Annotated in this window: 53 protein-coding genes and 1 tRNA gene; 24 read left to right on the forward strand and 30 right to left on the reverse strand. The window is 63.1% G+C overall.

Going from position 1 to position 56517, the window contains the following annotated elements; translation table 11 throughout:
* Nucleotides 1–227: 227 nt before the first annotated feature.
* The 5 genes from mtgA to mpl all read right to left on the reverse strand — a co-directional run bounded on the left by mtgA (nucleotide 228) and on the right by mpl (nucleotide 6133).
* Nucleotides 228–950: a monofunctional biosynthetic peptidoglycan transglycosylase gene (mtgA, locus tag AC3WLT_RS25305; RefSeq protein WP_492594485.1), complete on the reverse strand. Its 723-nt coding sequence runs from the start codon at nucleotides 948–950 to the stop codon at nucleotides 228–230.
* 49 nt (nucleotides 951–999) lie between these two features.
* On the reverse strand, nucleotides 1000–1866 hold the full coding sequence (aroE, locus tag AC3WLT_RS25310) for a shikimate dehydrogenase (RefSeq protein WP_492594425.1): 867 nt from the start codon (nucleotides 1864–1866) through the stop codon (nucleotides 1000–1002).
* On the reverse strand, nucleotides 1863–3974 hold the full coding sequence (locus AC3WLT_RS25315) for a ribonuclease catalytic domain-containing protein (RefSeq protein ID WP_492594426.1): 2112 nt from the start codon (nucleotides 3972–3974) through the stop codon (nucleotides 1863–1865). Before AC3WLT_RS25315 ends, aroE begins: the two co-directional genes overlap by 4 nt.
* 165 nt (nucleotides 3975–4139) lie before the next feature.
* Nucleotides 4140–4742 carry a YqiA/YcfP family alpha/beta fold hydrolase gene (locus tag AC3WLT_RS25320; RefSeq protein ID WP_492594427.1) on the reverse strand — a complete coding sequence of 201 codons (603 nt, stop codon included), beginning with the start codon at nucleotides 4740–4742 and terminating at the stop codon, nucleotides 4140–4142.
* Entirely contained in the window at nucleotides 4739–6133 is a 1395-nt protein-coding gene (gene mpl, locus AC3WLT_RS25325; RefSeq protein ID WP_492594428.1) for a UDP-N-acetylmuramate:L-alanyl-gamma-D-glutamyl-meso-diaminopimelate ligase, read from the reverse strand. The genes AC3WLT_RS25320 and mpl overlap by 4 nt, the downstream gene beginning before the upstream one ends.
* 200 nt (nucleotides 6134–6333) lie before the next feature.
* Here mpl and AC3WLT_RS25330 point away from each other — a divergent pair, with 200 nt between their 5' ends.
* From AC3WLT_RS25330 to AC3WLT_RS25375, 10 genes are all read left to right on the forward strand, one after another.
* On the forward strand, nucleotides 6334–6987 hold the full coding sequence (locus AC3WLT_RS25330) for a UDP-N-acetylmuramate--alanine ligase (RefSeq protein ID WP_492594429.1): 654 nt from the start codon (nucleotides 6334–6336) through the stop codon (nucleotides 6985–6987).
* 11 nt (nucleotides 6988–6998) lie between these two features.
* Nucleotides 6999–7550 carry a TlpA family protein disulfide reductase gene (locus AC3WLT_RS25335; RefSeq protein WP_492594430.1) on the forward strand — a complete coding sequence of 184 codons (552 nt, stop codon included), beginning with the start codon at nucleotides 6999–7001 and terminating at the stop codon, nucleotides 7548–7550.
* Nucleotides 7551–7744: 194 nt separating this feature from the next.
* Nucleotides 7745–8200 carry a type II 3-dehydroquinate dehydratase gene (aroQ, locus tag AC3WLT_RS25340; protein WP_492594431.1) on the forward strand — a complete coding sequence of 152 codons (456 nt, stop codon included), beginning with the start codon at nucleotides 7745–7747 and terminating at the stop codon, nucleotides 8198–8200.
* A 69-nt stretch (nucleotides 8201–8269) separates the two neighbouring features.
* Nucleotides 8270–8743 (forward strand): acetyl-CoA carboxylase biotin carboxyl carrier protein, encoded by a 474-nt coding sequence (gene accB / locus AC3WLT_RS25345; protein WP_492594432.1) that lies wholly within the window; start codon nucleotides 8270–8272, stop codon nucleotides 8741–8743.
* 118 nt (nucleotides 8744–8861) lie between these two features.
* The gene (gene accC, locus AC3WLT_RS25350) at nucleotides 8862–10229 is read left to right on the forward strand and encodes an acetyl-CoA carboxylase biotin carboxylase subunit (protein WP_492594433.1); all 1368 of its coding nucleotides are present in this window, start codon (nucleotides 8862–8864) and stop codon (nucleotides 10227–10229) included.
* Between the two features lie 3 nt (nucleotides 10230–10232).
* Nucleotides 10233–11135, forward strand: coding sequence for a 50S ribosomal protein L11 methyltransferase (gene prmA / locus AC3WLT_RS25355; RefSeq protein WP_492594434.1), 903 nt, complete (start codon nucleotides 10233–10235; stop codon nucleotides 11133–11135).
* Between the two features lie 48 nt (nucleotides 11136–11183).
* Nucleotides 11184–12512, forward strand: coding sequence for a zinc-ribbon and DUF3426 domain-containing protein (locus AC3WLT_RS25360; protein ID WP_492594435.1), 1329 nt, complete (start codon nucleotides 11184–11186; stop codon nucleotides 12510–12512).
* 73 nt (nucleotides 12513–12585) lie between these two features.
* Complete coding sequence (gene tpx, locus AC3WLT_RS25365; protein ID WP_492594436.1) at nucleotides 12586–13086, forward strand: thiol peroxidase; 501 nt, start codon at nucleotides 12586–12588, stop codon at nucleotides 13084–13086.
* 97 nt (nucleotides 13087–13183) lie between these two features.
* Entirely contained in the window at nucleotides 13184–14122 is a 939-nt protein-coding gene (locus AC3WLT_RS25370) for a carbohydrate kinase family protein (RefSeq protein WP_492594437.1), read from the forward strand.
* A gap of 25 nt (nucleotides 14123–14147) precedes the next feature.
* On the forward strand, nucleotides 14148–14624 hold the full coding sequence (locus tag AC3WLT_RS25375; RefSeq protein ID WP_492594438.1) for an outer membrane lipoprotein: 477 nt from the start codon (nucleotides 14148–14150) through the stop codon (nucleotides 14622–14624).
* A gap of 253 nt (nucleotides 14625–14877) precedes the next feature.
* On the opposite strand, the gene AC3WLT_RS25380 is transcribed toward AC3WLT_RS25375, so the two are convergent.
* From AC3WLT_RS25380 to AC3WLT_RS25410, 7 genes are all read right to left on the reverse strand, one after another.
* Nucleotides 14878–15528 carry a histone H1-like DNA-binding protein gene (locus AC3WLT_RS25380; protein ID WP_492594439.1) on the reverse strand — a complete coding sequence of 217 codons (651 nt, stop codon included), beginning with the start codon at nucleotides 15526–15528 and terminating at the stop codon, nucleotides 14878–14880.
* 30 nt (nucleotides 15529–15558) lie between these two features.
* A complete protein-coding gene (locus AC3WLT_RS25385; RefSeq protein WP_492594440.1) occupies nucleotides 15559–15885 on the reverse strand; it encodes a hypothetical protein in 327 nt (108 codons plus the stop codon).
* A gap of 86 nt (nucleotides 15886–15971) precedes the next feature.
* Nucleotides 15972–17195 (reverse strand): ribonucleotide-diphosphate reductase subunit beta, encoded by a 1224-nt coding sequence (locus AC3WLT_RS25390; protein ID WP_492594441.1) that lies wholly within the window; start codon nucleotides 17193–17195, stop codon nucleotides 15972–15974.
* 662 nt (nucleotides 17196–17857) lie between these two features.
* On the reverse strand, nucleotides 17858–20863 hold the full coding sequence (locus AC3WLT_RS25395) for a ribonucleoside-diphosphate reductase subunit alpha (protein WP_492594442.1): 3006 nt from the start codon (nucleotides 20861–20863) through the stop codon (nucleotides 17858–17860).
* 494 nt (nucleotides 20864–21357) lie between these two features.
* Complete coding sequence (ampD, locus tag AC3WLT_RS25400; protein WP_492594443.1) at nucleotides 21358–21954, reverse strand: 1,6-anhydro-N-acetylmuramyl-L-alanine amidase AmpD; 597 nt, start codon at nucleotides 21952–21954, stop codon at nucleotides 21358–21360.
* Nucleotides 21951–22268, reverse strand: a complete 318-nt coding sequence (locus AC3WLT_RS25405; protein WP_492594444.1) for a PP0621 family protein — start codon at nucleotides 22266–22268, stop codon at nucleotides 21951–21953. Before AC3WLT_RS25405 ends, ampD begins: the two co-directional genes overlap by 4 nt.
* Before the next feature lie 7 nt (nucleotides 22269–22275).
* On the reverse strand, nucleotides 22276–23211 hold the full coding sequence (locus AC3WLT_RS25410) for a cytochrome C assembly family protein (RefSeq protein WP_492594445.1): 936 nt from the start codon (nucleotides 23209–23211) through the stop codon (nucleotides 22276–22278).
* 81 nt (nucleotides 23212–23292) lie between these two features.
* On the opposite strand from AC3WLT_RS25410, the gene ffh reads away from it, so the two are divergent.
* Both ffh and AC3WLT_RS25420 read left to right on the forward strand, forming a co-directional pair.
* Nucleotides 23293–24660 carry a signal recognition particle protein gene (ffh, locus tag AC3WLT_RS25415; protein WP_492594446.1) on the forward strand — a complete coding sequence of 456 codons (1368 nt, stop codon included), beginning with the start codon at nucleotides 23293–23295 and terminating at the stop codon, nucleotides 24658–24660.
* A gap of 140 nt (nucleotides 24661–24800) precedes the next feature.
* A complete protein-coding gene (locus tag AC3WLT_RS25420; protein WP_492594447.1) occupies nucleotides 24801–25352 on the forward strand; it encodes a hypoxanthine-guanine phosphoribosyltransferase in 552 nt (183 codons plus the stop codon).
* A 96-nt stretch (nucleotides 25353–25448) separates the two neighbouring features.
* On the opposite strand, the gene AC3WLT_RS25425 is transcribed toward AC3WLT_RS25420, so the two are convergent.
* Together AC3WLT_RS25425 and AC3WLT_RS25430 are read right to left on the reverse strand one after the other, a co-directional pair.
* The gene (locus AC3WLT_RS25425) at nucleotides 25449–26048 is read right to left on the reverse strand and encodes a MarC family protein (RefSeq protein ID WP_492594448.1); all 600 of its coding nucleotides are present in this window, start codon (nucleotides 26046–26048) and stop codon (nucleotides 25449–25451) included.
* A gap of 12 nt (nucleotides 26049–26060) precedes the next feature.
* A complete protein-coding gene (locus tag AC3WLT_RS25430; protein WP_492594449.1) occupies nucleotides 26061–27797 on the reverse strand; it encodes a proline--tRNA ligase in 1737 nt (578 codons plus the stop codon).
* A gap of 272 nt (nucleotides 27798–28069) precedes the next feature.
* On the opposite strand from AC3WLT_RS25430, the gene AC3WLT_RS25435 reads away from it, so the two are divergent.
* Nucleotides 28070–28804, forward strand: a complete 735-nt coding sequence (locus tag AC3WLT_RS25435) for an RNA pyrophosphohydrolase (RefSeq protein ID WP_492594450.1) — start codon at nucleotides 28070–28072, stop codon at nucleotides 28802–28804.
* 74 nt (nucleotides 28805–28878) lie between these two features.
* Entirely contained in the window at nucleotides 28879–29436 is a 558-nt protein-coding gene (locus AC3WLT_RS25440) for a CNP1-like family protein (RefSeq protein ID WP_492594451.1), read from the forward strand.
* A gap of 118 nt (nucleotides 29437–29554) precedes the next feature.
* On the opposite strand, the gene proB is transcribed toward AC3WLT_RS25440, so the two are convergent.
* The 4 genes from proB to rplU all read right to left on the reverse strand — a co-directional run bounded on the left by proB (nucleotide 29555) and on the right by rplU (nucleotide 32713).
* A complete protein-coding gene (gene proB / locus AC3WLT_RS25445; protein ID WP_492594452.1) occupies nucleotides 29555–30673 on the reverse strand; it encodes a glutamate 5-kinase in 1119 nt (372 codons plus the stop codon).
* A 72-nt stretch (nucleotides 30674–30745) separates the two neighbouring features.
* Nucleotides 30746–31867, reverse strand: a complete 1122-nt coding sequence (gene cgtA, locus AC3WLT_RS25450; RefSeq protein WP_492594453.1) for an Obg family GTPase CgtA — start codon at nucleotides 31865–31867, stop codon at nucleotides 30746–30748.
* A 245-nt stretch (nucleotides 31868–32112) separates the two neighbouring features.
* Nucleotides 32113–32376, reverse strand: coding sequence for a 50S ribosomal protein L27 (gene rpmA, locus AC3WLT_RS25455; protein ID WP_020071242.1), 264 nt, complete (start codon nucleotides 32374–32376; stop codon nucleotides 32113–32115).
* A gap of 25 nt (nucleotides 32377–32401) precedes the next feature.
* Nucleotides 32402–32713: a 50S ribosomal protein L21 gene (gene rplU / locus AC3WLT_RS25460; protein WP_007180329.1), complete on the reverse strand. Its 312-nt coding sequence runs from the start codon at nucleotides 32711–32713 to the stop codon at nucleotides 32402–32404.
* A 238-nt stretch (nucleotides 32714–32951) separates the two neighbouring features.
* Between rplU and AC3WLT_RS25465 the strand changes: the two genes are divergently transcribed.
* From AC3WLT_RS25465 to yacG, 9 genes are all read left to right on the forward strand, one after another.
* The gene (locus AC3WLT_RS25465) at nucleotides 32952–33944 is read left to right on the forward strand and encodes a polyprenyl synthetase family protein (protein WP_492594454.1); all 993 of its coding nucleotides are present in this window, start codon (nucleotides 32952–32954) and stop codon (nucleotides 33942–33944) included.
* Between the two features lie 48 nt (nucleotides 33945–33992).
* A tRNA-Pro gene (locus AC3WLT_RS25470) sits at nucleotides 33993–34069 on the forward strand.
* A 206-nt stretch (nucleotides 34070–34275) separates the two neighbouring features.
* Entirely contained in the window at nucleotides 34276–35580 is a 1305-nt protein-coding gene (locus AC3WLT_RS25475) for an HlyC/CorC family transporter (RefSeq protein WP_492594455.1), read from the forward strand.
* 130 nt (nucleotides 35581–35710) lie between these two features.
* Complete coding sequence (locus AC3WLT_RS25480; RefSeq protein WP_492594456.1) at nucleotides 35711–37003, forward strand: GspE/PulE family protein; 1293 nt, start codon at nucleotides 35711–35713, stop codon at nucleotides 37001–37003.
* Complete coding sequence (locus tag AC3WLT_RS25485; protein WP_492594457.1) at nucleotides 37000–38229, forward strand: type II secretion system F family protein; 1230 nt, start codon at nucleotides 37000–37002, stop codon at nucleotides 38227–38229. Before AC3WLT_RS25480 ends, AC3WLT_RS25485 begins: the two co-directional genes overlap by 4 nt.
* 28 nt (nucleotides 38230–38257) lie before the next feature.
* On the forward strand, nucleotides 38258–39199 hold the full coding sequence (locus AC3WLT_RS25490) for a prepilin peptidase (protein WP_492594458.1): 942 nt from the start codon (nucleotides 38258–38260) through the stop codon (nucleotides 39197–39199).
* Nucleotides 39200–39202: 3 nt separating this feature from the next.
* Nucleotides 39203–39805 carry a dephospho-CoA kinase gene (gene coaE / locus AC3WLT_RS25495; RefSeq protein WP_492594459.1) on the forward strand — a complete coding sequence of 201 codons (603 nt, stop codon included), beginning with the start codon at nucleotides 39203–39205 and terminating at the stop codon, nucleotides 39803–39805.
* A gap of 227 nt (nucleotides 39806–40032) precedes the next feature.
* Nucleotides 40033–40788: a cell division protein ZapD gene (gene zapD / locus AC3WLT_RS25500; protein ID WP_115099173.1), complete on the forward strand. Its 756-nt coding sequence runs from the start codon at nucleotides 40033–40035 to the stop codon at nucleotides 40786–40788.
* Nucleotides 40789–40888: 100 nt separating this feature from the next.
* Nucleotides 40889–41086, forward strand: a complete 198-nt coding sequence (gene yacG, locus AC3WLT_RS25505) for a DNA gyrase inhibitor YacG (RefSeq protein WP_492594460.1) — start codon at nucleotides 40889–40891, stop codon at nucleotides 41084–41086.
* A 73-nt stretch (nucleotides 41087–41159) separates the two neighbouring features.
* On the opposite strand, the gene AC3WLT_RS25510 is transcribed toward yacG, so the two are convergent.
* From AC3WLT_RS25510 to secA, 4 genes are all read right to left on the reverse strand, one after another.
* Nucleotides 41160–41582: an NUDIX domain-containing protein gene (locus AC3WLT_RS25510; protein ID WP_492594461.1), complete on the reverse strand. Its 423-nt coding sequence runs from the start codon at nucleotides 41580–41582 to the stop codon at nucleotides 41160–41162.
* The gene (locus tag AC3WLT_RS25515; protein WP_492594462.1) at nucleotides 41579–42448 is read right to left on the reverse strand and encodes an ATP-binding protein; all 870 of its coding nucleotides are present in this window, start codon (nucleotides 42446–42448) and stop codon (nucleotides 41579–41581) included. The genes AC3WLT_RS25510 and AC3WLT_RS25515 overlap by 4 nt, the downstream gene beginning before the upstream one ends.
* 41 nt (nucleotides 42449–42489) lie before the next feature.
* Nucleotides 42490–43731: a bifunctional glutamate N-acetyltransferase/amino-acid acetyltransferase ArgJ gene (gene argJ / locus AC3WLT_RS25520; RefSeq protein ID WP_492594463.1), complete on the reverse strand. Its 1242-nt coding sequence runs from the start codon at nucleotides 43729–43731 to the stop codon at nucleotides 42490–42492.
* 150 nt (nucleotides 43732–43881) lie between these two features.
* Complete coding sequence (gene secA, locus AC3WLT_RS25525) at nucleotides 43882–46692, reverse strand: preprotein translocase subunit SecA (RefSeq protein WP_492594464.1); 2811 nt, start codon at nucleotides 46690–46692, stop codon at nucleotides 43882–43884.
* A gap of 290 nt (nucleotides 46693–46982) precedes the next feature.
* Between secA and AC3WLT_RS25530 the strand changes: the two genes are divergently transcribed.
* Nucleotides 46983–47468, forward strand: a complete 486-nt coding sequence (locus tag AC3WLT_RS25530) for a DciA family protein (protein ID WP_492594465.1) — start codon at nucleotides 46983–46985, stop codon at nucleotides 47466–47468.
* Between the two features lie 79 nt (nucleotides 47469–47547).
* On the opposite strand, the gene lpxC is transcribed toward AC3WLT_RS25530, so the two are convergent.
* The 8 genes from lpxC to murG all read right to left on the reverse strand — a co-directional run bounded on the left by lpxC (nucleotide 47548) and on the right by murG (nucleotide 56319).
* Nucleotides 47548–48465 (reverse strand): UDP-3-O-acyl-N-acetylglucosamine deacetylase, encoded by a 918-nt coding sequence (gene lpxC, locus AC3WLT_RS25535; RefSeq protein WP_492594466.1) that lies wholly within the window; start codon nucleotides 48463–48465, stop codon nucleotides 47548–47550.
* Nucleotides 48466–48753: 288 nt separating this feature from the next.
* The gene (locus AC3WLT_RS25540; RefSeq protein WP_492594467.1) at nucleotides 48754–49257 is read right to left on the reverse strand and encodes a peroxiredoxin; all 504 of its coding nucleotides are present in this window, start codon (nucleotides 49255–49257) and stop codon (nucleotides 48754–48756) included.
* Nucleotides 49258–49506: 249 nt separating this feature from the next.
* Entirely contained in the window at nucleotides 49507–50703 is a 1197-nt protein-coding gene (gene ftsZ, locus AC3WLT_RS25545) for a cell division protein FtsZ (RefSeq protein ID WP_408524967.1), read from the reverse strand.
* Nucleotides 50704–50826: 123 nt separating this feature from the next.
* Nucleotides 50827–52059: a cell division protein FtsA gene (gene ftsA / locus AC3WLT_RS25550; RefSeq protein ID WP_492594468.1), complete on the reverse strand. Its 1233-nt coding sequence runs from the start codon at nucleotides 52057–52059 to the stop codon at nucleotides 50827–50829.
* A 27-nt stretch (nucleotides 52060–52086) separates the two neighbouring features.
* The gene (locus AC3WLT_RS25555; protein ID WP_492594469.1) at nucleotides 52087–52839 is read right to left on the reverse strand and encodes a cell division protein FtsQ/DivIB; all 753 of its coding nucleotides are present in this window, start codon (nucleotides 52837–52839) and stop codon (nucleotides 52087–52089) included.
* A gap of 24 nt (nucleotides 52840–52863) precedes the next feature.
* Nucleotides 52864–53805 carry a D-alanine--D-alanine ligase gene (locus AC3WLT_RS25560; protein ID WP_492594470.1) on the reverse strand — a complete coding sequence of 314 codons (942 nt, stop codon included), beginning with the start codon at nucleotides 53803–53805 and terminating at the stop codon, nucleotides 52864–52866.
* A gap of 1 nt (nucleotide 53806) precedes the next feature.
* Nucleotides 53807–55210, reverse strand: coding sequence for a UDP-N-acetylmuramate--L-alanine ligase (gene murC, locus AC3WLT_RS25565; RefSeq protein WP_492594471.1), 1404 nt, complete (start codon nucleotides 55208–55210; stop codon nucleotides 53807–53809).
* Nucleotides 55207–56319, reverse strand: a complete 1113-nt coding sequence (gene murG, locus AC3WLT_RS25570) for an undecaprenyldiphospho-muramoylpentapeptide beta-N-acetylglucosaminyltransferase (protein WP_492594472.1) — start codon at nucleotides 56317–56319, stop codon at nucleotides 55207–55209. Before murG ends, murC begins: the two co-directional genes overlap by 4 nt.
* Nucleotides 56320–56517 lie beyond the last annotated feature (198 nt).

The raw sequence follows: 56517 nt of genomic DNA on the forward strand, positions 1-56517 counted from the left end.
CTTTGCGGCCGGCAAAGAAAAGTAGGTGCTCCCCCGCACAGGGGGAAAGCTAATAGACCAATACCAAATCAAGGAAAGGCCAAAGAAGTCAGAACAGGGAAAGACACCGCCGCAGGCAGCACGAACATAAGCGCCGCGAAGGCAAATAATCAAGTAAAGACCACCACCGCATGCAAACCACAAATCACCGCAGCAAAAAGCAAAAAGCAAAAAGCAAAAAGCAAACTTTATTCCGGCAACTCAGCGGCCCCCATACGCCGCGCAATCACACGTGATCGCTGGGCCAGATACCCCGAGCCCCTGTGCTCGTCAAAATACTTAGGCCGCGGCAACATCACGGCCAGCCGGGCCGACTGCGCAGCAGTCAACTTATCAGCCGAAGTCTTATAGTAATAACGCGCCGCCGCCTCGGCGCCATACACTCCATTCCCCCACTCAACGGAGTTGAGATAAATCTCAAAAATCCGTTCCTTGTCCATCAAGGACTCGATCATCCAGGTAATGATCAGTTCCTGCCCCTTGCGGATATAACTCTTCTCCCGCGACAAAAACAGATTCCGCGCCAGTTGCTGAGTGATCGTCGAGCCGCCTCGCACAATCCGACCCTTGGCCTTATTCCGCTCCCACGCCTGCAAAATGGCGTCAGTCTCGTACCCGTTGTTATTAACGAAATTGGCGTCTTCGGAAGCGATAATCGCCCGCTTCAGATTGCGCGAAATCTGCTCATACGGCACCCACGTATGCTGCACCGACAAATCAGGCCGATCCTCGGACAACTTCCACGCATCCGAACGCATGAACGCAGTCGATTGAGGATTGACGTAATTCCACGCCGCGATCTGCGCGAAGTAAAAGAGCTGCGTCGCGAACCACGCAATCGCCACCACCGCGCCCAGATAAAAAAACCATCGCGCCGGACCTGGCCGGCTCGCGCGCCGCGTTACTGTCATCGTGGTCACAGTCCTCGAATCGGTGAGTTCCGAAGTGTCGAGCGCTCGCCTAGGCGCGCGGCGGCGCCGTCAGCAATGCACGCAACTCGGCCAGCACAGGCGCGCCGTCAGGCCGCACGCCGCGCCACACAAAAAACGATTCGGCGGCCTGTTCGACCAGCATGCCGAGACCATCAGCGCCGCGTGCTCCCAGTTTGCGCGCGTGCTCCATGAACACCGTCGGCTGAGCGCCGTACATCATGTCGTAAGCCAGCGTGCCCGCGCCGAACGCACGGTCGTCGCACTCCGGCAGCGACGCATCGAGACTGCCGGCGGTCGCGTTGACGATGACGTCGTACTCGCCCGCTTCGATCGCTCGCGTGCTGCCGCCCGTCAGGCGGCACGCTGCGTCGCGCGCGGCTTGCGCGAACTGGTCGACCAGCGCTTCGGCCTTCGCGGCCGTGCGGTTGACGATCGTCAGCGTATGCGGCGCGCGCTCGAGCATCGGCAGCACCACGCCGCGCGCCGCGCCGCCCGCGCCCAGCAGCAGGATGCGCGCGCCCTTCAGCGGCACGCCGAGATTCACCTCGATGTCGCGCACGAGACCGAAGCCATCCGTGTTATCGCCGTAAATGCCGGCCGAATCGATGCGCAGCGTGTTCACCGCGCCCGCGGCTGCCGCGCGCGGCGACAAGGTGTCAGCAAACGCGTGCGCGTCGAGTTTGAACGGCACGGTCACGTTCAGGCCGCGTCCGCCGGCTTCTATAAAAGCGCGCACGTACGGCACGAAAGCATCCACCGGTGCGAGCAGATGGCCGTATTCGATGGGCTCGCCGGTCTGCGCGGCGAAACGCCCGTGAATGAACGGCGACTTGCTATGGCCGACCGGATTGCCGATCACCGCATAGCGGTCACGCACGACGTCGTTAGCGCTCATCGTCCCGGCTCCGCGACATGTTGATCGGCCGCCGCAGCGCTCGCGCCCGCGTCGTTTTCGGCGTCGCCCTGCGCCGCCGCAGCGCCGTCGAGGTCCGCTTCCGCCTGCGCCTCGGCTTCGCCCTCGGCGCTTTCGTCGGCGGCGTCGATGATTTCCTCTTCGCCCTCGTCGGCTTCCTCAGCCTCCGCGCCGCTCGTCACGGTCGGCGCGTCGAGAACGTGCAGCAAGCGCACAGAGGCTTCGACGGTCAATTCATCGATCGACATCACTTCCATCTGCAAGCGCGTACCGCGTGCATGCACGCCGAGACCCGGCACGTGCAGCAGCAACGGAATCTCTTCGAGGCGCACGAGATCGCCCTTCACCACCGACGCCACCACCTGCTTCCTGTTCTCCTGCTTCAGCCAGCGCAGGCACCAGAAGTACTCCATGCGGCGCTGGTGATCGGCATACGCGCTGTAGGTATCGTCGAAACCTTGCACGACGGCGAACAGATCGGCGTCTTTCGGCTTGAACGGGGCGGCCAGTTTCGCGGTCACGCCATGCTGCACACACGCGATCAGCTGCCACTGGTTCACCAGGTCGACGTAGCGGCGCAGCGGCGACGTGCTCCACGCATATTGCGTGACGCCCAGGCCTTCGTGCGGCGCGGCCGTGGTCTGCATGCGGGTGCGCTTCGGGCCGCTCGGCGCGCCGAACGCGCGCTGCGTACGGTAGATGCCCGGCACGCCGTGGTCGTGCAGGAACGCGCCCCACGACGAGTTGGCCAGAATCGCCAGCTCCGCCACGATCGTATCGAGCGGCGAACCGCGCCGGCGCGGCGTGATCGTGATGTGCTCGCCGTCCACATAGAAATTGAAATCGCTGTTGCGCTGCACTTCGCGGCGCAGACCGTAACCGGCGCGCGCGGTCTGACGCTTTTCGAACAGCGCCTGCGCGAACGGCCACAGCACCGCGATGTCGTCCTTGTGCGGATAGTCGCCGCTGCCGGCGACTAGCGCCTCTTCGGTGACCACTTCGTCGAGCGTGTTGTGGCGCAGATTGTTCTTCACGAACACGCGCTCGGCGCGCGTTTCGCTCGCCACGATCTCCTGCGTCTCGCGATTGACGATCACGTACAGCGAGAGCGCCGGCCGCAAGCCGCCTTCGGCCAGCGTGAACGCTTCGACAACGCTATCCGGCAGCATCGTGATCTTGTCGCCCGGCATATAAACGGTCGACAAACGCGTGCGCGCGATCGCATCGATATCGTCGCCGCGCCCGATGCCGAGCGCCGGCGCGGCGATGTGCACGCCGATCCGCACGCGGCCGTCGGCCAGATGCTCGACGGAGAACGCATCGTCGATTTCAGTGGTGGTGACGTCGTCGATCGAGAACGCTTCGACTTCGGCTTCCGGCAGATCTTCCGGCAAGCTGCCGACAGTGACCAGCGGAAAACCGGTGCCGTGCGGGAAAAACTCTGACAGGAATTTCGCTTCGTGCAGCGCGCGCGCTGACGGAATGCCGCCGCATTCGAGCATCAGGCGCGCCTGCGAAATGCCTCGCGCCGCCGCCGCGCCTTCGAGCGCCTTGTATTCGATCGTGTTCTTGTCGGGTTTGGTGAGCAAAGCCAGCGCCTTGCTGCCCGTGAACGCCTCCGGCAGACGGCCCACCTTCAGCTCATCTTCATAGCCGGCCTGCACCAGCGCCTGCTGACGCTTGCGCTCGAGTCCGGCAAGCGCCATTTTCAGTTGCTCCTGCGGCGCGCGTTGATACATGCCGCGGCCCTTGCGGCGGAAGTACACCGGCGCGCCGTGCATGCGCAGCACCAGCGCCGCGCGCTCGATCGGGCCGAACTGCTCGCCGAAGTACTCGGCGCCCAGGGTGGCAAACGGAAATTCGTCGTCAGGCGCGCATTCCCACAGGAAGTCCAGATCGATGTCCTGGGCGGCGGTATCGGCCTGCTGCATCAACTCGGCCGCGGTCGGCTTCTCGAATTCGATCAGCACGTCTTTCGCGCGCACCTTGGCGCGCCGGCCACCCGGCAACTCGACCTGAAACGCATCGCCTTGGCGCGACAGCACGCTGCCCGCCTTGAAACTGCCCGATTCCTCAAAGAAAACGTTCACTCAATACTCTCGTTCTGACTTGCATCTGCCGGCGCGTCCGACTCTGTTCGGCTGTCGGTCACTGCGTGCGCGGCACGGCAACGTGTTCGTGGTAGTGGGTCCGCGACGCGATACTCGCGCGCCGGCGGCATGAATCTCGTGAAAGACAAGTCTTGGCTTTGGCCGTCAGGCCGCCTCGCACGGCGCCGGCGGCTCGACGTCTTGCGCATCGCAAAAGGCCAGCACCTCGTCGGCGTATTGCGCGAACTCGCTGATCGCGTGGTCGCTGCCTTCGATCAGCGTCGTGCGGGCGCCGGGATAGTGCGCGAGCATTTCGCGGTAATCGAGCACTTCGTCGCCGGTGGCCGCCATCAAATAATAGCGTTCGGGCCGTGTAATCGACGCGACACCGAGCGCGCGCAACTCGTCCAGATGGCGCGGCTCGACGACGATGCTGCCGCCGCCGTGCCACAACGGCTGCTCGCCGAGATACGCGCTCAGGTCGCGCTGCGGCACGACCGCCGGGTTCAGCAGCACCGCCGGCCAGCCATGCTTCTCGGCCAGCCACGTGGCGAAATAGCCGCCGAGTGAACTGCCGATCAGCGTCACGCGCTCGGCGCCCGCCGCGGCCGCCAGCGATTCGGCGAGCGCCACCGTCTCGAACGGCGAAACCGGCAGCATCGGACAGCACCATTCGTCGCCGCGGCCGAGTTCGGCGAGACGCGCCGCCAGCACGCGCGCCTTGAACGAATTCGGCGACGAGCGGAAACCGTGCAGATAAAGGATCACGAAGCGCCTCGCGTGGAGAGTGCGTCGAGCAGCTTCTGATGCACGCCGCCAAAGCCGCCGTTGCTCATCACCAGAATCTGGTCGCCGGGGCGCGCGGCGTGGACCACCGCTTTGACCAGTGCATCGAGATTGTCGAACGCCTGGGCCTTGCCGCCGAGCGGCGCGAGCGCTTCGCCGAGATTCCAGCCGAGCGCGTCGCGCCCGCTCGGCGCGCCGTAGCCGAACACGAGATCGGCTTCGGCGAGACTCGCCGGCAGTTGCGCTTTCATCACGCCGAGCTTCATCGTGTTCGAGCGCGGCTCGAGCACGGCGAGAATGCGCGTGTTGTCGCGGCCGACACGTGCGCGCAATCCGGCCACCGTGGTGTCGATCGCGGTCGGATGATGGGCGAAGTCGTCGTAGACGGTCACGCCGTCGACGCTGCCGCGCACTTCCATGCGGCGCTTGACGTTGCGAAAACTTGCCAGCGACTTCGCGGCCTGCGCCGGCGGCACGCCCACGTGACGCGCGGCGGCGATCGCGGCGATCGCGTTCATCCGGTTGTGCTCCCCCTGCACCTGCCACTCGACCACGCCGACGCGCTCACTGTTGTGATACACCGCGAAACGTTCGTCGACCGGCACGCCGTCTTCCGCCGGCAAGGTTTCCCAGCCGCCTTGCACGCCGAACCGCTCCACTTCGCTCCAGCAACCGCGCGTCAGCACGCGTTCCAGTGCGTCTTCACGGCCGTTCGTCACGATGCGGCCAATGCGCGGCACTGTGCGGATCAGGTGGTGGAATTGCGTTTCGATCGCGGCGAGATCCGGGAAAATGTCGGCGTGATCGTATTCGAGATTGTTCAGGACCGCAGTCTTGGGACGGTAGTGAACGAACTTCGAGCGCTTGTCGAAGAAGGCCGTGTCGTACTCATCGGCCTCGATCACGAAGAAGCTGGAATCGGTCAGCCGCGCCGACACGCCGAAATTCAGCGGCACGCCGCCGATCAGGAAACCCGGATTCAGGCCCGCGTCTTCGAGCAGCCAGGCCAGCATCGAACTGGTGGTGGTCTTGCCGTGCGTGCCCGCCACCGCCAGCACCCATTTGCCGTTCAGCACATGCTCGCCGAGCCATTGCGGGCCGGACACATACGGCAGGCCGCGGTCGAGAATCGCTTCCATCAGCGGATTGCCGCGCGAAACCACATTGCCGATCACGAACAGATCCGCGTTCAAGCCGTTCAGCTGCTCGGCGTCGTACCCTTCGATCAGACGAATGCCTTGCGCCTCGAGCTGCGTGCTCATGGGCGGATAGACGCCGGCGTCGCAGCCCGTCACGGTGTGGCCCGCACCGCGCGCGAGTACCGCGAGACCGCCCATGAACGTGCCGCAGATGCCGAGGATGTGGATGTGCATAAGCCTGTCGTGCCGCGCGGGCGTTTTTTTGCGTGGGATGGGAGAGCGCAGGAGCGGCCGGAAAGACCGTCTGCAAAGGACGCTATTGTAACCGACGCCTTCACATCGCCCTAAGCCGGGCCGCCCGCCTTGGCCTGCGCGGAACGGACGCTGGGAGCCACCCGGAAAGGCGTGTCATCAATCTCTAGTATGATTGAGAGATGGTTCGCAAATCACATTTCGATCCGCAGCGCGTGCGCGAGGAAATCGCCATTGCGGCTGCGCGGCTGATCGCCGAAGACGGTCTGGACTACGCAACGGCCAAGCGTAAAGCGGCGCGGCAAGTGGTCGGCGAGAGCCGTGTTGCCGGCGAATGGCTGCCGGATAACGACCAGATCGAAGAAGAAATCCGCGAATATCAATCGCTGTTCCAGGGCGACAGCCAGCCGGCCCTGTTGCGCCGGCTCAGGCGCGTCGCGATCGACTGGATGCAGCGCCTCACGCCGTTCAATCCGTATCTGACGGGCGCGGTGCTCGGCGGCACGGCCGGCGAACATTCGGATATTCATCTTCAGGCGTTCTGCGACAACCCGAAAGAAGTCGCGATCTACTTTCTGAACGCCAACATCCAGTACGACGTCTCGGAAACGCGGCATTTCTCCGGACGCGGTTATGTCGAGACGCTGAGTTTCCTGTGGCGCCCGGCGAACGAAGGGCGCGATGCGGAACCGGTCGGCATCCACGTCGCGCTGTACGAGACGGACGACTTGCGCGGCGCGGTACGTGCCGACGCGCGCGGCCGCACCGCCCGCGCGAATCTGCCGGCAGTTCAGGCGCTGCTCGACGACAGCGACGTCGCTCCTTCAACTAATTAGACAGACCCACGATGAACATGAGACGGATTCTGGCAGGGGCGCTGGTCGCGATCGTCGCGGCGGGCGGCGGGATGCTGGCTAATCGTTGGCTGAACGGCGGCAATTCGGAACTCGCGCACGCCGCGCAGCCGGCATCCGCTGAAAGCGCCGTCAATCAATTGTGGAGCGCGCCCGTCACGAACGTCGACGGCAAACCACAATCGCTAAGTTTGCTTAAAGGCCACCCAATCGTCGTCAACTTCTGGGCGTCCTGGTGCGGTCCGTGTGTCGAAGAAATGCCGGCTCTGTCGCGACTTCAGCGCGAATACGCAAAAAAAGGAATCCAGTTCGTCGGACTTGGCGTCGATTCGGATAAGAACATCCAGGCGTTCCTGCAAAAGGTGAAGGTGGCGTACCCGATCTATGTGACCGGCTTCGGCGGCGCCGACCTTGCCCGCGCGTTCGGCAATACCGCGGGCGGCCTGCCTTTCACCGTCGTGATCGACGCAAAAGGCAACATTCGCTCGACAAAATTAGGCCAAATTGACCAGAAAGAGCTGAAACAGACGCTCGACGCGCTGTAAATTTCACATTCTTTTGACGCTCAGATACCAGCGGAACGCATGATATTGTGCGCAAATCGCATAAATTTGAGAGAAGATGGGCGCCCGGAGCAGCGGCGAAAAGTCGCTGAAATTGATCCGAACGCGCGGGAAACTAGACAAGTTTCTCTAATCAGCGCTAAAGTGCGCCCAATTCCACGGAAAAAGAAGCGACCATGACGCGACTGCTGGTTCTGCACGGCCCCAACCTCAACCTTCTCGGCACCCGGGAACCTGAGGTCTACGGCCGCGTGACGTTGCCGCAGATCGATCAGGCGCTGGCGGACCGCGCAGCGGACGCCGGCGTCGAACTCGCGTCGTTCCAGAGCAATCACGAAGGCGCCCTGGTCGACCGCATCCAATCCGCCCGGACTGAAAAAACCGATTTCATTCTGATCAATCCCGCCGCGTACACGCATACCAGCGTGGCCATTCGGGACGCACTGGCGGGGGTCGGCATTCCGTTCGTCGAGATTCATCTGTCGAACGTGCATCGCCGCGAACCGTTCCGGCACCACTCGTATTTCTCCGACCAGGCTGAGGGCGTGATTTGCGGCCTCGGCTGGAAGGGCTATCTGTACGCGCTCGAATTCGCGCTCGACCGGCTGTCCGTCGGTTCGTCGCGCGGCTGATTCCAAACACGACTAATTTGAGCCGGCTGCGCACGCGCCGGCACTTCATGCATTGAAAGGGGCTGCCTGATGGATCTACGTAAACTGAAAACTCTGATCGACCTCGTCTCGGAGTCCGGTATTTCCGAACTCGAAGTGACCGAGGGCGAAGGCAAGGTCCGCATCGTCAAGAATGCGCCGCCGGTTTACGTGCAACCGTCCGCTTCGTACGCGCCGCAATACGCACAGCCGATGCCGGCACTGAGCGGCGAAGCGCCTGCCGCCGCGGCAGCAGGCGCACCGGCTGCGCCGGTCGCAGCCGAGCCGCAAGGCCACGTGGTGACCTCGCCAATGGTCGGCACCTTCTACCGCGCGCCGTCCCCGGGCGCCGATCCGTTCGTCCAGGTGGGCGACACGGTCAAGGAAGGCCAGACCATCTGCATCATCGAAGCGATGAAGCTGCTCAACGAAATCGAGTCGGACAAGTCCGGCGTGGTCAAGGAAATCCTCGTCGAAAACGGCCAGGCGGTCGAGTACGGCCAACCGCTGTTCGTGGTCGGCTGACGCGGCACGCTTTGCGTTCGCCGCCCGCGCGCCTGCCCTCCCGAGGCGCGCGACCGATCCTCTGAGGCAGCCCGCGTCGTCATCGACCGGGCGCCCATCGATGAGTCGAAAACCCGCTATGTTTGAAAAAATCCTCATTGCCAATCGCGGCGAGATCGCGCTTCGTATCCAGCGCGCCTGCCGTGAACTCGGCGTCAAGACGGTCGTCGTCTATTCGGAAGCCGACAAGGAAGCCAAGTATGTGAAGCTCGCCGACGAGGCGGTCTGCATCGGCCCGGCGCCTTCGAATCTGAGCTATCTGAACATGCCGGCGCTGATCAGCGCGGCCGAAGTCACCGACGCCGAAGCGATTCACCCCGGCTATGGCTTCCTGTCGGAGAACGCCGACTTTGCCGAGCGCGTCGAGCAGTCCGGCTTCACCTTCATCGGCCCGCGCCCGGAAACCATCCGGATGATGGGCGACAAGGTCACGGCCAAGCAGACCATGATCAAGACCGGCGTGCCCTGCGTGCCGGGTTCTGAAGGCGCGTTGCCGGAAGATCCGAAAGAGATCGTGAAAATTGCCCGCGCAGTCGGCTATCCGGTGATTATCAAGGCCGCCGGCGGCGGCGGTGGCCGCGGCATGCGGGTGGTGCACACGGAAGCGGCGCTGGTCAACGCGGTCAACATGACGCGCGAAGAAGCCGGCCGAGCCTTCGGCAACCCGCAGGTCTACATGGAGAAATTCCTGGAGAACCCGCGGCACATCGAAATCCAGGTGCTGTCCGATTCGTTCAAGAACGCGGTCTGGCTGGGCGAGCGCGATTGCTCGATGCAGCGCCGCCACCAGAAAGTGATCGAAGAAGCGCCGGCGCCGGGTATCGCGCGCCGCCTGATCGACCGCATCGGCGATCGTTGCGCTGACGCTTGCAAGAAGATGGGCTATCTTGGCGCGGGTACGTTCGAGTTCCTGTACGAAAACGGCGAGTTCTATTTCATCGAAATGAATACGCGCGTACAGGTCGAGCACCCGGTGACCGAACTGATCACCGGCATCGACATCGTGCAGGAGCAGATCCGCATCGCGGCCGGCGAGAAGCTCGCTTATCGTCAGCGCGACATCGTCTTCAAGGGTCACGCGATCGAATGCCGGATCAACGCGGAAGATCCGTTCAAGTTCATTCCGTCGCCGGGACGCCTGACGTCATGGCACATGCCGGGCGGCCCCGGCATCCGCGTCGATTCGCACGCCTACAATGGCTATTTCGTACCGCCGAACTATGATTCGATGATCGGCAAGCTGATCGCTTACGGCGCCACGCGCGAACAGGCGATCAAGCGGATGCGCATTGCGTTGTCGGAGATGGTGGTCGAAGGCATCCACACCAACATTCCGCTGCACCGCGAATTGATGCTGGACGCGAAGTTCGTCGAGGGCGGCACCAGCATTCACTACCTCGAAAACCGGTTGGCCGCGAAGCAGCAGGCCGCGCCGGAAGAAGCGTAAGTCATGAGCTACCGGGAACTGATCGCCGAACTGGCACGCGAGCACGCGGAGGAATTCTCCGACGCGCTGCTCGAGTTGGGTGCGCTGTCCGTATCGGTCGAAGATGCTGACGCCGACACGCCTGACGAGCAGCCGCTGTTCGGCGAGCCCGGTCTCACGCCGGATCGCAAGGCGTGGCAGCATTCGCGCGTGATCGCGCTGCTGGCTCCCGAACACGAGCCGGCGGTGCTGCTCACCGCAGCGGCCAATGAGGTGGGGCTGGAAACCGCGCCCTCTTTCACCGTACGTGAAGTCGAGGAACAGGATTGGGTGCGGCTCACGCAATCGCAATTCGATCCGATTCCGATCGGCGAGCGCATCTGGGTCGTGCCGTCGTGGCACGACGCACCGGACCCCGAAGCACTCGTGCTGGAACTCGATCCGGGCCTCGCATTCGGCACCGGCAGCCATCCGACTACCCGCCTGTGTATGGAATGGCTCGAGCAATCGGTCAAGCCGGAGCAATCGGTGCTCGACTATGGCTGCGGCTCCGGCATCCTCGCGATTCTCGCGAAGAAGTGCGGCGCCAACCCGGTGTACGGTATCGACATCGATCCGCAAGCGGTCGAATCGGCGCGCCACAACAGCGAGCGCAATCGTGCGGAGATCACGTACGGTTTGCCTGACGAATGCCCCACCGGCGAGTTCGACATCGTGGTCGCCAATATTCTGTCGAATCCGCTCAAGCTGATGGCCTCGATGCTATCGTCGAAGGTCAAGCCGGGCGGGCGGATCGCGCTGTCGGGCATTCTCGCGCGGCAAGCGGACGAAGTGGCGCAGGTCTATGCGCACTGGATCGACATCGGCGTATGGCGCGAACACGAAGGTTGGGTATGCCTGACGGGAACGCGCCGCGAAAGCCATTAGAATAAGGCGTATTGTCCAACCAACAGCCTTTCGGCTTACCGGCTCAATATGCTCCTGGCAACGCGTTGCCCTTTCTGCGAAACCGTCTTTCGCCTGCAGCCGGCGCAGCTCGCTCTGCGCCGCGGCCTCGTGCGCTGCGGGCATTGCAATGAAGTGTTCGACGCGTCGAGCAGCCTGTTCGAACTGACCGAAGGCGGTGATTTCTCCACCGCCAAGCCGGTCGCTGCGGCAGCGGCGATCGAGGCGCTGTCGGGCGTACGCTCCGGCGGTCCCGATTTCAGCGCCGAAGCATGGGACCCGTGGGCGCCGGCGCCCGATGCCGTCATCGACAACCGTCTGCGTCACAACGCGAGCAATGTGCCGCTCAATCCGGTGTCGACCGGCGCGGGCGTCGCGGTCACGCCGCGCCACGCTACGGAGCCAGAATTGCCTTCCAGCGCCTTCACGGCGCCGATCCCGCCCGACCATGAACCGGTGTTCGCCAGCCCACCGCCCGAACCCGCCGCTGCCGAGATCGAGCCGCCGGCAGAGGATGCGCCGCGGGTCTGGCACAAGACCGAACGCTCTTCCGAACATCTCGTCGACGAACCGGTTCTCAACGAATCCGCCACGTTGCACGGCATCCCCGACAGCGAGCCGTATTTCGGCGCGGCCGGCTTAGGTGCGGCCAGCTCAGGTGCGGCCGGCTCAGGTGCGGCCGGCTCCGGCGCGGCCGGCTTAGGTGCGGCCGGCTCCGGCGCGGCCGGCTCAGGTGCAGCCGGCTCCGGCGCGAGCGGATCGAACACGGCGGGCGGCGCCGCGGCTGCGTCCAGTGGCGAGCCCTTCACGGTCCACCCGGTGCATGACGGCATCGATCCGTTCCCCGTGGTACGCGAAACGCGCCCGGCCGAACCGCGCCGGCTCGGCTGGATCATTCTCGGATCCGTGGTGGCGGGGTTGCTGGCCGTCGCGCTGCTCGCGCAACTCGCCTGGTGGCAGCGCGAGACGGTGATGGTCAACTTCCCGCGCTCGCAAGCGCTCTATGTGAAGGCCTGTGCGCAGCTCGGCTGCCAGGTCGCGCCGCCGCACGACATCGACGGCTTGCAGGTCGAGCCGTCCGATCTGCGGCAGATCGACGGTCCGCACAAGCTCGAACTGAAGATGCCGCTGCGCAACCGGTTCAATATTGCGCTGGCCTACCCCGCCATCGAACTCACTTTGCTCGACGACCAGAACAATGTCGCCGTGCGCCGCATACTGTGGCCGCAAGATTACGTCGCACCCGGTACGCCGATCGCGGCCGGTCTGCCGCCGCACACGACTCAAACCATGATCGTGCACCTCGACACAGGCAATGCAGTCGCCTCCAATTTCCGCGTTCAGATTTTTTATCCGTAGCGCTTACTCGTGCGCCCGGCACTGGCCGGGCGCGTTCACCGTCATTTCTGACGAATTTTCGGAGCACAGCAACATGAGTCAAGTCACGCTGGGTGGTAACCCGATCGAAGTAGCCGGCACGTTCCCGTCGGCGGGCGACAAAGCGCCCGCCTTTTCGCTGGTCGGCAAGGATCTGAAGCCGGTCTCGCTCGCCGATTTCGCCGGCAAGCGCAAGGTGCTGAACATCGTCCCCAGCCTCGACACGCCGACCTGCGCGACGTCGACCCGCAAGTTCAACGAAGCCGCCGCCAAGCTGACCAACACGGCCGTGATCGTCGTGTCGGGCGACCTGCCGTTCGCCGCTTCGCGCTTCTGCACGACCGAAGGCATCGAGAACGTCGTGACGGCGTCCACGTTCCGCGGCCATGACTTTGCGCAAGCCTACGGCGTCGACGTGACGGGCGGCCCGCTGACGGGCCTGACGGCACGCGCCGTGGTGGTGGTCGACGAGAACGACAAGGTCGTGCACGCCGAGCTGGTCGGCGAAATCAAGAACGAGCCGAACTACGACGCAGCGCTCGCCGCGCTGAAGTAAAACCTTCGCGCACGAGCCCCCGGCGCCGCGCTTCATGCGCGGCGCTGTCACATCGTCGCGCCCTTTCTCTTTACCGATTTTTACAGGAACGCTCGCCTTGGCTACGCTGATTTGCGGCTCGCTCGCCTACGACAACATCATGACCTTCGAAGGCCGCTTCCGGGAGCACATCCTGCCGGAGCAGGTCCACATCCTGAACGTGAGCTTCCTCGTGCCGACGATGCGCCGCGAGTTCGGCGGCTGCGCGGGCAACATCGCCTACGCGCTGCATCTGCTGGGCGGCGACGCGCGCATCATGGGCACGCTCGGCGCGACCGATTCGCAGCTGTATATGGACCGCTTCGAGCAACTCGGCCTGTCGACGGAAAACGTGCTCGTGGTGCCGGACACCTACTCGGCCCAGGCGATGATCACCACCGATCTGGAAAACAATCAGATCACGGCGTTCCACCCCGGCGCGATGCTGCAATCGCATCTGAACCGCGCCGATGAGGCCCGGGACATTACGCTCGGTATTGTCGCGCCGGATGGCTACGACGGCATGGTCCAGCATTCGGAGCATCTGGCAGCGGCGGGCGTGCCGTTCATCTTCGATCCGGGCCAAGGTTTGCCGCTCTTCGACGGCGCGTCGCTGCGGCGCATGATTGAACTTGCTACTTATGTAGCTGTCAACGATTACGAAGCTAAACTGGTGAGCAATAAAACGGGTTGGTCGATCGAAGAAATCGCCAGCAAGGTCGATGCGCTAATCGTCACGCTAGGCGAACACGGTGCACAGATCCATCACACCGGCGGCGTCGAAGAGATTCCGGCGGTCAAGGCACAGCAAGTGCTCGACCCAACAGGCTGCGGCGACGCGTTTCGCGGCGGTTTGCTGTACGGCATCGAAAACAAGCTCGGCTGGGCCACCACCGGCCGTCTCGCGAGCCTGATGGGCGCACTGAAGATCGAACACCAGGGCCCGCAAAACTACGCGCCCACCCGGGCGGAGATCAACGAACGGTTCAAGCAGGCGTTTGGTTACGACCTGCCGTAATACCGAGAGCTATTGGAGTTAGGGAATGAAAGCAATGAGTCGCCTGGTAGTGGCCGCCTTGATCGCCGGTTCGCTGGCTATGTCGGGGTGTGCATACAACAGTAGTTCTGCTGACGTCTACACGGCGTCGCAGGCACAGCGCGAAGAAACGGTCCGCATGGGCACGGTCGACAGCGTTCGCGCAGTGAAGATCAGCTCGAACAACGGCCAGCCGAGCGGCCTGGGCGCCATCGGCGGCGGCGCGCTGGGCGCGGTGGCCGGCAGCTCGATCGGCGGCGGCCGCGGCTCGATCGTGACGGGCATCATCGGCGGTCTGGCCGGCGCAGTGGCTGGTAATTCGATCGAGAACGGCGTCGCGGTGCGCGACGGTCTCGAGGTCACGGTGCGACTCGACAACGGCGATATGCGTGCGATCACGCAAAGCGCCACCGGTGAAATCTTCCGCGCCGGCGACCGCGTGCGGCTGCTGTCCAGCGGCGGCGTGACGCGCGTCACCCACTAAGTTTTCCCCTCTCGCGCGGCAACGCTTCACGCGCCGCCGCGGCGACCTCACACGCATGCGCGCCCCTGTGCATGCGTTTTTTTTCGTCCATACGTTTTGAAGCCGTGAAGCACACGCTTCTACGAGACGAAAAAAATCCCGCCGCCGGAAACCCGGCGACGGGACGCTGACCGAGTAGCGCTCGTCACACTGCTACTTAAGCGCTACTCGATCATCGGACACATCGTGCGACGTGTCGAAGTACTTCCACCGCTTACGGACGGCTGCCCGTCGGGAACGGCCATGCCGCTGCCGGGTTCAGCGCGGTCTTCACCGTCGCCGCCGGTGCGCTCGAGACAGAAGTCGCAGCGGGTGCAGGGGCAGCCTTCTTGGCGACGGCCTTCTTCGCAGGCGCAGCCTTCTTCGCAGGCGCAGCGGCCTTCTTCGCGGCAGCCTTCTTGGCAGGCGCAGCCTTTTTAGCAGCAGCCTTTTTCGCAGGTGCAGCTTTCTTGGCAGCAGCCTTCTTGGCAGGCGCAGCCTTCTTAGCCGGTGCTGCCTTCTTTGCTGCGACCTTCTTGGCCGGCGCTGCCTTCTTTGCTGCAACCTTCTTCACAGCGGCTTTCTTCGCCGGTGCTGCCTTCTTCGCTGCAACCTTCTTCACTGCGACTTTCTTGGCTGCAACCTTCTTGGCCGGTGCAGCTTTCTTCGCTGCAACCTTCTTTGCCGGTGCTGCCTTCTTCGCTGCAACCTTCTTGGCCGGTGCTGCCTTCTTCGCTGCAACCTTCTTCGCTGCGACCTTCTTCACTGCCACTTTCTTTGCAGCGACTTTCTTCGCCGGAGCGGCCTTCTTAGCCGGCGCAGCCGTCTTTGCTGCAACCTTCTTGGCTGCGGGTTTCTTCGCGGCGGCTTTCTTTGCAGTTGCCATCATTTTCTCCTTCAGGTTTTCAGATGAGAGTCAGTTCAAACTACACCCTTCGTCAAAACCCGCTTCCCGCGGACGCTTCTCAGGGCGCGCGCTACGAAGCGGGCTATTCATCGGCGTACGCAGGTGCTGCGCGCTTACGCTAATGAATGCGGTAAGGCGCGCCGTGCCCTTGGGCACCGCGCGCCAGATCTGGTCGGCGCTGAAACTCAGCGCCGGCAATTGCTTGATCGAGCCGCCGGCGGTCGCGCCAGCGGCTTTTTCCGGGGGGAAGTTTGCCCATCCCACTGAAGGGTTCGCAAAGTGCCTGTCATGTTTGTGGGCCACGAAGGCACGCGGCGCACCGGGCAAGCTTTGCATCAGGCGGTTCTGCTCCTAGCCAAAATTGCCGCGGCCACGGCCGACGGCATCCCCATCGATGAATGCATCTGCGACACGAACCCGGATCACTCCCAGGTCAGCGCGCCGCCAGTTTGATATTCGATCACTCGCGTCTCGAAGAAGTTGCGTTCCTTCTTCAGGTCGATCATCTCGCTCATCCACGGGAACGGGTTTTCCTCGTTCGGGTACAGCGGATCGAGACCGATCTGCTGGCAACGGCGGTTGCAGATGAAGCGCAGATAGCTCTTGAACATCGACGCGTTGAGGCCGAGCACCCCGCGCGGCATCGTATCTTCTGCGTAACGATATTCAAGCTCGACCGCTTGCTGGAAGATCTCGCGGATTTCCGCGCGGAACTCAGCCGTCCAGAGTTGCGGGTTTTCGAGTTTGATCTGGTTGATCAGGTCGATGCCGAAGTTGCAGTGCATCGACTCGTCGCGCAGGATGTATTGGTACTGTTCCGCCGCGCCGGTCATCTTGTTCTGACGGCCGAGCGCCAGGATTTGTGTAAAGCCGACGTAGAAGAACAGCCCTTCCATCACACAGGCGAACACGATCAGCGAGCGCAGCAGGGTCTGGTCTGCCTCGAGCGTGCCGGTCTTGAAGGCCGGGTCGGTCAGCGTGTGGATGAACGGAATCAGGAATTCGTCTTTCGCGCGGATCGAGGAGACCTCGTGATACGCGTTGAAGATTTCGCCTTCGTCGAGGCCCAGCGATTCGACGATGTACTGGTAAGCGTGCGTGTGGATCGCCTCTTCGAACGCCTGGCGCAGCAGGAACTGGCGGCATTCGGGCGCCGTGATGTGGCGGTAGGTGCCCAGCACGATGTTGTTGGCGGCCAGCGAGTCAGCCGTCACGAAGAAGCCCAGGTTACGCTTGACGATGCGGCGCTCGTCTTCGGTCAGACCGTTCGGGTCTTTCCAGAGGGCGATGTCGCGCGACATGTTCACTTCCTGCGGCATCCAGTGGTTGGCGCAACCAGCCAGATACTTTTCCCAGGCCCACTTGTACTTGAACGGCACCAACTGATTGACGTCGGTCTGGCCGTTGATGATGCGCTTGTCGGCGACATTGACCCGCGCTTCCGAAACGGCAGCCGTTCCTGCAGCGTGAGCGACGGGAGCGACAGCGATGTCGTTCGCGAAGATGTCTTGAGCCGAGGGAGCATGAGGAGCGGAACGCGTTCCGACTTGCGAACCAACAGCCGATCCCGCAGCGTTGCGCAACACATTCTGTTGCGTAGCGCTCGAGGGAGTTACGGCAGTGATCTCGTCATCCCAGTTGAGCATAAATGTCACCATCAATTTAGAACGGTTTGTACCATCTTTTCACGAGCGATAAAAGAGTTCGCTGATGAAAAATCCTGTTTTCGATTCGCGTTGCTACGTTCATACAACACTTTGTTCAACAGACTGTGGGTGTCGCCTCATGTGAGGTGTGTTGAACGCGTGTCGTCGAGGTGCTTCGCGAGCTCGAAGAGCAACGTGTCGAAGCGACGTTTCGCTGCTCTATCTATCTGTATTGCGGAGCGTGCTTGCAGCGTCTTGTGGTTGCTTCCTGCTGCCTCGCGCTTGCGTCGCCATTGCCTGGCGTTGGCCGCTTCGTCAGCGCTAGCGAGGTGAAGTTCAACGCAATGTCGAGCGATGCATATGGCCGGCTGTGTCGCGATCGATCCGTCGATCGAACCGTTTGCTGAGCGCCCGGCGTCGAGCGCTTCGTCTGTGCTGCCGACTGCTGACTGCTGATCTACCGCTTTGCTACTTCCTTCTGCTTCCTTCAGCTACTTCAATCTGCTGCCGCGGTTTCGATGAGCGGCGCGACTCCCATCTTCATCGCCGCGCCGCTCATCCGCTTCGCTACTGCTTCACTCACGCGAAGCTCGCTGCTCGCCGCATGCGGGTCATTACCTACGACCCGTCAGCAAGCAGCGATTCTGCTGCTTGCTTCCTGCTTACTGGCAAGCCTCGCACTCTTCAAAGCCAGGGTCGCCCGGACGCATCATGCACACCGGACCATCCGCTTCCGGCGCTGCTTCAACCGCGACTGCCGCCGCTGCCTGGACGCCGCCTGCTGCGCCACCCGCAGCACCGCCGCTCACGCCGAAACCACCAGCCGCGCCACCGCCGACACCACCCGCACCGCCCGAGCCTTCGCCGCCACCCGACGACACCGCGTTCAGCGCGCCGTGCGCCACCGTCGACTTCTCGACGTGGGTCGCCGCCATCGTGCGGAGGTAGTAAGTCGTCTTCAAGCCGCGCACCCATGCGAGCTTGTAGATCTCGTCGAGCTTCTTACCCGACGCGCCGCCCATGTAGATGTTCAGCGACTGCGCCTGGTCGATCCACTTCTGACGGCGCGACGCCGCTTCGACCAGCCACTTCGGGTCGACTTCGAACGCCGTAGCGTAGATCGCGCGCAGGTCGGCCGGGATGCGGTCGATGCGCGAGAGCGTGCCGTCGAAGTACTTCAGGTCGGCGACCATCACTTCGTCCCACAGGCCGCGCGCCTTCAGGTCGCGCACCAGGTAGTCGTTGACCACCGTGAATTCGCCTGACAGATTCGACTTCACGTACAGGTTCTGGAAAGTCGGTTCGATGCAAGCCGACACGCCGATGATGTTCGAGATCGTCGCCGTCGGCGCAATCGCGACGCAGTTCGAGTTGCGCATGCCGTAGGTGGCGATGCGCGAACGCAGTTCGGTCCAGTCCATCGACTCGCTCGAGTCGACTTCCACATAGCCGCCGCGCGCTTCGGCCAGCAGCTTCACCGAGTCTTGCGGGAGGATGCCGCGATCCCACAGCGAGCCGCGGTAGCTGGAGTAGCGACCGCGCTCCTGCGCCAGTTCGGTCGACGCGTAGTACGCGTAGTAGCAGACCGCTTCCATCGACGTGTCGGCGAACTTGACCGCCTCTTCCGACGCGTACGGCGTGCGCAGCAGGTGCAGGCAGTCCTGGAAGCCCATGATGCCCATGCCGACCGGACGATGCTTCAGGTTCGAGTTACGTGCCTTGGCGACCGCGTAGTAGTTGATGTCGATGACGTTGTCGAGCATGCGCATCGCCACGCTGACAGTGCGCTTCAGCTTGTCGTGGTCGAGCACCAGGGTGCCGTCGGCCTGTTCTTTCAAATGTGCAACAAGATTCACCGAGCCCAGGTTGCAGACGGCGATTTCGGCGTCGCTGGTGTTCAGCGTGATTTCCGTGCACAGGTTCGACGAGTGGACGACGCCGACGTGCTGTTGCGGCGAGCGCACATTGCACGGATCCTTGAACGTGATCCACGGGTGGCCGGTTTCGAACAGCATGCCCAGCATCTTGCGCCACAGCTGCGCCGCCGGAATCTTCTTGAACAGCTTGATCTCGCCGCGCGCGACCTTGTCTTCGTAAGCCGTGTAAGCCGCTTCGAACTCGGCGCCGAACTTGTCGTGCAGGTCCGGGCAGGTGGACGGCGAGAACAGCGTCCAGTCGCCGCCTTCGTGCACGCGCTTCATGAACAGGTCGGGAATCCAGTTCGCCGTGTTCATGTCGTGGGTGCGGCGACGGTCGTCGCCGGTGTTCTTACGCAGCTCGAGGAATTCCTCGATGTCCAGGTGCCACGTTTCCAGGTATGCGCACACCGCGCCTTTGCGCTTGCCGCCCTGGTTCACGGCCACCGCCGTGTCGTTGACGACCTTCAGGAACGGCACCACGCCTTGCGACTTGCCGTTGGTGCCCTTGATGTGCGAGCCGAGAGCACGCACGCGCGTCCAGTCGTTGCCCAGACCGCCGGCGAACTTCGACAGCAGCGCGTTTTCCTTCAGTGCTTCGTAGATGCCGTCGAGGTCGTCGTCGACCGTCGTCAGGTAGCACGACGACAGTTGCGAGCGGCGGGTGCCCGAGTTGAACAAAGTGGGCGTGGACGACATGAAGTCGAAGCTCGACAGCACGTTGTAAAACTCGATCGCGCGCGCTTCGCGGTCGATCTCGTTCAGCGACAGACCCATCGCAACACGCATAAAGAATGCCTGGGGCATTTCGATACGCACGCCGTCGTGATGCAGGAAGTAACGGTCATACAGCGTTTGCAGGCCGAGGTAGCCGAATTGCAGATCGCGGTTGTTGTCGAGCGCGGCGCTGAGGCGCTTCAGGTCGAACTGCAGCAGCTTGTCGTCGAGCAGTTCGGCTTGCACGCCGCGCTTGATGAACTGCGGGAAGTACTCGGCATAGCGCTCGCCCATTTCCGCTTGCGTGACTTCCTCTTCGAGGATCTCGCGGCGGATCGTGTGCAGCAGGATGCGTGCGGTGACCTGGCTGTAGGCCGGGTCTTTTTCGATCATCGTGCGGGCGGCCAGGATCGCCGAGTCGTAGACCTGGGTCATCGGCACGCCGTCGTACAGGTTCTTCACCGTTTCCGCGACGATCGGCTCGGCGCTCACGGCGTCGCCCAGGTTCGCGCAAGCGGATTCGATGATGCCGCGCAGCGCTGCCATATCCAGCGGACGGGTGACGCCGTTATCCGTCACGTTCAGGCCCGGCGCGCCGCCAGCTGCCTGCTCGTCATGACCGCGCGCCTGACTGCGCTTCTCGCGGTACAGCACGTACGCACGCGCGACGTTGTGCTCGCCGCCGCGCATCAGCGCGAGTTCGACCTGATCCTGGATGTCTTCGATATGGAACGTGCCGCCGTTCGGGCGGCTGCGCAGCAATGCGCGCACCACGTTCAGCGTGAGTTGCTCGACCAGCTCGCGCACCCGTGCCGACGCCGCGCCTTGACCACCGTTGACGGCCAGAAATGCCTTCGTCACGGCGATGGCGATTTTCGACGGTTCGAACGACACCACGCTGCCGTTGCGGCGGATCACCTTGTAGTCGGCATACGTCGCTTGCGGCGCGAGCGCTTGTGCGCCTTGTGCCTGGCCGAAGGCCTGGCCAGTCGGTGAGCCCTCGTACCGGGTCGTCACGTTGTCGGTGGTTTGCATGTGCAAGCTCCTGATCCTGGAAATGTTGCGGTGAAAGCCGCGGATTAAAACGAACGCTGCGCCGCCGCGTGCGCAAGCGATGGGGTGCAGGAAAAAGGCCGGCTGAGCCAGGTGGCGGGATGCGACAGCGATGAAGCTGAATTTGATTTGAAAACGGTCTTCATCGTGTGTGTCGCGATCACTTGCTGTGCCCTTTTCCTGAATGCTTCTGGACGCTGCCGGTTCCCGCTACCGGCCGTGCCGCAGGAATTGTTTTTCGCTGCCTGGAATGCTTGCGGCGCCATGCTCTGGGAGCGGGGCGCCGCACGGCAACACAAGATATAGTGCAAAACTGGATTTCTGGCACCAAGTATAGTGGAGTTTCAAGACAGATCAAATCGATTTATTTGCGCCTTCGGGGTTGACTTTTGGATCGCACGGCGCGAAACCGGCTCCCCGGAGAGCAAGGCTGTGCCTCGCTCTCCTCGCATCACGCGAACTCGCGCGAAGGGTCGTTACCGCGTTTTGGAAAACTTGAGATAGGGGAAATACCGATCCGCGAGCGCGGTGTCGCGCTGCAGACGCTGCCACTCGAAATGCGGCCCTGGATCGGTCTTGCGACCGGGGGCGATGTCCGAGTGACCGGCGAGCGCTTCGACCGGATAGCGGGCCTTGAGCGCCCTCACGAGCGCGCCGAGCGTGTGGTATTGCGCTGCCTCGAAGGCCGTCGTGTCGCTGCCTTCCAGCTCGATGCCGATGGAGAAATCATTGCAGCGCTCGCGGCCGAAAAAATTCGACGGCCCAGCGTGCCAGGCGCGCTCGTCGCACGACACATATTGTTCGAGCACGCCGTCGCGGTGAATCACGAAATGCGCCGACACCCGCACACCTCGCAGGTGCGTGTCGTAGTACGGGTGGGCATCGCAGTCGAGACGATTCTGGAACAGTTCGGCGATCGCCGTGCCGCCGAACTCGTTGGGCGGCAGGCTGATGTTGTGGACGACGATTAGCGTCGGCACGGCGCCGGCGGGCCGTGCCTCGAAATTCGGCGATGGCAATTTGCGTGCAGCGGCGACCCAACCGTCGGCATCGACGGTGAACTCGACGCTCATCGAGCGTCGCGGCCCGTCGGCCGCGCGCTGTGACGCTGCGCGTGCGCGGCGCTGCAGAACGGCTGCCCGTCCACCACTACCGAATCGCTCTTCGGCGCATGCACGCCGCACTCGACGCAACGGATCATCGGCTCGGCGAGCTGCGGCTGCGCTCCAGCGGACGCATGCGCGCCGCCATTCGGGCCTTTTGCACCCGCGGCGCCATTCGCGCCGGCGCCGGTGCGCTGCGCCGATTGCGCTTCATGACGACGCAGCGCCTTCACCAGCCACTGGCCGACGATGAACAACAGGATCAGCAAAAAAATTTGTCGCATAGGACGCTCACACTACGGCACGGTGCAACAGCACCTCGAAAACGAAACGGCTGCCGACATACGCCAGCAACAGCGCGACGAACGACGCCAGCACCCAGCGCAACGCCGCACGGCCGCGCCAGCCGGACACCTTGCGCGCGGTCAGCAGCGCGCCGAACATCACCCAGGAAAGAATCGCGAAGACGGTCTTGTGATCGAGCCGCAATGCACGGTCGACCAGTTGCTCGCTGAACAGGATGCCCGAGACCAAGGTAAGCGTAAGCAGCACGAAGCCCGCGCCGATCAGACGGAACAGCAGCTTCTCCAGCGTCAGCAGCGGCGGCAAGGTATCGAGCCAACTGGACAGCCAGCCGTTCCCCGCTGCGGCCGCATGCCGCTGCGCAAGGCCGCCGCGCATTGCGTGCAGCCGGCGCTCGACCATCAGCATCAGAATCGCGTGCAGCGCCGCGATCGCGAACAAACCGTACGCGATGTTGGCGATCAGGAAGTGCAGCTTGAACATCGGCGCGGCCGAGTACGGCAGCACGCGCACGCCGTTGAACGCGAGCGGCAATAAAGACGCCACGCAGGCGAGCGGCAGCACCAGCAGGCGCAGCCCGTCGAGCGGAAAGAAAAAGCTCTCGATCCAGTAGATGCCGGCGCCGAGCCAGAACATCGCCGACAGCGCGAACGCGAAGCCGAACACCATCGCGTTCTGGGGAAAGATGGTGGTATGCAGCAGCACGCCGTGCGCGAGCAGCGCAACGAACAGCAGCGCGCGGCCCGACGTGCTCATGCCTGAGGCGGCCGATGAGGCCGCCGAAGCCGGCATGCCCGCGCCGGCCGGCACCGGCGGCACGCTCCCGAGCATGGGGCGCACGGCGGCGTGCCGGTGCGAGCGCCAGCCGGCGACGGCGAGACCGCCGTACAGGAGTGCGGTGAGGGCATACAGTACAATATCCATATTCGAAGTTTACACTAGGCCCCTACTCCGCGACGTCTTCCACTTCGCGCGCTGCCCGGGCCGCACTGTTCATCGCTCCCCATGCTCGACAATCTGACTCAACGGATGGCGCGCGTCGTCAAGACGCTGCGCGGCGAAGCCCGGCTCACCGAGGCGAACACCCAGGAAATGCTGCGCGAAGTGCGCTTGGCGCTGCTCGAGGCGGACGTGGCGCTGCCCGTCGTGCGCGAGTTCATCGCCAAGGTGAAGGAAAAGGCGCTCGGCGAGGAAGTCATCAGCAGTCTGTCGCCGGGTCAGGCGCTGGTCGGCGTGGTGCAGCGCGAGCTGACCGCGGTGATCGGCGGCGACTACGAAGGCAAGGCCGCCGAACTCAATCTCGCCGTCACGCCGCCGGCCGTCATCCTGATGGCGGGTCTGCAAGGGGCCGGCAAAACCACCACGGTCGGCAAACTCGCCAAGTTGCTGCGCGAGAAGTACAAGAAGAAAGTGCTGACCGTTTCGTGCGACGTCTACCGCCCTGCCGCTATCGCGCAGTTGAAGACGGTGACCGAGCAGGTCGGCGCGGACTTCTTCCCGTCGGAATCGGATCAGAAGCCGGTCGATATCGCGCGCGCCGCGGTCGACTGGGCCAAGCGCCACTACCATGACGTGCTGCTGGTCGACACGGCCGGCCGTCTCGGTATCGACGAAGCGATGATGCAGGAGATCGCGGCGCTGCACAGCACGCTGAAACCGGCGGAAACGCTGTTCGTGGTCGACGCGATGCTGGGTCAGGATGCGGTGAACACCGCCAAGGCCTTCAGCGACGCGCTGCCGCTCACCGGCGTTGTGCTCACCAAGCTCGACGGCGATTCGCGCGGCGGCGCAGCGCTCTCCGTGCGTCATGTGACAGGCAAGCCGATCAAGTTCGTCGGCGTCGCCGAAAAGCTCGACGGCCTCGAAGTCTTCTATCCGGACCGTATGGCGAACCGGATTCTCGGCATGGGCGACATTCTCGCCCTTGTCGAAGAAGCGCAGCGCGGTGTGGACGTGCAAGCCGCGCAGAAGCTCGCGGATAAGGTCAAGAAAGGCGGCGACTTCGACCTCAACGACTTCCGCGCGCAACTCTCGCAGATGAAAAACATGGGTGGCCTGTCCACGCTGATGGACAAGCTGCCCGCGCAGTTCCAGCAGGCCGCCGCGGGCGCCGACATGGGCCAGGCCGAGAAACAGATGCGCCGCATGGAAGGCATCATCAATTCGATGACGCCGCAGGAGCGCGCCAAACCCGAACTCATCAAGGCCACCCGCAAGCGCCGTATCGCCGCGGGTGCGGGCGTGCAGGTGCAGGAAGTCAACCGCATGCTGAATCAATACGACCAGATGCGCACGATGATGAAGAAGCTCAAGGGCGGCAATCTGCAGAAGATGATGCGCGGCATGAAGGGCATGTTGCCCGGCATGCGCTAAGCTTTACCAAGACGGCGGCGCCCGCGATGCCGTGCACGAACGGCTCGCGCGGCTGACTCCGGGTTTGTGCGGGTTTATTCTGTACCGCACACCGCCGTTCTCACCCACACTATGTATACAGTTACCGCCCGTCAGACGTCATGAACCGCGAAGAAGCTCTCCACATTTTTAGCCACTCCGAAGAAATCGTTTCGGCCGACGACGTCAACGCATCGATCCGCGGCATGGCGGCCGCCATCCGCGACGAAATGAGCGAGGACTTCCCGCTCGTGCTGTCGGTGATGGGCGGCGCGGCGGTGTTCACCGGCATGCTGCTGCCGCACCTCGATTTCCCGCTCGAGTTCGACTACATCCACCTGACCCGCTACCGCAACACCACCAAGGGCGGCAACGAGATGCAGTGGCGCGTGGCGCCGGCCGAGTCGGTGAAGGATCGCGTGGTGCTGGTGCTGGACGACATTCTCGACGAAGGCGAGACGATGGCCGCGATTCGCGACCGCATCCTCGCTATGGGCGCGAAGCGCTTCCTGAGCGCGGTGCTGTGCGAGAAGATCATTCCGAAGGCCAAGCCGCTGCGCCCGGATTACTGCGGCTTCGAAGTGCCGGACCGCTATGTGTTCGGCTGCGGAATGGATGCCAAAGGCTATTGGCGCAACCTGCCGACCATCCGCGCGTTGGCCGAAGGGGCGTGAGTTTCCAGTTTGTACATGCCTGCGGCTGAAGTCGCGGCAAACGAAAAAGCGGCCTTTGCAGGCCGCTTTTTTTTCGTTTGCCGTGTGACACCCGCTTCATAGTTGATGCACGAAGGTTCGAATCCCGCCCAGCATCATCTCGACTGAGATGGCCACCAGCACGAGCCCCATCAGCCGCTCGAACGCCATCATCGCGCGCTCACCCAGCCAGCTCTGAATCCGCTCGGCCAGCATCAGCACGATCGCGCAGACAATCATCGTGACAGTCAATGCACCGATCCACTCGAACATCTTGCCAGGCGCCTGCGACGTCAGCAGCATCACCGTCGCCAGCGCCGACGGACCCGCCAGAGCCGGAATGGCGAGCGGGACGATCAGCGGCTCGCCGCCGCGCGCGTCGCCGCCGAACGGACCGTCCGGATGCGGAAACACCATCCGGAGCGCGATCAGAAACAGCACGATCCCGCCGCCGATGCGCAACGACTGATCCGTCAGACTCATCATGCGCAGGAACCGGTCGCCGACCACCATGAAGACCAGCAGGATCGCGAAGGCGATCGCCACCTCACGGAGAATGACGGCCATGCGCCGCTTGGGCACCACGCCGCGCAGACAACTGATGAAGAGCGGAATATTGCCGAGCGGGTCGGTGATCAGTAGCAGCAGGACGGTGGCGGACAGGAAGGTGTACTCCACCGTCCGCTCCGCTTAGTGCGCCAACGCAGCGCGGATCTTCCCGATCACCGTTTGGGCGGCGTCTTCGACCGGCAGCAGCGTCGCTTCAGCGTCGCGGCGCCCCTGGTATTCGAGCTTGCCTTCCTTCAGGCCACGATCGCCGATCACCAGACGATGCGGCACACCGATCAGCTCCCAGTCGGCGAACATCACGCCCGGGCGCTCGCCGCGATCATCGAGGATCACGTCGACGCCCGCTTCGACCAAGGCCGCGTATAGCTTGTCGGCCTGCTCGCGCACGGCTTCGCTGCGGTCATATCCCATCGGGCACAACACGACTTCGAACGGGGCGATCGATTCCGGCCAGATGATGCCCTTGTCGTCGAAATTCTGTTCGATCGCCGCGCCGAGAATACGCGTGACGCCGACGCCGTAGCAGCCCATTTCCATCGGCTGCGGCTTGCCGGTTTCGTCGAGGCACGTGGCGTTCAATGCTTCCGAATATTTCGTGCCGAGCTGGAACACGTGGCCGACTTCGATGCCACGGCAGATGTCGATTACGCCCTTGCCGTCCGGCGACGGATCGCCTTTCTGCACGTTGCGGATATCGGCGACGAGCGGTTCCGGCAGATCGCGGCCCCAGTTCACGCCGGTCGTGTGGTAATCGACCTCGTTCGCGCCGACCACGAAGTCGCTCATGTTCGCGACCGTGCGATCCGCGACCACCTTGACCGGCTTCTTCGTGTTGATCGGGCCGAGGTAACCCGGCGGCGTGCCGAAGGTCTCGACGATCTCGGCTTCAGTGGCCATGCGGAATTCGGCCAGACCCGGCAGCTTGCTCGCCTTGATCTCGTTCAGATCGTGATCGCCGCGCAGCATCAGCAGCCAGATAGTCGGCTCGGCGCCTTCGTTTTCCGTGGCGAGAACGATCGACTTGATGGTGCGCTCGAGCGGAATGTTCAGCAGTTCAGCCACGGCTTCGCACTTGGCCTTGCCGGGCGTTGCGGTCTTCTTCATTTCCTCGGCGGGCGCTGCGCGCTCCTTGTAGAGCGGCAGCGCTTCAGCGGCTTCGACGTTCGCCGCGAAGTCGGATGTCGGGCAGTAGGCGATCGCGTCTTCGCCGGTCTCGGCGATCACGTGGAATTCATGCGAACCGCTGCCGCCGATCGAACCGTTGTCCGCCGCCACCGCGCGAAAGTCCAGACCGAGGCGCGTGAAGATGCGCACGTAGGCGTTGTACATCTTGCGATACGACTCGCGCAGACCTTCTGCGTCCTTGTCGAACGAATACGCGTCTTTCATGATGAACTCGCGGCCGCGCATCACGCCGAAACGCGGACGGATTTCGTCGCGGAACTTCGTCTGGATCTGATAGAAGTTCACCGGCAACTGGCGGTAGCTCTTGATCTGGTTACGCGCAATGTCCGTCACCACTTCTTCGTGGGTCGGTCCGATCACGAAATCGGATTGCTTGCGGTCCTTGAAGCGCAGCAGCTCGGGGCCGTACTTTTCCCAGCGGCCCGACTCCTGCCACAGCTCGGCCGGCTGCACCGCCGGCATCAACAACTCGATCGCGCCTGCCCGGTTCATTTCTTCGCGCACGATGGCTTCCACCTTGCGGATCGAGCGCAGGCCGATCGGCAGGTAGTTATAGATGCCGCCGGCGACGCGGCGGATCATGCCGGCGCGCACCATGAGCTTGTGACTGACGATCTCGGCGTCGGCGGGAGCTTCTTTCAGGGTGCCGATAAAGAAACGGGAAGCTTTCATTCAGATTTTCCAAAAGCGGCGGCTCCGGAGGGACCGCCCGAAAGGTGAAAACGGTGGGGAATCAACGCAGACCCGGCGCAGGCCCGCCAGACCACGGCGCCGACGCTGCCGCGCAAAGCCTTTGCAGCAAAGGGTAAGGCGCGGGAAGACTGACAGGCTACCGCAAACGCGGCCCTTTTGCGGCGAATCGTTCCATTCTGGTGCGAATCGGTGCGTCGGGACCGTTATCTGTTTATAATCAAAGCAATTTTAAAGGATTCGAAGGTGGTTGTATGCTGGATCGTGAAGGCTTTCGCCCGAACGTCGGCATCATCCTCTTGAACGCGCACAACGAGGTGTTTTGGGGCAAACGGCTCCGTGAACATTCCTGGCAGTTTCCGCAAGGGGGCATCAAGTACGGTGAGACCCCCGTGCAAGCGATGTATCGGGAGTTACACGAAGAAACCGGCCTGCTTCCTGAGCACGTCAAGGTGATTGGTCGCACGCGCGACTGGTTGCGTTATGAGGTGCCTGACAAGTTCATCAAGCGCGAAGTACGCGGTCATTACCGCGGCCAGAAACAAATCTGGTTTTTGCTCCGGATGGTTGGACGCGATTGCGACATCTGCTTGCGCGCCACCGACCACCCTGAGTTCGATGCGTGGCGCTGGAACGAGTACTGGGTGCCGCTCGACTGTGTGATCGAGTTCAAGCGGGATGTGTATCAGTTGGCGCTGACGGAGCTATCCCGTTTCATGCGCCGGGCTGCGCCGCGTGCGGAAAAACCTGGCGGGCACCATGGGCCGCGTTATCCCCGGATAGCGTCGTCGATGGAAGGTCCGCCAGATTCGACGATGATGACGGTGACCTCCGTTAGCATCGAAACATCGATTCACACGACGTCGATTGTGTCCGATTGCGGGCCGGGTTCCGGGTCGGAAACCGAAGTGGGCGCCGCGTCGGGACAAGAAGACGAACCAGAGCGCGAAACCGCCGGCTCGCTCTTTCGAAGAGGCGTGCGCAGTTGATAATCTGTGCGGCTGTCCATGCCGCCTCTGCTGGCGCGGCTCGATAGCCGCGCCAGTGTTTCGAGGAAATCATATTGAAAGCACTTGCTCTCGTCGTGGCGTGCGTCGCCACCGGCGCCCTGCTGGCTGGCTGTTCGAGCGCCGGCAAACCAACCAATAAAGACGACAGCGCGTTCACCTATCTGCTGGACCGGAAGGGTACCTGGGTTGAAAACAAGGTGGACACCTTGCCGCCGCTGCCGCAAGACTCGAATCTGCTGCCCTTCGAGGTTTCCGGCAACACGCCGCTGCAGTTCTCGATCGACAAAAACTCGCTTAGCGTCGGCACCGACGGCGTGGTGCGCTATGCCGTAGTCGTGACGAGCCCCAGCGGCGCGCGCAATGTGAATTACGAGGGGATTCGCTGCGACACCTACGAATGGCGTCTATATGCGGGCCTGAACGCGGATCACGACGGCTGGGACAGAACGGTCGCGAACGACTTCACCCGCATCGAGAACGGCGCGCTGAACGCCTATCAGGCGGCGCTGTACCAGGATTATATGTGCGCGAACAAGATACCCACGGGCAGCGCGAAGCAGATTGTCGAGAATATCCGCTACAAGCGCACGGCGACCTCAATGATCCGCTGAGGCGTTTTATTGGGCGTTCTTCACATCTGAGCGACGCATCGCGGAAGTAAAAAAGCAGTTCCAGCTCACGCTGGAACTGCTTTTTTGTATGCCGCGCAGGCCCTGCTGTGGCGGCGGATCAGACCAGCACGAGGTTGTCGCGGTGAATCAACTCCGGTTCCAGCATGTAGCCGAGTACCGATTCGATATCGCCGCTCGGACGCCGCTGGATCAGCTTGGTTTCCGCACTGCTGTAGTTCGTCAGACCACGCGCGACTTCCCGCCCGGCGACGCTCAGACACGCAATTACTTCGCCGCGCGCAAACGCGCCCTGCACGCCGACGATGCCGATCGGCAGCAAGCTCTTGCCGCCCTCCGTCAGCTTCTCGACCGCGCCGTCGTCGATCACGACGTGGCCGCGCACCTGCAGGTGATCCGCCATCCATTGCTTGCGCGCCGCCATCCGCGCGGTGCGCGCGATCAGCTGTGTGCCGATCGCTTCGCCCGAGGCGAGTCGCGACAACACATCCGCTTCGCGACCGCTCGCGATCACTGTGTCGGCGCCGCTGTGCGCCGCGCGCTTGGCCGCAAGAATCTTGGTCAACATGCCGCCGCGGCCGAGGCTCGAGCCCGCGCCGCCCGCCATCGCTTCGAGTTCCGGCGCGCCGGCATCGGCTTGCTGGACAAGCGTTGCGCTCGGATCCTTGCGCGGGTCGGCGGTAAAAAGACCTTGCTGATCGGTGAGGATGACGAGCGCATCCCCTTCGATCAGGTTCGCGACGAGCGCACCCAGCGTGTCGTTGTCGCCGAACTTGATTTCGTCGGTCACGACCGTGTCGTTCTCGTTGATGATCGGCACGACGCCCAAGCGCAGCAGAGTCAGCAACGTGGAGCGCGCGTTCAGATAGCGTTCGCGGTCGGCCAGATCGGCATGCGTCAGTAGAATCTGTGCGGTCTGGATCGAATGCGCAGCAAAGCGGCTCTCGTAGACCTGCGCCAAGCCCATTTGGCCGACGGCCGCGGCCGCCTGCAATTCATCGATTTCGCGTGGCCGCCTGGTCCAGCCGAGCCGCTGCATCCCTTCAGCGATGGCGCCCGAGCTGACCAGCACGACTTCCTTGCCCTGCGCGCGCAGCGCCGCAATCTGCGCGGCCCAGCGGCCGATCGCAGCATGATCGAGGCCGCGCCCGTCGTTGGTGACGAGGCTCGAGCCGACTTTCACTACCAATCGCCGTGAATCTGCGATGACGGAACGCATTGTGCGCGGTCTCCCAAGATGACGCGTGATGTCTGCCGGCAGCCTCATTTAAGCAGCCGGCGCTCAGGCTTGTTATTCCTGCGGGTCGACGCTGTCCGATGCCGCAGCGGCCGGCGCTTCCGGCTTGTCGCGGAAACGCACGTCGGCAGCGAGGTCTTCGGCTTCGGCCGCGCGCTGCGCGTCCGAATGCGCGGCGATGTGGTCAAACACCGCATAGCAAAGATTCTCGCAACCCTGGCCAGTCAACGCCGAAATCTCGAACACTGGACCGTCCCAGCCGAAGCCTTCGAGGAATGCCGCGACGCGCGCTTCGCGCTCGTCTTCAGGCACCATGTCGAGCTTGTTCAGCACCAGCCAGCGCGGCTTCTCATACAGCAGCTCGTCATACTTGCGCAGCTCGTTGACGATTGCCTTGGCTTCCGCGACCGGATCGACCGCTTCGTCGAACGGTGCGAGGTCGACGATGTGCAGCAGCAGACCGGTGCGCTGCAAATGGCGCAGGAACTGATGACCGAGGCCTGCGCCTTCCGCCGCGCCTTCGATCAGCCCAGGAATATCGGCGATCACGAAGCTGCGGCTCGGTCCCACGCGCACCACGCCGAGATTCGGCGCGAGCGTGGTGAACGGGTAATCGGCGATTTTCGGCTTCGCGTTCGACACCGACGAAATGAAGGTCGACTTGCCGGCGTTCGGCATGCCGAGCAGACCGACGTCGGCCAGCACCTTCAGTTCGAGGCGCACCATGCGGCGCTCGCCGGGCTTGCCGTCAGTCTTCTGGCGCGGCGCGCGGTTCGTACTGGATTTGAAATGCAGATTGCCGAGGCCGCCTGCGCCGCCTTGCGCGATCTGCACGCTCTGATTGTGCTCGGTCAGGTCGGCGATCAGCTCGCCGGTTTCCATGTCCGTGATGGTAGTGCCGACCGGCATGCGCAACGTGATGTCGTCGCCGCCTTTGCCGTAGCAGTCCGCGCCGCGGCCGTTTTCGCCGTTGCGCGCCATATGTTTTTTCGCGTAGCGGTAGTCGATCAGCGTGTTGATGTTGCGGTCTGCCACCGCGATCACGCTGCCGCCCCGGCCGCCGTCGCCGCCATCCGGGCCGCCGAACGGAACGAACTTCTCGCGGCGCATCGACGCGCTGCCATCCCCTCCGTCGCCGGCGATGACTTCAATCCTCGCTTCGTCAATGAACTTCATGCGTAACTCCGTCCCGTGGTGTGCTGCTAGATAGTGCTGCCAGGTTTGATACTGTCGGATACTGCTATTTTGCCGTGCCCGCCGCGCGCTGATCAATCAGCCGTTCGGCTAGCCGCACCGGCATGGCCGGCTCAATCTTGCGGACTCGTCCGGCAAATTCATCCGGCAAAAAGCGCTGCAATAAAAAAAGCCCCGCTAACTTCGCGGGGCCTTTTTCCGGTCCTGAAGCCCGTGCCTGATTAAACTCAGACTGCTGCCGGGACGACGTTGACCATGTGCTTCTTCGCTGCGCCTTTCGTCGAGAACTGGACGTGGCCGTCCGTCAGCGCGAACAAGGTGTGATCCTTGCCGATACCGACGTTTTCGCCAGCGTGCATACGCGTGCCACGTTGACGCACGATGATGCCGCCAGCGTTGATGGCCTGACCGCCGTAAACCTTCACGCCGAGACGCTTCGATTCAGAGTCGCGGCCGTTCCGGGACGATCCGCCTGCCTTTTTGTGTGCCATTTGATTTGCTCCTTAACCGGTGCGCTTACGCGTTGATCGCGTCGATGCGCAGTTCGGTATAGTTCTGGCGGTGGCCGCCATGCTTCTGGTAGTGCTTCCGGCGACGCATCTTGAAGATGGTCACTTTGGCGTGACGACCTTGCGACACGACGGTAGCCTTGACGGAAGCCCCACTGACCAGCGGCGTACCGAACTTAATCGATTCGCCTTCGCCCACTGCGAGAACCTGGTCGAGCGTGATTTCAGCGTCAATGTCTGCCGGTATCTGTTCTACTTTAAGTTTTTCGCCGACGGCAACTTTATACTGCTTGCCACCGGTTTTTATGACCGCGTACATTGAGAACCTCACTCTGTGTTCATTTTTCCCACGCACCGCGCGCGGAAACCCGTGATTATACATAGAGTTAGCTGCGCGGTCAAAACTCGTTGAAAGGCGCCGAACCCGCCGCCCAACGCCCGCCGTACGGCACCGGCGCACGCCCTTGCTGTGGCCCGCATTACGCCGCGCCACAGCCTGCGACCCGGAACTGTCGCGATTCGCCTTATAATTCGCGGCACTACCCAATTCAGCCATCATGTCGTCGACTGCCACCCCCTCCTCCAACGCCGCCAGCCTGCTCGCTCCGATCGCCGAAGACATGCAGCAGGTCAATCGCGTCATACGGCACCGTCTGGCGTCCGACGTGATGCTGATCAATCAGATTTCCGAGTACATCATCAGCGCCGGCGGCAAGCGGCTGCGGCCCGCGCTGCTGCTGCTGGTGGCGGGCGCGCTGGGCGAAACCACCGGGCATCGGCATGAACTGGCCGCGGTGGTCGAATTCATCCATACGGCCACGCTGCTGCACGACGACGTAGTCGACGAATCCGATCTGCGGCGCGGCCGGCAGACCGCCAACGCGCTGTTCGGCAACGCGGCGAGCGTGCTGGTTGGCGATTTTCTGTACTCACGCTCGTTCCAGATGATGGTCGGCGTGGGCAAGATGCGTGTGATGGAAATCCTGTCGGAGGCGACCAACATCATCTCCGAAGGCGAAGTGCTGCAACTGCTGAACATGCACGACGCCGACGTGGACGAAGCGCGCTACATGCAGGTGATCCGCTACAAAACCGCCAAACTGTTCGAAGCCGCCGCCCAGCTCGGCGCGGTGCTGGCCGGCTCGGACGCGAAAACCGAAGCCGCGGCGGCGGAATTCGGCCGGCGCATCGGCACAGCGTTCCAGATCATGGACGACTGGCTCGACTACACGGGTACGGCGGAATCGATGGGCAAGAACGCCGGCGACGACCTGCGCGAAGGCAAACCCACGCTCCCGCTGATCTATCTGATCGAACGCGGCACGCCGGAGCAGTCGGCGCTCGCACGCGAGGCGATCGAACAGGGCGGAACCGACCGTTTCGACACGATTTTCGAAGCCATCACGCGTTCCGGCGCGCTGGATCACACGCTCGAATGCGCGAAACAGGAAGCCCAGGCAGCCGCCGCCGCAATTTCTTCGTTTCCCGATTCCATTTACAAAGAAAGCCTGCTAGAATTATGTTCTTACTCGACGGCAAGACAGTCTTGAACGAGACTGAAACGCCGGAATAGTCTGAATCGAGTTCGCAGTACAAATCGGGGTGTAGCTTAGCCTGGTAGAGCGCTACGTTCGGGACGTAGAGGCCGGAGGTTCGAATCCTCTCACCCCGACCAGATTTGCCTTGTTAGCTCAAGGCTCGAAAAACCGCCCAGCTTGCTCGGCGGTTTTTTGTTTTGGGTCGCGATTTTTTGCGCCTCTTTTCGCTTCTCATGCGAGATCCGCGCGGGGAGTGTCATGTGCCTTAAGCCATCCGGCCAGGCGGCTCGCATGGCCCCCTCTGCTATATTCTCTCCATCCTGTCCCCTATCCTTCACGACGCGTGGAACAACTTCCCTTATGGGCGCAGATTGGCGCCGTCTTTCTGCTGCTCGTCTGCTCCAGTTTCTTTTCGATTTCCGAAACGGCGATGATGGCGATCAACCGCCATCGCCTGAAACATCTTGCCAATCAGAACGTGCTCGGCGCAAAGACCACGCAAGGTCTGCTCGCACGCACCGACCAGCTGTTGAGCGTCGTCCTGATCGGCAACAATCTGTTCAACACGATCATCCCGGTGCTCACCACCTCGATCGCGCTGCACACATTCGGCCGTAACAACGTGGTGCTGTCGATCGCGACCGGCATCGTTGCGTTTCTGATCATCGTGTTCGCGGAGATCACGCCGAAAATCGTCGGCGCGACGTTCCCGGAAAAGATAGCGCTGCCGGCCAGCCTGCTGATCGCGCCGATGATGCGCGTCGCCAAGCCGCTCGTCTGGTTCGTCAATCTGTTCGCGAACAGCATCCTGCGGGTGCTGCATATCAATACCAAGGGCGCGCGCGATCAGCGTCTTTCCACCGAAGAGCTCCGCACCATCGTGCTCGAATCGGGCAGCTTCATGCCCACCAAGCACCGCAGCATTCTGCTGAACCTGTTCGACCTCGAAAACATTTCCGTCGACGACGTGATGATCCCGCGCCGCCGGATCGAAGCGCTCGACTTCGACGCGCCATTCGAGCAGATCCTGCATCAGCTCGAAACCTGCTATCACAACAAGCTGATCGTCTATCAGGGCGATATCGACCGGGTACTCGGCGTGCTGCATGTGCGCAAGACGCTGGCGGCGCTGCACAACCAGGAACTGGAGCGCGAGACGCTGCGCGAACTGCTGGCCGAGCCGTATTTCGTGCCGACCGGCACACCGGTGTTCCAGCAGCTGCAGTACTTCCAGGAAAGCCGCCATCGCACGGCGCTGGTCGTCAACGAGTACGGCGAGCTGCAAGGGCTGGTCACGCCGGAAGACATCATCGAAGAACTGATCGGCGAATTCACCACGTCGATTCCACGCGGCGCCAATTCGCGCGGCGGCTGGAACGAGAACGGCGAATGCATCGTCGCGGGCAGCATGCCGCTGCGCGAACTGAACCGCTGGCTGCATCTCACGCTGCCCACCGACGGACCGAAAACGCTCAACGGCCTGATCCTCGAAATTCTCGAAGACATCCCCGACGGCGACATGTGCGTGCAGATCGGCGACGTGAAACTCGAAGTGATGCGCAGCGACGATCAGGCGATCCGCACCGTCAAGCTGTTCAAGCCACCCACGCGCGCCGGCGCGAAAGCCACGAAAGCGGCGCGCAGCTAAGTCCTGCACGCTGCAGCATCGCACACGGGCACAACGCGCGCCATTAGCCGATCGACTGAATGGTGGCGAGCGCCGCCTTACCGGATGATGAAGTCGTCGTGTTCTACAGGCGGCTCATCACCGGTCTCTCATGCAAGTTTCTTTTCAACCGGCGGCGCCGGCGTTGCGGTCCATCGCTTTCGATAGCGAAATCGCCGCCAAACCGCAACCCAACGCGTTCGCGGCGCAAGCCGGCACAAACCTCCCCGATCCCGGCGACGCTCCTGCCGTTCGGCTGCTGACCGACACGTTGCAGGAAGCGACCCGCCGCAACGCGTCGGACCTGCACATCGAACCGGCGGAGCGCGGCTGGCGCGTGCGTTTGCGGATCGACGGCGTGCTGCATGAGATCCCCGCGCCCCCGGCACATTTGCGCGACGCGTTCATCACGCGCGTGAAGGTGCTGGCGCGCATGGACATCGCCGAGCGGCGGGTGCCGCAGGACGGCCGGCTGCGTATCGCCACGTCGCCCGGCCGGACCGAAGACTATCGCGTCAACTCGCTGCCTACCCTGTTCGGCGAAAAGCTGGTGTTACGCAGGCTCGACGCGCTGCCCGCCGACCTTTCGCTCGACTCGCTCGGCCTCGATCCGCAACAGCGCAAAGCGGTGGACGCCGCAATCCGCGCGCCGCACGGCCTCGTGCTCGTCACCGGCCCGACTGGCAGCGGCAAGACGCTGTCGCTGTACTGCTTTCTGCAACTGCTCAATGACGAGGCGCGCAATCTATGTTCGGTCGAAGATCCGGCTGAGATTCAACTGGCGGGAATCAATCAGGTCAGCGTGCGCGAAAAGGCCGGGCTGACCTTCGCAGTGGCGTTGCGCGCGTTTCTGCGTCAGGACCCGGACGTGATCATGGTCGGCGAAATCCGCGACGACGAAACCGCCGACGTCGCCGTAAAAGCCGCGCAAACCGGCCACCTGGTGCTGTCCACCCTGCATACGAACGACGCCCCTGCTGCCGTCGCGCGCCTGATCGACATCGGCGTCGAGCCGTACAACCTCGCCGCCGCGCTGCGGATGGTGACGGCGCAGCGGCTGGTGCGGCGGCTTTGTACGGCCTGCCGCGCACCGGCGCCGCAATCGGCGGCGGCGCTGCGAGCAGCGGGCTTTGCCGGCCACCAACTCGACGGCTTGCAGCCGTATGCCGCGAGCGGATGCGCGGCCTGCCACGGCATCGGCTACCGGGGCCGCGTCGGGGTTCACCAGGTGATGCCCATCTCCGACGCGATGCGCGAGCTGATCGTAACGAGCGCAAGCACGCACGAGCTTGCCCGCCTCGCGCAAACCGAACGGGTGGCCACGTTGCGCGACGCGGCGTTGGCTCGCGTCCGCGACGGCACCACGAGTCTCGCCGAAGCGCTTGCCGCTACCGAGGTCGCATGATCGCCGCCACACCTCCTCAGCCCGCATCTGCCGATCTGCGTTTCCGATGGCGCGGCGTCGACGCCGACGGCGTCCACAAAAACGGCGCACTCATTGCGCCGGACGCCGGCGCCGCGCGAGCGATGCTCAAGCGAGACAACTTGTTCATCGTCGAACTGACAGCCCGCGGGCCGGCGCCGCGCCCAAAAACGCGCGCCGCCGACGTCACGATATTCACCCGCCAGCTTGCCAGTCTGCTGCGCGCCGGTTTGCCGCTCGCGCCCGCGCTCGACCTTCTCGCCCAGGCGCAAAGTTCGCGCCGGCCCGGCCTGCCGCGGATCGTCGGTGCGCTGGCGCGTGATATCACCGCCGGCCTGCGTTTTTCGGCGGCGTTGCAGCGGCATCCGGCGCAATTCAATGCGTTGTACTGCCAGCTCGTCGAGGTCGGCGAAGCGGCCGGCGCATTGGCAACGGTCCTCGCCCGGCTCGCCGACGACCGCGAACGCGCCGCCGCGCAGCGTGCCAAGGTGCGAGCGGCGCTGACCTATCCGGTGGCGATTCTGCTGCTCGCGATTGCGATTACCGCAGCGTTGCTGATATGGGTCGTCCCCACCTTCAAGCAGATCTTCGACGGCTTCGGCGCGAAGCTGCCCGCACCGACGCAGTTCGTGCTGGCGCTCTCATCCGCTGCAGCGCGCTGGAGCATACCCGTGGTCGTCATGTGTTTCGCCGCAGCCTGGGCCATGACGTTTCTGCTACGGCGTTCCGAAGCGGCACGCATCTCCTTCGCCCGCCTGTCGCTGACAATACCGGTCGCCGGTCCGTTGCTGGGCACGTTATGCGCGGCCCGCTGGAGCCGCGCGCTCGGCACGCTGCTGTCAGCCGGCACGCCGCTCGCCGACGCATTCGATTCATTGACGCACGCCACCGGCAACGCATTCTTCGACCGCGCCACCGCGGAAATTGCCGCGCGGCTGCGGCGCGGCGAACGGCTCGCCGCGGCGATGCGCGCGGCGCTCTGTTTTCCGCCGGAGGTCGTCCAGCCGGTGGCGGTCGCCGAAGAATCCGGCGCGCTCGATACGATGCTGATCGACATAGCGTCCCTGAGCGATCGTCAGGTAGACGAAAAGATCGGCACGCTGTCGAGCCTGTGCGAGCCGCTCGTCATCGTCGTGCTCGGTACGCTGGTCGGCGGCCTTGTAATCGCGATGTATCTTCCCATTATTCAACTCGGCAACGTGGTGTAGCATCGCAGCCGAATCCAACTCTTTCGCCATGCAGGCTACCGCCCAACTCGTGTCAGAAACTTCTTCCAGCGTGCTTTCGGGCTTGCTACCCATTCACTTCGCAGCCGGGCTCTGCCTCGCGTTCGGCAGCTTGCCCGCCGGACTGCAGATTGCATTCGCGATCGTGTTCGGCCTCGTGATCGGCAGTTTCCTCAACGTGGTCGTGCATCGCGTGCCGATCATGCTCGAGCGCGCATGGCGCGAGGAAGTCAGCGAGGCGACCGACAAACCGCTCGAAGAAGACGGTCTGCCCGCGCGCTACAACTTGTGGGTGCCGCGCAGCGCCTGCCCGCACTGCGGCCACGTGCTGAGCGCCTGGGAGAACCTGCCCGTGCTGAGCTATCTGCTGCTGCGCGGGCGCTGCTCCGCATGCAAAAGGCGCGTGAGCCTGCGCTACCCGTTGCTCGAAATCTCCAGCGCCGCCTGCGCGGCAGGCGCGCTCGCGCTGTATGGCCCGACCGGCATGGCGCTCGCCGCTTTCGGCCTGTGCGCCGCGTTGCTGGCGATGAGCGCGATCGACATCGACACCCATCTGCTGCCGGACTCGATGACGCTGCCGCTTTTGTGGGCAGGTCTGATCGTCAACTTCAACGGCATGTTCGCGAGCCTGCACGATGCAGTGCTGGGCGCGATCTTCGGCTACCTGGTGCTGTGGGTCGTGCACTGGCTGTTCCGGTTGGTGCGCGGCGTCGAAGGCATGGGTTATGGCGATTTCAAACTGCTGGCCGCGCTCGGTGCGTGGCTCGGCTGGGCCGCGCTGCCGCAAATCGTGCTGATCGCGGCGATCGCCGGCGCGGTGGTCGGTCTCGCGGCAACGTGGCGCGGACGCATGCGCTTCGAGGAACCACTGCCGTTCGGACCGTTTCTGGCCGCGGGCGGCGCTGTTACGCTGTTTCTCGGCACACCGCTTTATCTGGCTCTGGGGGGCTGAAGCATGTTTGCTGTGGGATTGACCGGCGGCATCGGCAGCGGCAAATCGACCGTGGCGGATCTGTTCGCCGCGCGCGGCGTGCCGCTCGTCGATACGGACCTGATCGCGCACCGCATCACCGCGCCGCAAGGTATTGCGATGCCGCAGATCGCCGCCGAGTTCGGCGACTCGTTCGTCGCGGCGGACGGCTCGCTCGACCGCGCCCGCATGCGCACCCTGGTGTTCAGCGACGACGGCGCGCGCAAGCGCCTCGAAGGCATCACACACCCGTTGATTCGCGCGGAGACCGAGCGCGAGCAGCGCGAGGCGCGCGGACCGTATGTAATCGTGGTCGTCCCGCTGCTGGTCGAGTCGGGTAGCTGGAAGAGCCGTGTGAATCGCGTGCTGACCGTCGATTGCAGCGTCGAAACGCAAATCTCGCGCGTGATGCGCCGCAACGCGTTCAGCCGCGAACAGGTGCTGGCGATCATCGCCCGGCAGGCCACGCGCGAAGCGCGCCTCGCCGCAGCCGACGACGTGATCGACAACGACAACGCGCCGCTCGATGCGCTCGTGGCGCAGGTCGACGCGCAGCATCGCATGTATTTGGCGCTCGCAGGCGCGTGAGCAGCGAGGCGCGCATGAGCGGCACGTAACATGCGTACTTCGGTGCGCACTCCGCATTGAACCATTGAACTTTGCAGCACGGCGATAGCCGAAGCACGCAGAAACTGCCCGAAACACGCGAAAAAAGTTGCGAACGCGCGCTGAAAAAGTGCGTGATTGCTAGGGTAGTCTCGCGGCATTAGAATGTTCTGCATTCCCGTCACCGACCACGCCCGAGGCGAGCCCGCTTGATCCTTTACGAGTATCCCTTCAACGAGCGAATCCGGACGCTATTGCGCCTCGAAGATCTGTTCGAGCGCTTCACATTCTTTCTGACTCAGGAAGATGCCAGGGAACATCACGTCGCACTGACCACGTTGTTCGAAATCTCTGAAGTCGCGGGTCGCGCGGATCTGAAGTCGGATCTGATGAAGGAACTCGAACGGCAACGGCAAACGCTGGCGCCGTTCCGCGGCAATCCGGGCATCGAACAGAATGCGCTCGAAGCCGTGCTCGGCGAAATCGAACAAACCCTGGCGGGGCTTGCGCAGATGCAGGGCAAAACCGGCCAGCATCTTGCAGACAACGAATGGCTTGCCAGCATCCGCAGCCGCGCGATCATCCCGGGCGGCACCTGCAAGTTCGATTTGCCTTCGTATTACGCGTGGCAGCAAACGCATCCCGATCAGCGCCGCCAGGACATCGCCAAGTGGGTCACACCGCTGCTGCCGCTGCGCGACGCAGCCACGATCGTCTTGCGCCTCGCGCGCGAATCCGGCCAGGCGTCCAAGGTGATGGCCATGCAGGGCAGCTATCAGCAAATGCTGTCAGGCCGTTCTTATCAATTGATGCAGGTGCGGGTGGCACCCGAATTGCGTGTGATCCCCGAGGCGAGCGCCAACAAGTACATGCTGTGGGTACGCTTCACTGTTCAGGACGGCGATTTGCGCCCGCGCGCAGTGGATGTCGACGTGCCATTTCAGCTCACCTTGTGCAGCCTGTAACGTCCGCCTTGTAAAACCGAAGCGCGGGGCGCGCCTTTAAAGCGGCGCGAAATCCCCTATATTCGAGCCATGTTCCGTTTGCGATTGACTGCCTGACCGTATGCCTACTGTCGTCAAATGCCCCACTTGCGGAAAGGATGTCCGCTGGACCCCTGAGAACCGCTTCCGCCCGTTCTGCTCGGATCGTTGCAAGCAGATCGACCTCGGTGCCTGGGCCGCCGAGAAGTACAAGATCGGCGGCACGGACAAAGAAGCATCGTCCGATGAATCGCCTGGCGGGGACTACAACCCGCACTGAACGCAACCGCTACGTTGGGTCACGCGGGCCGACGCTGCGCTAATGCAGCGCCCGCAACCGCGCGCCATTCTTTCTACTTTTTCTCAGCCGCGAGCCATTCCAGCACCGGAATCGTCGCCGGCAACAGCGGCGCAACATCTGCGGGCAGCGCCTGCCAGACGAACGCCTGGCCCTCACGCCCGTGCGGCTCGCCGGTCCAGTCCGTCACCTTGCAGAAAAACAGCCGCACATAGGCGTGCGGGTAATCGTGCTCGAGCGTGTGCCAAAGGTGGCTCGCCTTGACGTCGATCCCCAGCTCCTCGTGCAACTCGCGAGCGAGCGCTGCCTCGACCGACTCGCCCGCTTCCAGCTTGCCGCCCGGAAACTCCCAGTAGCCCTCGTACGGCTTGCCAGCCGGGCGCTGCGCCAGCAAATAGCGTCCGTCCTGCTGAATCAGCACGCCGACGGCGACTTCCGTCACCGGCCGCCCGTTAGCATTCTTCTGCGCGTCGCTCATACCGGGGTCTTCCGGCCCGACCAGTCGCGAGCGAACTGCCACGCGACGCGCCCCGAGCGCGAACCGCGCTCCAGCGCCCACACCAGCGCGTCGCCGCGCGCCGCTTCGACTTCCGCGTCGTCACAGCCGAAATGGCGCAGCCAGTGGCCGATGATCGACAGGTAGTCGTCCTGCTTGAACGGATAAAAGCTGACCCACAGCCCGAAACGCTCGGACAGTGAGATCTTTTCTTCGACCAGTTCGCCCGGATGGATCTCGCCGTCGGCCATGTGCTTGTACGTCTCGTTGTCGCTCATGTACTCCGGCAGCAGATGGCGGCGGTTCGACGTCGCATAGATCAGCACGTTGTCCGACTGCGCGGCGATCGAGCCGTCGAGCGCGACCTTCAGCGCCTTGTAGCCCGATTCGCCGTCTTCGAAAGACAGGTCATCGCAGAACACCACGAAGCGCTCCGGCCGCTGCGCGATCAGATCGACGATATCGCCGAGATCGTGAAGATCGTCTTTATCCACCTCGATCAGACGCAGGCCGTCTTTCGCGTACGCATTCAGGCAAGCCTTGATCAGCGACGACTTGCCGGTGCCGCGTGCGCCCGTCAGCAACACGTTGTTGGCCGGCTGCTTGTGCACGAATTGACGCGTGTTCTGCTCGATCAGCCCTTTCTGGCGATCGATGTTTTGCAGGTCGTCGAGCGTGATCGCCGAGATGGCGGGCACCGGCTGCAGATAGCCGCGCCCCTGGCGCTTGCGCCAGCGAAAGGCGAGCGCGGCCGACCAGTCGATATCCGGTGCGGCAGGCGGAAGCATCGCTTCGAGACGGCCGAGCACGGCTTCGGCCCGGGTCAGAAACTGTTCGAGTTTGTCCATGGCGGTGAAATAAGCGGTTGGAAGCCGCGTAATGAACCTGGTTATGAACGATAGTCGGCGTTGATGCTCACGTAGTCGTGCGACAGATCGCAAGTCCAGATCGTGGCTTGCGCATTGCCGCGACCGAGCACGACACGAATACCGATCTCGCTCTTTTTCATGACGCGCTGGCCATCTTCTTCACGGTAGGCCGGATTGCGGCCGCCGGCCGTCGCGACCAGCACGTCGTCCAGATACAGATCGATCTTGCCGACGTCGAGATCGTCCACGCCGGCATAGCCGATGGCCGCGAGAATGCGGCCGAGATTCGGGTCGGATGCATAGAAGGCCGTTTTCACGAGCGGCGAATGGCCGATCGCGTACGCGATCTGGCGGCATTCGGCGACGCTCGAACCACTTTCCACGTGCACCGTCATGAATTTCGTCGCGCCTTCGCCGTCGCGCACGATCAGTTGCGCGAGGGTCTGGGCGACTTCGGTCACCGCGTCGCGCAGCGCTGCATAAGCGGGCGAATCGGTGGACGTGACCGCTGGCAGGCTCGATTTGCCCGACGCGATCAGGATGAAAGAATCATTGGTCGACGTGTCGCCGTCGATCGTGATGCAGTTGAACGAGCGGTCCGCGACGTGCTTGACCAGCGCGTCGAGCACCGGTTGCGCGACAGCGGCGTCGAACGCGAGGAAGCCGAGCATGGTCGCCATGTTCGGCTTGATCATGCCCGCGCCCTTGCTGATGCCCGTGAGCGTGACCGTATGGCCGTCGATCGTCACCTGGAGCGAGGTGGCTTTGGGCAGCGTGTCCGTGGTCATGATCGCCTGCGCGGCCTCGTACCAGTTGGCTTCCTTGCGGTTCGCCAGCGCGGCCGGCAGGCCTGCCTTAAGACGATCGACCGGCAGCGGTTCCAGAATCACGCCCGTCGAAAACGGCAGCACCTGCTCCGGCGCGATATCGGCCAGACGTGCGAGTTCAGTGCAGGTTTCGCGCGCATGCGTGAGCCCCGGTTCGCCCGTACCCGCGTTCGCGTTGCCGGTGTTGATCACCAGCGCGCGAATCGGCTTCCCGCCTGCGCGCACGCGCTCCAGATTCTCGCGGCACACCGTCACGGGCGCGGCGCAAAAGCGGTTCTGAGTGAACGCGCCGCCCACCGTCGCGCCTTCAGCGACGGAAATGACCAGCACGTCCTTGCGGTTCGGCTTGCGGATATTCGCCTCCGCCCAGCCCAGCGTAACGCCGGCGACGGGATGGAGTTCAGCGGGATCGATCGAGGGGAAATTGACAGCCATGGTCGCGACCTGTCGAAGAAAATGCCGGCAGGCGCCGGCATCGAGGGATCGGAAACTGATGGCCCGGGGGTGTTGCCGGGTCACCGCGGAATCACCAGCAAAGCACCGCAAAAAACGACGCGGCGCGCATGAAGCGCGCCGCCTTCGCCTTTACGCGATCTTGCCGTGGCACTGCTTGTACTTCTTGCCGCTGCCGCACGGGCACGGGTCGTTGCGGCCGACCTTCGGCACATTCTCCGTGCTGACGTCCGATGCTGCGGCGTGCAACGAGCCGTGGCTCATCGCATCGCCGATCATTGCGGCGGTGGCCGCTTCCGCCGCGGCAGGCGTTGCTGCCGCCGCTTCGGCAAATTCTGCGTGACGAAACTCGACGTTTTCGAGGTGGCTGCCCTGCTCTTCGTACTGCTCGGCAGCCTGCTCCAGCTGTTCCGGCGACTGGATCTGCACGTTCATCACCACGCGGGTGACTTCGAGCTTCACAGAGTCGAGCATCGCCGCGAACAATTCGAACGCCTCACGCTTGTACTCCTGCTTCGGATTCTTCTGCGCATAGCCGCGCAGATGGATACCCTGACGCAGGTGATCGAGCGCCGCCAGATGTTCGCGCCAGCTGCGGTCCAGCGTTTGCAGCATGATCGATCGCTCGAACGCGCTGAACGATTCACGGCCGACCAGCTCGACCTTCGATTCGTACGCTTCGTCCGCGGCGGCCTGCACCGCTTCGCGAATCTCGTCCGCGCTGATCGAGTTCGACTCGTTGATCATTTCCTGAATCGCGAGGTCGAGCTGCCATTCGTTACGCAGCACTTCCTCCAGCTCGGGCACGTCCCACTGCTCTTCAATGCTGCCGGCCGGCACGAACTGGTGAACGATATCGCTGATCACGCCATGACGCATTGCGCCGATGGTTTCCGTGATGTCGTTCGCTTCGAGCAATTCATTGCGCTGCTGATAGATCACCTTGCGCTGATCGTTCGACACATCGTCGTATTCGAGCAATTGCTTGCGAATATCGAAGTTGCGCGCTTCGACCTTGCGCTGCGCCGATTCAATCGAGCGCGAAACGATGCCTGCTTCGATCGCTTCGCCTTCCGGCATCTTCAGGCGGTCCATGATCGCGCGCACGCGGTCGCCCGCAAAAATGCGCAGCAGCGGATCTTCCAGAGACAGATAGAAGCGCGACGAGCCCGGGTCGCCCTGACGGCCCGCACGGCCGCGCAACTGGTTGTCGATCCGGCGCGATTCGTGACGCTCAGTGCCGATGATGTGCAGACCGCCTGCGGCCTTCACCTGATCGTGCAGCGCTTGCCATTCGTCGTGCAGCTTCTGGATGCGGCGCTGTTTCTCGTCCGCAGGGATCGCTTCGTCCCGTTCGATGAAGGACGCCTGCTTTTCCGCATTGCCGCCCAGCACGATGTCGGTACCGCGACCGGCCATGTTGGTGGCGATCGTGATGCGCTTCGGACGGCCCGCTTCGGCGACGATCTCCGCTTCACGCGCGTGCTGCTTGGCGTTCAGCACTTCGTGCGGCAAACCGGTCTGCTTCAGCAGATGCGACAGCAGCTCAGAGTTTTCGATCGACGTGGTGCCGACCAGCACCGGCTGGCCGATCTCGTAACAATCGCGGATATCGCGAATCACCGCGTCGTAGCGTTCCTTCGCGGTTTTGTAGATCTGATCCTGCTTGTCGATCCGCTTCGGCGGACGGTTGGTCGGGATCACGACCGTCTCGAGACCGTAGATCTCGTTGAATTCATACGCTTCGGTATCGGCCGTGCCGGTCATGCCGGCCAGCTTCGCGTACATGCGGAAATAGTTCTGGAACGTGATCGACGCGAGCGTCTGGTTCTCGCTCTGAATCTTGACGTGTTCCTTCGCCTCGACAGCCTGGTGCAGACCGTCGGACCAGCGGCGGCCCGACATCAGACGGCCGGTGAATTCGTCGACGATGATCACTTCACCGTTCTGCACCACGTAGTGCTGGTCTTTGAAGAACAGCGTATGCGCGCGCAACGCGGCGTATACGTGGTGCATCAGCGTGATGTTCTGCGGCGCATACAGGCTCTCGCCATCGCCGATCAGGCCCCACTCGGCGAGCAGGCGCTCGGCCTTTTCGTGGCCCGATTCCGTCAGGAACACCTGGCGGCCCTTCTCGTCCAGCGTGTAGTCGCCTGGCTTTTCGACGCCGGTGCCGTCCGCCTTCTCTTCGCCGATCTGGCGTTCGAGCAGCGGCGGCAGCGCGTTCATGCGCACGTAGAGTTCGGTGTGGTCTTCGGCCTGGCCGGAGATGATCAGTGGCGTACGGGCTTCGTCGATCAGGATCGAGTCGACTTCGTCGACCACCGCGAAATTCAGGGCCCGCTGCACGCGCGCGTCGGTCTCGTAGACCATGTTGTCGCGCAGGTAATCGAAGCCGAATTCGTTGTTGGTGCCGTAGGTGATATCCGCGGCGTACGCTTGCTGCTTCGCGGCATGGTCCATCTGCGACAGATTGATGCCGACCGACAGACCGAGGAAGTTGTACAGACCCGCCATCCATTCGGCGTCGCGCTGTGCGAGGTAATCGTTGACCGTGACGACGTGCACGCCGCGCCCAGACAGCGCATTCAGGTAGACCGGCAGCGTAGCGACCAGCGTCTTGCCTTCGCCGGTACGCATTTCGCCGATCTTGCCGTAGTGCAGGACCATGCCGCCAATCAGCTGCACGTCGAAGTGGCGCATTTTCAGCGTCCGCTTGCTGGCCTCGCGGCAGACCGCAAAGGCTTCCGGCAGGAGCTTGTCGAGCGACTCGCCGCTCGCGATGCGCTGACGGAATTCACCCGTTTTGGCGCGCAGTTGATCGTCCGTCAATTGCTCGATCTGCGGCTCGAGCGCATTGATCGCCGCGACGGTCTTTTGATATTGCTTGACTAGCCGCTGGTTGCGGCTGCCAAAAATCTTCTGTAGAAAACCGGTGGTCATCGGATCGGTGTCTGCGTCGCGGCTTCGGCTGGTTCGCGGCGTGCAGTTCGTGCACGTGCGCTCCGGGGTCGGAAATGCCTCGGCGGCTTAGTCCAAGAGTGAATTCGAATCGGGCATTTTAGCACGCGCCCCCGCCCGCGCCTGTGTCAGCCGTGCGACGGCAGCATGGCATCCGAAGCCCGCCGCAGCGCCCTCTGACGGCACGCATCGGGGCGGGTCCGCGTGCATCCTGCGCGGTACAATCGCGGCGTGAACGCGCATTGGGCGCGAACACGCCGTCACTATCGAACATGAGCCGTTTTCCGTCCTTTTCAAGGCCGCCGCCCAAGCAGTTCAAGGCGCGCCGCCCGCAGCCCGTTGCCGAAGTGCTCAATCGCACCGACGCATTCGCGGCCCTGCGCGCGGGCGTCGAGCAGATTGCTGCGCTCGAACGGGATCTGCGCGAATTGCTGCCCGACTATCTGGCAACCAGCGTCGAGCCGGGCTTCATTAAGGAAGGCGTACTGGCCCTGTTTGCCGGACACAACGCGCTGGCGGCACGCCTGCGGCATCTCGAGCCACGGCTGTTGTCCGATCTGCAGCAGCGCGGCTGGCCGGTCAATGCGTTGCGGATTCGCGTGCGGCCGCAACCCGCCAAGGAACCGCCGCCGGTCAAGCAGGCACGCATGACGCCTGCTGGCGCGGACGCCTTGCACGCGCTCTCCGAATCGCTCGCACCGTCGCCATTGCAGGAGGCGTTGGCGAAAATGGCCGCGCGGCATCGGAGAAATCGCTGAACAAAAAATAAGCGGCCCAGAAGGGCCGCTTATTTTTCATCCGTTCGCTTCGGAAAATCTGCGCCGAAGACCCAAGACGTTAGGCAAACGCTGTCTGCGTCTCGTACGCAAAGCCGCGCGGAGCCTTCTGGGTGTCGTCGAAGGTGACAATTTCGTACGCGTCTTCATGCGCCAGCAGTTCGCGCAGCAGCGCATTGTTCAGGCCGTGGCCCGACTTGTACGCCGTATACGAAGCCAGCAGCGGATGGCCGACCACGTACAGATCGCCGATTGCGTCGAGCATCTTGTGCTTCACGAATTCGTCGTCGTAACGCAGGCCGTCGTTGTTCAGAATGCGGTATTCGTCCAGCACGATCGCGTTATCCATGCTGCCGCCGCGTGCCAAACCGAGCTCACGCATCGTTTCCACTTCATGCGCAAAGCCAAACGTGCGCGCCCGGGCAATTTCACGCACGTACGACGTATTCGCGAAATCCACTTCCAGCGCCTGGCCGGTCTTATCGACAGCCGGGTGACGGAAATCGATCGTGAATTTGAGCTTGAAACCGAAATACGGGTCGAGGCGCGCGAACTTGTCGCCGTCCCGAATTTCGACCGGCTTGGTGACCTTGATGAATTTCTTCGCCGCGTTCTGTTCTTCGATGCCGGCCGATTGAATCAGAAACACGAAGGACCCTGCACTGCCGTCCATGATCGGGATTTCTTCGGCTGTGACATCGACATACAGGTTGTCGATGCCGAGACCCGCGCATGCGGACATCAAATGCTCGACCGTCGACACACGCGCGCCGTCTTTCTGCAAAACGGAAGCGAGGCGGGTGTCGCCGATCGCCATCGCCGACGCGGGAATGTCCACCGGCGTGGGCAAATCCACGCGCGAAAACACGATGCCGGTGTCCGGCGCCGCCGGGCGAAGCGTCAGGTCGACTTTACGGCCGGAGTGCAGGCCGATGCCGACTGTCTTGACGATCGATTTGATAGTGCGCTGCTTCAACATGGTGATCTTCTATTCGATTGAAAATCCCAATCGGGACTTTTTATTCCATAGCGCGAATTATACTCCAATACCCTAAGGAGCGTCTTAACGCGGAACGTATCAATCTGTTTCGTTGCATTACTCGACGGGCGCCCGTCAGGGGAAGCGTGACGGGCCGATGGCCGGAACGGAGGCGTTCCCGGTCATCGGCCCGCGTAACGGCCTGTCACAAAAGCGTCTTATTCTCCGTTGCCCTGCTACAACGCACTTACAGCGCAGGTCCAAAGCGAAGGCATCGACGCACAGCAACTAGCTCAACGCAGCGAGGATACTCCCTGCATCGCTGACTTCGAATTTGCCGGCAGCCTCGACGTTCAACGTCTTGACCACGCCGTCGTCGACCACCATCGCGTAGCGCTGGGAACGGATTCCCATGCCGCGCGCCGACAAATCCTGCTCGAGACCGAGCGCTCGTGTAAAAGCCGCACTGCCGTCCGCCATCATGCGCACCTTGCCCGAGGCGTGCAGATCGCGTCCCCACGCGCCCATTACGAACGCGTCGTTGACGGACACGCACCAGATTTCGTCGATGCCAAGAGCGCGCAACTGCTCGGCCTGCTCGACGTAACCCGGTACATGTTTGGCCGAACAGGTCGGCGTGAACGCGCCCGGCAATCCGAAGATCACCACACGCTTGCCCGCCGTCTGCTCGCGCACGTCGAAGCTGTTAGGTCCGATCGTGCAACCCGCCCGCGCGTCTTCGACAAACTCGAAGAGCGTCGCGTCGGGCAGCTTTTCACCCACTTGGATCATGCTCAGTCCTTTGCATCGATGCGAAGCACGCTCGCACGTTGTCGTGTCGCAGTGAAATGCAGCAGATGCCCGATTGAAGGCTCCACCGTCCGGCGACAGCCGCCCAATCCGCTTCGCGAATCCGAAGAGGGCACTTGTCCTTGCCGCGAATCTGACGATACGCGGCCTGTTTGCCGTTCACCCGCCACGCTCGTGCATTCGTCTGCCGGCGCTGGAAGACCGCGCCGCAGCGAAAGCCTGCTCGCGCGCTCAGTCCGCCTGCTTGCGCAGGAACGCCGGAATGTCGTACGTATCGACGCCCTTTTCCTGCAGCGCCTGCACGTGCGAAGCCGCCGTATCGCGCGACGTGCGCCACACTGCCGGCGTATCCAGCGCGCCGTAATCGGCGGTGCTGGCGTGCGACGGTGCGTAGGCAGCGTGTTGCATCGTGCTGATCGGCTGGTTGTCCGTGCCGGTGCGCAGCAGCGTCATCGGTGCCGATTGCTGCTTCTTCGCCGCACGGCCCAGACCCGTTGCCACGACCGTCACGCGCAGCGCGTCGCCCATTGCATCGTCGTACACCGCGCCGAAGATCACGGTTGCGTCTTCTGCAGCGTAGCTCTTGATGGTGTTCATCACTTCGCGCGTTTCCGACAGACGCAGCGAACGGCTCGACGTGATGTTGACCAGCACGCCACGCGCGCCCGACAGATCCACACCTTCCAGCAGCGGGCTGGCGACAGCCTGCTCGGCGGCCAGACGCGCGCGATCGACGCCGGCAACCGTCGCCGTGCCCATCATCGCCTTGCCCTGCTCGCCCATCACCGTCTTCACGTCTTCGAAGTCGACGTTCACCAGACCGTCGACGTTGATGATTTCAGCGATACCCGCTACTGCGTTGTTCAGAACGTCGTCGGCGCACTGGAAGCACTTGTCCATCTCGGCGTCATCGCCCATCACCTCGAACAGCTTGTCGTTCAGAACGACGATCAGCGAGTCGACGTGATCCTCCAGTTGCTGCGAACCCGCTTCTGCCACACGCATGCGCTTGCCGCCTTCGAATTCGAACGGCTTGCTGACCACACCAACAGTCAAGATACCCATTTCCTTGGCGATCTGCGCGACCACCGGCGCGGCTCCCGTACCCGTGCCGCCACCCATGCCCGCGGTGATGAACACCATGTGCGCGCCACGCAGTGCGTCGGCGATGCGCTCACGTGCTTCTTCTGCTGCCGCGCGGCCCATTTCCGGCTTGGCGCCAGCGCCAAGACCCGTATTGCCGAGCTGGATCACCGCAGTTGCACGCGAACGCGACAATGCCTGGGCGTCCGTATTCATCACGATGAAGTCGACGCCTTGTACGCCCTTGTTGATCATGTGCTGAACGGCATTGCCGCCAGCGCCACCTACTCCGACCACCTTGATGATGGTGCCGTTCGTTTCGGTTTCCAGCATCTGGAATTCCATGTTGCCTCCGTCAAGATAAAAAATTGCAGCCACTCGGCCGTTATTCGGCAGGAGATCGGGCAACCCCCTGTCGCGCGCCAGCCGCCGGCACCAGCGCGTATTTCGTAAACTGAGTCGTAATCTTTAGAAGTTGCCGAGGAACCAGTCCTTCATTCGCGAGAAGACTTGTCCCATCGACCCCGACTGCACCGCGACCTTGCGGCCGCGCATCCGTTGCGAGCGTCCTTCGAAGAGCAGACCCATCGCCGTCGAATAACGCGGGTTACGCACCACGTCCGCAAGACCGCCCGCGTATTCCGGCACGCCGATGCGCACCGGCTTCAGGAAAATGTCCTCGCCGAGCTCGACCATGCCGAGCATCATCGACGCGCCGCCGGTCAGCACCACGCCGGAGCTCAGCAGTTCCTCGTAACCCGACTCGCGCACCACCTGCTGCACGAGCAAAAACAGTTCTTCGACGCGCGGCTCGATCACCGCTGCGAGCGCCTGGCGCGACAGCGTGCGCGGACCGCGCTCACCCAGACCCGGCACTTCGATCATCTCGTCCGGATCAGCCAGCGCCTGCTTGGCGATGCCGTAATCGACCTTGATGTCTTCCGCGTCCGGCGTCGGCGTGCGCAAGGCCATCGCGATGTCGCTCGTGATCTGGTCGCCGGCGATCGGAATCACCGCCGTGTGGCGAATCGCGCCTTCGCTGAAAATCGCGATGTCCGTCGTGCCGCCGCCGATATCGACCAGCACCACGCCGAGCTCTTTTTCGTCTTCCGTCAGCACCGCCAGCGACGACGCCAGCGGCTGCAAGATCAGATCGTTCACTTCGAGCCCGCAGCGGCGCACGCACTTCACGATGTTCTGCGCCGCGCTCACCGCGCCGGTCACGATGTGCACCTTCACTTCGAGACGAATACCGCTCATGCCGATCGGCTCGCGCACGTCTTCCTGGCCGTCGATGATGAATTCCTGCGTCAGGATGTGCAGCACCTGCTGATCGGTCGGGATGTTGATCGCCTTGGCCGTCTCGATCACGCGCGCCACGTCGGTCTGCGTGACTTCCTTCTCCTTGATCGCCACCATGCCGCTCGAATTGAAGCTGCGGATATGGCTGCCGGCGATCCCGGTAAATACGTTGGTGATCTTGCAGTCGGCCATCAGCTCGGCCTCTTCGAGTGCGCGCTGAATAGACTGCACGGTGGCCTCGATGTTCACCACGACGCCTTTCTTGAGCCCCTTCGATTCGCTCTGGCCGAGTCCGATCACCTCGTAGTGACCTTCGCCTTTCAGTTCGGCGACGATGGCCACCACCTTCGCCGTCCCAATGTCGAGGGCGACCAGCAGATCTTTATAGTCTTTACTCATAGCGTGCTCATTGCGTGTGATGTCCGTTTACTTCTTGCCCTTGTCGGGTTCGCTGATAAAGCGCATGCCAGCGGCACGAATCGCGAAACCGTTCGGATAGCGCAAGTCCGCATACTCGATATCCTTTCCCCAACGTTGCGTCACCGCGTTCCACGCCGCAGTCAGGCGCCGGCTGCGATCGAGCAGCGTGTCCTGATTGCGTTCGCGCCCCAGTTCCACCTGCGTGCCGTTCGACAGTTTCACCGTCCACGCGTAGCGCGGCGACAGCGTCACTTCATCTGGCGTCGCGCCCAAAGGCGCAAACCACTTCTTGAAGTCGCGATACCGCGCGACGACTTCCTTTGCCGTGCCGTCCGGGCCGTCGAATGCGGGCAGCGCTTCGTCGAGTTCGCCCTGGTTCGCGGTGAACAGCTCGCCGTCGACGCTCACCAGCTGATCGCTGCCCCACGTCCCCAGCGGTTTGTACTCCTCGAGCGTGACAGCCAGCGCATTCGGCCAGACGCGCCGCACGCTCGCGTGACGCACCCACGGCATCTGTTCGAACGCCTGACGCGCGACGTCGAGATCCACCGTGAAAAAGTTGCCCTTCAAGCGTCCGACTACGCCGGCGCGCACCGTCGGCGAATTGATGTGCTCGGTGTCGCCGTCGATCTGGATTTCGCGCAGCGCGAAATTCGGACGCTGGATCAGCCAGTAACCGCCTGCCGCCAGCAGCACGAGCACCAGCAACGCGTGCAATGCGTTGGCGGCGAGATTGAGCTGGCGAACGTTGTTCCACATGGTGTTGCTTTCGGGTCGCCCCGGTTAGTCCTTAAGCGTCAGCGCCAACACGCCGACAACCAGTTCCTGATAGCTGATGCCCACCGCACGCGCCGCCTTCGGCGGCAGCGAGTGATCGGTCATGCCGGGCGCCGTGTTCACTTCGAGGAAATACGGATTGCCCTCCGCGTCCAGCATGAAATCGGCGCGGCCCCAATCGGTGCAGCCGAGCACGTCGAAAGCGCGGCGCGCCAGTGCCTTCAAACGCTGCTCCTCGTCCGACGCGAGACCGCACGGAATCAGGTACTGCGTGTCGTTGGCGAGGTACTTCGCGTGGTAGTCGTAGAACTCGCCGGCCGGCACGATACGGATCACCGGCAGATCGAGATCGCCGGCGATGCACGCGGTGTACTCGCCGCCGCCTTCGATGCTCTTCTCGACCACGACGATCCTGTCGTACTTGACCGCTTCGATCAGCGCTGCGGGCAGTGCATCGGCGCTCTTCACCTTGATGACCGCGACGCTCGAACCTTCACTCGCCGGCTTCACGAAGAGCGGCAAGCCGAGCTTCGCGACGATGTCTTTCGCGCGCGCTTCGTAGTCGTCGCCACGCAGCACGGCTTCGAACGGCGGCGTCGGAATGCCGAGTTGCTGCCACACGAGCTTGGTGCGGAATTTGTCCAGACCGAGCGCCGAACCGAGCACGCCGCTACCCGTGTAGCGGATGCCGTAAAAATCGAGCGCGCCCTGGATCTGGCCGTTCTCGCCATAGCCGCCATGCAGCGCATTGAACGCCCGCACGAAGCCTTCATCCTTCAACGCGGCGAGCGGACGCTCGGCCGGGTCGAACGGATGCGCGTCGATACCGGCGTCGCGCAAACCTTGCAGCACGAGGCGGCCGGAATTGAGCGACACCTCGCGCTCGGCGGAATCGCCACCGAGCAGCACTGCCACTTTGCCGAATTGTTTGGGGTCGATACCGCTCATCTCACACCTTCGTTTCTTGCGCGAGGCGGCCCGGCACACCGCCGATCGAACCCGCGCCCATCGTGATCACCACATCGCCGTCGCGCACCACTGCTGAAAGCGCGTCCGGCACTTCATCCACCGTATCGACAAACACCGGCTCGACCTTGCCCGCCACTCGCAATGCCCGCGCCAACGCGCGGCCGTCCGCGGCGACGATCGGCGCTTCGCCGGCCGAATAGACTTCAGTCAGCACGAGTGCATCGACCGTCGACAGCACCTTCACAAAATCTTCGAAGCAATCGCGCGTGCGCGTAAAGCGGTGCGGCTGGAACGCCAGTACCAGACGCCGCCCCGGAAACGCGCCGCGCGCCGCCGCCACCGTGGCCGCCATTTCGACCGGGTGGTGGCCGTAGTCGTCGACCAGCGTGTACGCGCCGGCGGCCTTGCCTTCCGACACGACCGGCACTTCGCCGTAGCGCTGGAAGCGCCGGCCCACGCCGTTGAAATCCGCCAGCGCTCGCTGGATATCGGCATCTTTCACTTCAAGTTCAGTCGCAATGGCAATGGCGGCCAAAGCGTTCTGCACGTTGTGCTCGCCCGGCAGGTTCAGCACGATGTCGATCGGCGGAGCGTCTTCGCGCATTGCCGTGAAATGCATCCTGGCGTCGCGCGCTTCGACGTTGACCGCGCGCACTTGCGCATCCGGCGCGAAGCCGTAGCGGATGATCGGCTTCGACACGAACGGCAGGATTTCCTTCACGTTCGGATCGTCGACGCACAGCACCGCGATTCCGTAGAACGGCAGGCGATGCGTGAATTCGATGAACGCCTGCTTGAGCCGCGCGAAGTCATGGCCGTAGGTGTCCATGTGATCGGCGTCGATGTTCGTGATGACTTCGATCACCGGAAACAAGTTCAGGAACGATGCATCCGACTCGTCCGCTTCGGCGACGATGAAGTCACCCGTACCGAGCCGCGCATTCGCGCCCGCGCTGATCAGGCGGCCGCCGATCACGAAAGTCGGATCGAGGCCGCCGGCCGCCAGCACGCTCGCCACCAGCGAGGTGGTCGTGGTCTTGCCGTGCGTGCCGGCAATCGCGATGCCTTGCTTCAGGCGCATCAGTTCCGCGAGCATCACGGCACGCGGCACGATCGGAATCCGGCGATGGCGCGCGGCCAGAACTTCCGGGTTGTCGCTGCGCACCGCGGTCGAGACGACCACCGCGTTCGCGCCTTCGATGTTCTCGGCCGCGTGGCCAATCGCAATCCGCGCGCCGAGCGCGGCGAGACGATCGGTAACCGGGTTGCTCGTGAGATCCGAGCCGCTCACCTGATAGCCGAGATTGACCAGCACCTCTGCGATGCCGCTCATGCCGACACCGCCGATGCCGACAAAGTGAATGTGTTTGACGATGTGTTTCATTGCTTTCCTTCCAGGCTCGGGCTCGGGGTCCAACCCGCCACGGTCGCGCAAATCTGCGCAACCTGTTCGGTGGCGTCGGGTTTCGCGAGCGAGCGCGAACGCTCCGCCATCTCCGCGAGGGTCTCTCGCGTCTGGCTGCGCAACCAGTCGGCGAGCTTTTCCGCCGACAGATCGCGTTGCTGCATGAGCAGCGCCGCGCCGTGGTCGGCGAGGAACGCTGCATTAGTTGTTTGGTGATTGTCTACTGCAAACGGGAATGGCACGAAGAATGCCGCCACGCCCACCGCTGAAATCTCCGACACCGTCATCGCGCCCGAACGGCAGATCACCAGATCAGCGTTCGCGTAAGCGCTCGCCATGTCGTCGATGAACGGCATGAGCTGCACGTCGGTTTGCAAACCGGCTGCCGCATAGTTGTCACGCAGCGCGTCGATATGCTTCGCGCCCGCCTGATGCACGATGCGCGGACGCTCGTTCGGCGTGAGCCGCGCAACCGCTCGCGGCACCACTTCGTTCAATGCCGCGGCGCCCAGACTGCCGCCTACCACCAGCACATTCAGCGGACCGCTGCGCTGCGCGTAGCGTGCTTTGGGTGCAATTGCGTGCGCAAGTTCCGCACGAATCGGGTTTCCGGTCCACTCGCCGTGCGGCAGCGTGTTCGGGAACGCAACCAGCACGCGTTTGGCGAGTTTCGCGAGCACCTTGTTCGCGAGACCCGCAATCGAATTCTGTTCATGCAGCACGAGTGGACGGCCGCTCAACGCGGTCATCAGACCCGCCGGAAACGTGATGTAACCGCCCATGCCGAGCACGACGTCCGGCTTCACGCGACGCAGCACGCTCAGACTTTGCATGCAGGCGCGCAGCAGATTCAGCGGGAGCATCAGCCTGGTCTTTATGCCCTTGCCGCGCAGGCCGCCGAAGCGCACGTATTCCATCGGGATGCCATGTTTCGGCACCAGCGTCGCTTCCATGCCTGCGGGATTGCCGAGCCAGACCACCTTCCAGCCCCACGCCTGCATCAGGTGCGCGACCGCGAGCCCCGGGAACACGTGTCCCCCGGTGCCGCCGGCCATTACCATCAGTGTGCGTTGCGGCAGAGCGGTCATACCTTCCCCCCACGCATCAACACGAATGACAACGCGTTTTGGCTCCGGCCGCTGCGCTTAACTTCGCGCGCGTTGCGCTCGAAGTTAGCCTTCGCCGAAATCGTGTGTTGCTGCATGGGGGTCATACCTTCCCCCCACGCATCAACACGAATGACAACGCGTTTTGGCTCCGGCCGCTGCGCTTAACTTCGCGCGCGT

It is taken from the genome of Paraburkholderia sp. FW306-2-2C-D06C (assembly GCF_058781505.1).

Bases quoted from the DNA above. Each gene is read 5' to 3' on its own strand.
- AC3WLT_RS25390 (WP_492594441.1), bottom strand. From the start codon at position 17,195: ATGCTCAACTGGGATGACGAGATCACTGCCGTAACTCCCTCGAGCGCT.
- AC3WLT_RS25480 (WP_492594456.1), top strand. From the start codon at position 35,711: ATGCAAGTTTCTTTTCAACCGGCGGCGCCGGCGTTGCGGTCCATCGCT.
- accC (WP_492594433.1), top strand. From the start codon at position 8,862: ATGTTTGAAAAAATCCTCATTGCCAATCGCGGCGAGATCGCGCTTCGT.
- rplU (WP_007180329.1), bottom strand. From the start codon at position 32,713: ATGTACGCGGTCATAAAAACCGGTGGCAAGCAGTATAAAGTTGCCGTC.
- rpmA (WP_020071242.1), bottom strand. From the start codon at position 32,376: ATGGCACACAAAAAGGCAGGCGGATCGTCCCGGAACGGCCGCGACTCT.
- cgtA (WP_492594453.1), bottom strand. From the start codon at position 31,867: ATGAAGTTCATTGACGAAGCGAGGATTGAAGTCATCGCCGGCGACGGA.
- AC3WLT_RS25515 (WP_492594462.1), bottom strand. From the start codon at position 42,448: ATGGACAAACTCGAACAGTTTCTGACCCGGGCCGAAGCCGTGCTCGGC.
- AC3WLT_RS25510 (WP_492594461.1), bottom strand. From the start codon at position 41,582: ATGAGCGACGCGCAGAAGAATGCTAACGGGCGGCCGGTGACGGAAGTC.
- accB (WP_492594432.1), top strand. From the start codon at position 8,270: ATGGATCTACGTAAACTGAAAACTCTGATCGACCTCGTCTCGGAGTCC.
- AC3WLT_RS25540 (WP_492594467.1), bottom strand. From the start codon at position 49,257: ATGATCCAAGTGGGTGAAAAGCTGCCCGACGCGACGCTCTTCGAGTTT.
- AC3WLT_RS25560 (WP_492594470.1), bottom strand. From the start codon at position 53,805: ATGAGCGGTATCGACCCCAAACAATTCGGCAAAGTGGCAGTGCTGCTC.
- ftsZ (WP_408524967.1), bottom strand. From the start codon at position 50,703: ATGGAATTCCAGATGCTGGAAACCGAAACGAACGGCACCATCATCAAG.
- aroE (WP_492594425.1), bottom strand. From the start codon at position 1,866: ATGAGCGCTAACGACGTCGTGCGTGACCGCTATGCGGTGATCGGCAAT.
- AC3WLT_RS25410 (WP_492594445.1), bottom strand. From the start codon at position 23,211: ATGGATATTGTACTGTATGCCCTCACCGCACTCCTGTACGGCGGTCTC.
- mpl (WP_492594428.1), bottom strand. From the start codon at position 6,133: ATGCACATCCACATCCTCGGCATCTGCGGCACGTTCATGGGCGGTCTC.
- AC3WLT_RS25380 (WP_492594439.1), bottom strand. From the start codon at position 15,528: ATGGCAACTGCAAAGAAAGCCGCCGCGAAGAAACCCGCAGCCAAGAAG.
- tpx (WP_492594436.1), top strand. From the start codon at position 12,586: ATGAGTCAAGTCACGCTGGGTGGTAACCCGATCGAAGTAGCCGGCACG.
- ffh (WP_492594446.1), top strand. From the start codon at position 23,293: ATGCTCGACAATCTGACTCAACGGATGGCGCGCGTCGTCAAGACGCTG.
- coaE (WP_492594459.1), top strand. From the start codon at position 39,203: ATGTTTGCTGTGGGATTGACCGGCGGCATCGGCAGCGGCAAATCGACC.
- AC3WLT_RS25360 (WP_492594435.1), top strand. From the start codon at position 11,184: ATGCTCCTGGCAACGCGTTGCCCTTTCTGCGAAACCGTCTTTCGCCTG.
- AC3WLT_RS25385 (WP_492594440.1), bottom strand. From the start codon at position 15,885: ATGCAAAGCTTGCCCGGTGCGCCGCGTGCCTTCGTGGCCCACAAACAT.
- AC3WLT_RS25530 (WP_492594465.1), top strand. From the start codon at position 46,983: ATGAGCCGTTTTCCGTCCTTTTCAAGGCCGCCGCCCAAGCAGTTCAAG.
- AC3WLT_RS25485 (WP_492594457.1), top strand. From the start codon at position 37,000: ATGATCGCCGCCACACCTCCTCAGCCCGCATCTGCCGATCTGCGTTTC.
- AC3WLT_RS25490 (WP_492594458.1), top strand. From the start codon at position 38,258: ATGCAGGCTACCGCCCAACTCGTGTCAGAAACTTCTTCCAGCGTGCTT.
- prmA (WP_492594434.1), top strand. From the start codon at position 10,233: ATGAGCTACCGGGAACTGATCGCCGAACTGGCACGCGAGCACGCGGAG.
- lpxC (WP_492594466.1), bottom strand. From the start codon at position 48,465: ATGTTGAAGCAGCGCACTATCAAATCGATCGTCAAGACAGTCGGCATC.
- AC3WLT_RS25335 (WP_492594430.1), top strand. From the start codon at position 6,999: ATGAACATGAGACGGATTCTGGCAGGGGCGCTGGTCGCGATCGTCGCG.
- ftsA (WP_492594468.1), bottom strand. From the start codon at position 52,059: ATGAGTAAAGACTATAAAGATCTGCTGGTCGCCCTCGACATTGGGACG.
- AC3WLT_RS25435 (WP_492594450.1), top strand. From the start codon at position 28,070: ATGCTGGATCGTGAAGGCTTTCGCCCGAACGTCGGCATCATCCTCTTG.
- yacG (WP_492594460.1), top strand. From the start codon at position 40,889: ATGCCTACTGTCGTCAAATGCCCCACTTGCGGAAAGGATGTCCGCTGG.
- argJ (WP_492594463.1), bottom strand. From the start codon at position 43,731: ATGGCTGTCAATTTCCCCTCGATCGATCCCGCTGAACTCCATCCCGTC.
- AC3WLT_RS25430 (WP_492594449.1), bottom strand. From the start codon at position 27,797: ATGAAAGCTTCCCGTTTCTTTATCGGCACCCTGAAAGAAGCTCCCGCC.
- AC3WLT_RS25420 (WP_492594447.1), top strand. From the start codon at position 24,801: ATGAACCGCGAAGAAGCTCTCCACATTTTTAGCCACTCCGAAGAAATC.
- murG (WP_492594472.1), bottom strand. From the start codon at position 56,319: ATGACCGCTCTGCCGCAACGCACACTGATGGTAATGGCCGGCGGCACC.
- proB (WP_492594452.1), bottom strand. From the start codon at position 30,673: ATGCGTTCCGTCATCGCAGATTCACGGCGATTGGTAGTGAAAGTCGGC.
- AC3WLT_RS25465 (WP_492594454.1), top strand. From the start codon at position 32,952: ATGTCGTCGACTGCCACCCCCTCCTCCAACGCCGCCAGCCTGCTCGCT.
- secA (WP_492594464.1), bottom strand. From the start codon at position 46,692: ATGACCACCGGTTTTCTACAGAAGATTTTTGGCAGCCGCAACCAGCGG.
- AC3WLT_RS25395 (WP_492594442.1), bottom strand. From the start codon at position 20,863: ATGCAAACCACCGACAACGTGACGACCCGGTACGAGGGCTCACCGACT.
- ampD (WP_492594443.1), bottom strand. From the start codon at position 21,954: ATGAGCGTCGAGTTCACCGTCGATGCCGACGGTTGGGTCGCCGCTGCA.
- AC3WLT_RS25330 (WP_492594429.1), top strand. From the start codon at position 6,334: ATGGTTCGCAAATCACATTTCGATCCGCAGCGCGTGCGCGAGGAAATC.
- AC3WLT_RS25555 (WP_492594469.1), bottom strand. From the start codon at position 52,839: ATGTGGAACAACGTTCGCCAGCTCAATCTCGCCGCCAACGCATTGCAC.
- AC3WLT_RS25405 (WP_492594444.1), bottom strand. From the start codon at position 22,268: ATGCGACAAATTTTTTTGCTGATCCTGTTGTTCATCGTCGGCCAGTGG.
- murC (WP_492594471.1), bottom strand. From the start codon at position 55,210: ATGAAACACATCGTCAAACACATTCACTTTGTCGGCATCGGCGGTGTC.
- aroQ (WP_492594431.1), top strand. From the start codon at position 7,745: ATGACGCGACTGCTGGTTCTGCACGGCCCCAACCTCAACCTTCTCGGC.
- AC3WLT_RS25375 (WP_492594438.1), top strand. From the start codon at position 14,148: ATGAAAGCAATGAGTCGCCTGGTAGTGGCCGCCTTGATCGCCGGTTCG.
- mtgA (WP_492594485.1), bottom strand. From the start codon at position 950: ATGACAGTAACGCGGCGCGCGAGCCGGCCAGGTCCGGCGCGATGGTTT.